At 59.6% G+C, this 44,472-nt stretch carries 37 protein-coding genes; 20 read left to right on the forward strand and 17 right to left on the reverse strand.

Going from position 1 to position 44,472, the window contains the following annotated elements:
- The 9 genes from GHO25_RS18060 to GHO25_RS18100 all read left to right on the forward strand — a co-directional run.
- The coding region (locus GHO25_RS18060; RefSeq protein ID WP_153391609.1) for a hybrid sensor histidine kinase/response regulator at window positions 1-1,795 on the forward strand (1,795 nt) is incomplete at its 5' end.
- Window positions 1,792-2,802, forward strand: coding sequence for a chemotaxis response regulator protein-glutamate methylesterase (locus GHO25_RS18065; RefSeq protein ID WP_153391611.1), 1,011 nt, complete (start codon window positions 1,792-1,794; stop codon window positions 2,800-2,802). The genes GHO25_RS18060 and GHO25_RS18065, both read left to right, overlap by 4 nt.
- A gap of 52 nt (window positions 2,803-2,854) precedes the next feature.
- Window positions 2,855-3,856: a PleD family two-component system response regulator gene (locus tag GHO25_RS18070; RefSeq protein ID WP_048368145.1), complete on the forward strand. Its 1,002-nt coding sequence runs from the start codon at window positions 2,855-2,857 to the stop codon at window positions 3,854-3,856.
- Window positions 3,857-4,276: 420 nt separating this feature from the next.
- A protein-coding gene (gene prfB / locus GHO25_RS18075; RefSeq protein ID WP_123749704.1) for a peptide chain release factor 2 occupies window positions 4,277-5,372 on the forward strand; the annotation gives its coding sequence in 2 pieces (ribosomal slippage) (window positions 4,277-4,348 and window positions 4,350-5,372; 1,095 coding nt in all).
- 113 nt (window positions 5,373-5,485) lie between these two features.
- Window positions 5,486-6,988 carry a lysine--tRNA ligase gene (gene lysS / locus GHO25_RS18080; protein ID WP_048368143.1) on the forward strand — a complete coding sequence of 501 codons (1,503 nt, stop codon included), beginning with the start codon at window positions 5,486-5,488 and terminating at the stop codon, window positions 6,986-6,988.
- Window positions 6,989-7,247: 259 nt separating this feature from the next.
- Window positions 7,248-7,796 (forward strand): hypothetical protein, encoded by a 549-nt coding sequence (locus GHO25_RS18085; RefSeq protein ID WP_153391613.1) that lies wholly within the window; start codon window positions 7,248-7,250, stop codon window positions 7,794-7,796.
- A gap of 24 nt (window positions 7,797-7,820) precedes the next feature.
- On the forward strand, window positions 7,821-9,098 hold the full coding sequence (locus GHO25_RS18090; protein ID WP_048368141.1) for a flavohemoglobin expression-modulating QEGLA motif protein: 1,278 nt from the start codon (window positions 7,821-7,823) through the stop codon (window positions 9,096-9,098).
- Between the two features lie 16 nt (window positions 9,099-9,114).
- Window positions 9,115-10,020, forward strand: coding sequence for an alpha/beta hydrolase (locus GHO25_RS18095; protein WP_153391615.1), 906 nt, complete (start codon window positions 9,115-9,117; stop codon window positions 10,018-10,020).
- On the forward strand, window positions 10,017-10,343 hold the full coding sequence (locus GHO25_RS18100; protein WP_048385602.1) for a hypothetical protein: 327 nt from the start codon (window positions 10,017-10,019) through the stop codon (window positions 10,341-10,343). The genes GHO25_RS18095 and GHO25_RS18100 overlap by 4 nt, the downstream gene beginning before the upstream one ends.
- Window positions 10,344-10,543: 200 nt before the next feature.
- Here the strand turns inward: GHO25_RS18100 and GHO25_RS18105 are convergent, their stop codons facing one another.
- On the reverse strand, window positions 10,544-11,323 hold the full coding sequence (locus GHO25_RS18105) for an OmpA family protein (RefSeq protein ID WP_153373652.1): 780 nt from the start codon (window positions 11,321-11,323) through the stop codon (window positions 10,544-10,546).
- A 65-nt stretch (window positions 11,324-11,388) separates the two neighbouring features.
- Window positions 11,389-11,802, reverse strand: a complete 414-nt coding sequence (locus tag GHO25_RS18110; protein ID WP_048368136.1) for a DUF4398 domain-containing protein — start codon at window positions 11,800-11,802, stop codon at window positions 11,389-11,391.
- 269 nt (window positions 11,803-12,071) lie between these two features.
- Here GHO25_RS18110 and ppc point away from each other — a divergent pair, with 269 nt between their 5' ends.
- The 5 genes from ppc (at window position 12,072) to GHO25_RS18135 (ending at window position 17,762) form a co-directional block, all read left to right on the forward strand.
- Window positions 12,072-14,702 (forward strand): phosphoenolpyruvate carboxylase, encoded by a 2,631-nt coding sequence (ppc, locus tag GHO25_RS18115; protein ID WP_153391617.1) that lies wholly within the window; start codon window positions 12,072-12,074, stop codon window positions 14,700-14,702.
- 286 nt (window positions 14,703-14,988) lie between these two features.
- Window positions 14,989-15,636, forward strand: a complete 648-nt coding sequence (gene adk / locus GHO25_RS18120; RefSeq protein WP_048368134.1) for an adenylate kinase — start codon at window positions 14,989-14,991, stop codon at window positions 15,634-15,636.
- Between the two features lie 95 nt (window positions 15,637-15,731).
- Complete coding sequence (tsaB, locus tag GHO25_RS18125) at window positions 15,732-16,418, forward strand: tRNA (adenosine(37)-N6)-threonylcarbamoyltransferase complex dimerization subunit type 1 TsaB (RefSeq protein WP_153326159.1); 687 nt, start codon at window positions 15,732-15,734, stop codon at window positions 16,416-16,418.
- Between the two features lie 173 nt (window positions 16,419-16,591).
- The gene (locus GHO25_RS18130; RefSeq protein ID WP_048368132.1) at window positions 16,592-16,888 is read left to right on the forward strand and encodes a hypothetical protein; all 297 of its coding nucleotides are present in this window, start codon (window positions 16,592-16,594) and stop codon (window positions 16,886-16,888) included.
- Between the two features lie 4 nt (window positions 16,889-16,892).
- Complete coding sequence (locus tag GHO25_RS18135) at window positions 16,893-17,762, forward strand: DUF72 domain-containing protein (protein ID WP_153391619.1); 870 nt, start codon at window positions 16,893-16,895, stop codon at window positions 17,760-17,762.
- On the opposite strand, the gene GHO25_RS18140 is transcribed toward GHO25_RS18135, so the two are convergent.
- Window positions 17,759-18,379: an energy transducer TonB gene (locus GHO25_RS18140; protein WP_153326162.1), complete on the reverse strand. Its 621-nt coding sequence runs from the start codon at window positions 18,377-18,379 to the stop codon at window positions 17,759-17,761. The genes GHO25_RS18135 and GHO25_RS18140 overlap by 4 nt on opposite strands.
- Before the next feature lie 92 nt (window positions 18,380-18,471).
- On the opposite strand from GHO25_RS18140, the gene GHO25_RS18145 reads away from it, so the two are divergent.
- Window positions 18,472-19,254: a class I SAM-dependent methyltransferase gene (locus GHO25_RS18145; protein WP_153326164.1), complete on the forward strand. Its 783-nt coding sequence runs from the start codon at window positions 18,472-18,474 to the stop codon at window positions 19,252-19,254.
- 99 nt (window positions 19,255-19,353) lie between these two features.
- Here the strand turns inward: GHO25_RS18145 and GHO25_RS18150 are convergent, their stop codons facing one another.
- Complete coding sequence (locus tag GHO25_RS18150) at window positions 19,354-19,992, reverse strand: TetR/AcrR family transcriptional regulator (protein ID WP_153326166.1); 639 nt, start codon at window positions 19,990-19,992, stop codon at window positions 19,354-19,356.
- A 90-nt stretch (window positions 19,993-20,082) separates the two neighbouring features.
- On the opposite strand from GHO25_RS18150, the gene GHO25_RS18155 reads away from it, so the two are divergent.
- Together GHO25_RS18155 and GHO25_RS18160 are read left to right on the forward strand one after the other, a co-directional pair.
- Window positions 20,083-21,183, forward strand: a complete 1,101-nt coding sequence (locus GHO25_RS18155; protein ID WP_153391621.1) for an efflux RND transporter periplasmic adaptor subunit — start codon at window positions 20,083-20,085, stop codon at window positions 21,181-21,183.
- Window positions 21,184-21,188: 5 nt separating this feature from the next.
- Window positions 21,189-24,257 carry an efflux RND transporter permease subunit gene (locus GHO25_RS18160; protein ID WP_153391623.1) on the forward strand — a complete coding sequence of 1,023 codons (3,069 nt, stop codon included), beginning with the start codon at window positions 21,189-21,191 and terminating at the stop codon, window positions 24,255-24,257.
- 121 nt (window positions 24,258-24,378) lie between these two features.
- Here GHO25_RS18160 and GHO25_RS18165 read toward each other — a convergent pair whose 3' ends face one another.
- Both GHO25_RS18165 and plsB read right to left on the reverse strand, forming a co-directional pair.
- Complete coding sequence (locus GHO25_RS18165) at window positions 24,379-24,777, reverse strand: YbaY family lipoprotein (protein WP_123749714.1); 399 nt, start codon at window positions 24,775-24,777, stop codon at window positions 24,379-24,381.
- Window positions 24,778-24,860: 83 nt separating this feature from the next.
- Window positions 24,861-27,368 carry a glycerol-3-phosphate 1-O-acyltransferase PlsB gene (plsB, locus tag GHO25_RS18170; protein ID WP_153391626.1) on the reverse strand — a complete coding sequence of 836 codons (2,508 nt, stop codon included), beginning with the start codon at window positions 27,366-27,368 and terminating at the stop codon, window positions 24,861-24,863.
- Window positions 27,369-27,609: 241 nt separating this feature from the next.
- Here plsB and GHO25_RS18175 point away from each other — a divergent pair, with 241 nt between their 5' ends.
- Complete coding sequence (locus tag GHO25_RS18175; RefSeq protein WP_048385582.1) at window positions 27,610-27,819, forward strand: cold-shock protein; 210 nt, start codon at window positions 27,610-27,612, stop codon at window positions 27,817-27,819.
- A gap of 98 nt (window positions 27,820-27,917) precedes the next feature.
- Here GHO25_RS18175 and GHO25_RS18180 read toward each other — a convergent pair whose 3' ends face one another.
- From GHO25_RS18180 to GHO25_RS18195, 4 genes are all read right to left on the reverse strand, one after another.
- Window positions 27,918-28,289: a hypothetical protein gene (locus GHO25_RS18180; protein WP_153326172.1), complete on the reverse strand. Its 372-nt coding sequence runs from the start codon at window positions 28,287-28,289 to the stop codon at window positions 27,918-27,920.
- Between the two features lie 80 nt (window positions 28,290-28,369).
- On the reverse strand, window positions 28,370-29,179 hold the full coding sequence (locus GHO25_RS18185) for a putative RNA methyltransferase (RefSeq protein WP_153391628.1): 810 nt from the start codon (window positions 29,177-29,179) through the stop codon (window positions 28,370-28,372).
- Window positions 29,179-30,330, reverse strand: coding sequence for a succinyl-diaminopimelate desuccinylase (gene dapE, locus GHO25_RS18190; RefSeq protein ID WP_048385577.1), 1,152 nt, complete (start codon window positions 30,328-30,330; stop codon window positions 29,179-29,181). Before dapE ends, GHO25_RS18185 begins: the two co-directional genes overlap by 1 nt.
- 106 nt (window positions 30,331-30,436) lie before the next feature.
- Window positions 30,437-33,028 (reverse strand): glycosyltransferase, encoded by a 2,592-nt coding sequence (locus GHO25_RS18195; protein WP_048368115.1) that lies wholly within the window; start codon window positions 33,026-33,028, stop codon window positions 30,437-30,439.
- A 276-nt stretch (window positions 33,029-33,304) separates the two neighbouring features.
- Between GHO25_RS18195 and tcdA the strand changes: the two genes are divergently transcribed.
- On the forward strand, window positions 33,305-34,117 hold the full coding sequence (gene tcdA / locus GHO25_RS18200; RefSeq protein WP_048368114.1) for a tRNA cyclic N6-threonylcarbamoyladenosine(37) synthase TcdA: 813 nt from the start codon (window positions 33,305-33,307) through the stop codon (window positions 34,115-34,117).
- 80 nt (window positions 34,118-34,197) lie between these two features.
- Here tcdA and GHO25_RS18205 read toward each other — a convergent pair whose 3' ends face one another.
- From GHO25_RS18205 to GHO25_RS18220, 4 genes are all read right to left on the reverse strand, one after another.
- Window positions 34,198-34,602, reverse strand: a complete 405-nt coding sequence (locus GHO25_RS18205; RefSeq protein ID WP_153391630.1) for a SufE family protein — start codon at window positions 34,600-34,602, stop codon at window positions 34,198-34,200.
- Window positions 34,599-35,804 carry an aminotransferase class V-fold PLP-dependent enzyme gene (locus GHO25_RS18210; protein ID WP_153391633.1) on the reverse strand — a complete coding sequence of 402 codons (1,206 nt, stop codon included), beginning with the start codon at window positions 35,802-35,804 and terminating at the stop codon, window positions 34,599-34,601. Before GHO25_RS18210 ends, GHO25_RS18205 begins: the two co-directional genes overlap by 4 nt.
- A gap of 62 nt (window positions 35,805-35,866) precedes the next feature.
- Window positions 35,867-36,901: a 2,3,4,5-tetrahydropyridine-2,6-dicarboxylate N-succinyltransferase gene (gene dapD, locus GHO25_RS18215; protein WP_153326182.1), complete on the reverse strand. Its 1,035-nt coding sequence runs from the start codon at window positions 36,899-36,901 to the stop codon at window positions 35,867-35,869.
- A 48-nt stretch (window positions 36,902-36,949) separates the two neighbouring features.
- Complete coding sequence (locus GHO25_RS18220; RefSeq protein WP_048368107.1) at window positions 36,950-37,312, reverse strand: ArsC family reductase; 363 nt, start codon at window positions 37,310-37,312, stop codon at window positions 36,950-36,952.
- Between the two features lie 237 nt (window positions 37,313-37,549).
- Here GHO25_RS18220 and GHO25_RS18225 point away from each other — a divergent pair, with 237 nt between their 5' ends.
- Window positions 37,550-39,199 carry a Na+/H+ antiporter gene (locus GHO25_RS18225; protein ID WP_048368106.1) on the forward strand — a complete coding sequence of 550 codons (1,650 nt, stop codon included), beginning with the start codon at window positions 37,550-37,552 and terminating at the stop codon, window positions 39,197-39,199.
- 89 nt (window positions 39,200-39,288) lie between these two features.
- Here the strand turns inward: GHO25_RS18225 and dapC are convergent, their stop codons facing one another.
- Genes dapC through map form a run of 3 tightly spaced genes read right to left on the reverse strand, consistent with a single transcriptional unit; the run spans window position 39,289 to window position 44,033 of the window.
- Window positions 39,289-40,488 (reverse strand): succinyldiaminopimelate transaminase, encoded by a 1,200-nt coding sequence (gene dapC, locus GHO25_RS18230; protein ID WP_153391635.1) that lies wholly within the window; start codon window positions 40,486-40,488, stop codon window positions 39,289-39,291.
- 23 nt (window positions 40,489-40,511) lie between these two features.
- A complete protein-coding gene (locus GHO25_RS18235) occupies window positions 40,512-43,211 on the reverse strand; it encodes a [protein-PII] uridylyltransferase (RefSeq protein ID WP_153326186.1) in 2,700 nt (899 codons plus the stop codon).
- A gap of 39 nt (window positions 43,212-43,250) precedes the next feature.
- Window positions 43,251-44,033: a type I methionyl aminopeptidase gene (gene map / locus GHO25_RS18240; RefSeq protein ID WP_153391637.1), complete on the reverse strand. Its 783-nt coding sequence runs from the start codon at window positions 44,031-44,033 to the stop codon at window positions 43,251-43,253.
- Window positions 44,034-44,472 lie beyond the last annotated feature (439 nt).

The following is a 44,472-nucleotide window of genomic DNA, read 5'->3' on the forward strand; positions in this document are numbered from 1 at the left end:
GCCGGCCCCCGAACCTGCGCGTCGGCCTCAGCGCCTGACAGAAAGCGGCGAACGGGTGTTGCGCGTCACCGCCGAGCGCCTCAACAGCCTGCTCGACCTGTCGAGTAAATCGCTGGTCGAAACCCAGCGTCTCAAGCCGTATCTGATGGCGCTGCATCGGCTTAAACGCATGCAGAGCACCAGCCTGCGGGCGCTGGATACCCTTAACGAGCAGCTCAAAGTGGTGGGCCTGACGCACGAGGTTGAAGAGGCCCTGAACGAGGCCCGGCGCGTGCTCTCCGAGTCGCAGCATTTGCTCAGCGAGCAGACCGCCGAACTCGACGAATTCGGCTGGCAGACCAGCCAGCGCGCGCAATTGCTCTATGACACCGCGCTGGCCTGTCGCATGCGCCCGTTCGCCGATGTGCTGGTGGGCCAGGAGCGCATGGTCCGTGATTTGGGTCGAGCGTTGGGCAAGCAGATTCGCCTGGAAATCGAAGGCGAGAAAACCCAGGTTGACCGCGATGTCCTCGAAAAACTCGAAGCGCCGCTCACCCACTTGCTGCGCAACGCCGTCGACCACGGGATTGAATCGCCCGAGCAACGCTTGCTGGCGGGCAAACAGCCGGAAGGCACGATCCGCTTGCGGGTGTCGCATCAGGCCGGGTTGCTGGCCGTCGAACTGAGCGACGATGGCGCCGGTGTCGACCTCGAACGCTTGCGTCGCAGCATCGTCGAGCGCCAGTTATCCACCGCCGATACGGTGGCGCAACTGAGCGAAGAAGAACTCCTGACCTTCCTCTTTCTGCCGGGGTTCAGCCTGCGCGATACGGTGACTGAAGTCTCCGGGCGCGGCGTCGGGCTGGATGCGGTGCAACACATGGTGCGCCTGTTGCGCGGTGCCATCGTGCTGGAGCAAACCGCAGGGCAGGGCAGCCGGTTCCTGCTGGAAGTGCCGCTAACCTTGTCGGTGGTGCGCAGCCTGGTGGTTGAAGTGGCCGACGAGGCCTACGCCTTCCCGCTGGCGCACATCGAGCGTATGCGCGACCTGTTGCCGGATGACATCGTGCAAGTCGAGGGGCGTCAGCACTTTTGGCACGAAGGCCGGCACGTTGGTCTGGTGGCCGCCAGCCAGTTGCTCCAGCGCCCGCCCAGCCAAAGCGATGACGAAACCCTCAAAGTGGTGGTCATCCGTGAGCGCGACGCCGTGTATGGCGTCGCGGTCGAGCGCTTTATCGGTGAGCGGACCCTGGTGGTTTTGCCGCTCGATCCGCGCTTGGGCAAGGTGCAGGACATCTCGGCCGGTGCGCTGCTGGACGATGGCTCGCCAGTGCTGATTGTCGATGTTGAAGATATGCTGCGTTCGGTCGATAAGTTGCTCAACACCGGGCGTCTGGAGCGTATTGATCGGCGCAATCGGCACACCGCAGAATTGACCCGCAAACGCATTCTGGTGGTAGACGACTCACTGACCGTACGTGAATTGCAGCGCAAATTGCTGATTAATCGGGGTTATGAAGTGGCCGTTGCGGTTGACGGCATGGACGGCTGGAACGCCCTGCGTGCCGAGCATTTCGATCTGTTGATTACCGACATCGACATGCCGCGCATGGATGGCATCGAGCTGGTCACCCTGTTGCGCCGTGACAACCGCCTGCAATCCATGCCGGTTATGGTCGTGTCCTATAAAGACCGCGAAGAAGACCGACGACGTGGCCTGGATGCGGGAGCCGACTATTATCTAGCCAAAGCCAGCTTCCATGACGACGCCTTGCTTGATGCCGTGGTTGAACTCATCGGGGGAGCCCAAACATGAAAATCGCCATCGTCAACGACATGCCTTTGGCGGTTGAAGCATTGCGTCGGGCGTTGGCCTTTGAGCCGAGCCATGAGGTGGTCTGGGTCGCTCGCAATGGTGCCGAAGCGGTGCAAAAGTGTGCTGAGTTCACCCCGGACCTGATTTTGATGGACCTGATCATGCCGGTCATGGACGGGGTGCAGGCGACGCGACGGATCATGGCTGAAACGCCCTGTGCCATCGTGATTGTGACCGTTGACCGGGAGCAGAACGTACACCGCGTGTTTGAGGCCATGGGCTTTGGTGCGCTGGATGTGGTGGACACACCCGCGTTGGGTGCAGGCAACGCCAAAGAAGCGGCAGCGCCGTTATTGCGCAAGATCCTCAACGTGGGCTGGTTGATGGGGCAGAGTGACAAGCGGGTGCGCCCGGTGTCGGCGCAGCCGCGGGCATTGGGCTTGCAGGGCGGGCTGGTGGTGATTGGCTCGTCTGCGGGCGGCCCGGCGGCGCTGGAAAGTTTGCTCAAGGGGCTACCGCGAGATTTCCAGGTGCCTATCGTCCTGGTGCAACACGTAGACCAAGTGTTTGCGGCGGGCATGGCGGAGTGGTTGAGCGGCTCGTGCGGGCTGGACGTACGTTTGGCCCGGGAAGGCGAAGTGCCACAGCCGGGGACGGTATTGCTGGCGGGCACTAACCACCACATACGGTTGTTGAAAAACGGTACCTTGGCCTACACGGCAGAACCGGTAAACGAGATCTACCGCCCCTCGATTGATGTGTTTTTTGAAAGTGTTGCAAGGTACTGGAAGGGAGATGCCGTGGGGGTGTTATTAACCGGCATGGGACGCGATGGGGCTCAGGGGCTTAAACTCATGCGCCAACAAGGCTTCCTCACCATTGCGCAAGACCAACACAGCAGTTCGGTGTACGGCATGCCTAAAGCAGCTGCGGCCATTGATGCCGCGGTTGAGATCCGTCCTTTGGACAAGATTGCGCCACGTTTGCTGGAGATATTTGCCAAATGATCGACAAAATCCCGCAGGACTGGCTTGAAGGCAGTAATTCAGGTGAACGCGCATGAGCGATTTACAGTTGGACGACGTTAAAACAGACGAAAACGCCGCCATGGTGCTGCTGGTAGACGATCAGGCGATGATCGGCGAAGCCGTGCGCCGGGGTTTGGCGCTAGAGCAGAACATTGATTTCCACTTCTGTGCAGACCCGCATCAGGCGATTGCGCAAGCCATCCGCATCAAACCGACCGTGATTTTGCAGGACCTTGTCATGCCGGGGCTGGACGGTCTGACCCTGGTGCGTGAATACCGCAATCACCCGGCGACCCAGAATATCCCGATCATCGTGCTGTCCACCAAAGAAGACCCGCTGATCAAAAGCGCGGCGTTTTCGGCGGGGGCCAATGATTACCTGGTCAAATTGCCCGATAACATCGAGCTGGTGGCGCGCATTCGCTATCACTCGCGCTCCTACATGACCCTGTTGCAGCGTGACGCGGCCTACCGTGCGCTGCGTGTGAGTCAGCAGCAACTGCTCGACACCAACCTGGTGCTGCAACGGTTGATGAACTCGGACGGCCTGACCGGGCTGTCGAACCGTCGGCACTTTGACGAATACCTCGAGCTGGAGTGGCGCCGCGCCTTGCGGGAGCAGACCCAGCTGTCGTTGTTGATGATCGACGTTGACTACTTCAAGTCCTTCAACGACACCTTCGGCCATCTGGACGGCGACGAAGCGCTGCGCAAAGTGGCCGCGACCATTCGTGATGCTAGCAGTCGCCCGTCTGACCTGCCGGCGCGTTACGGCGGTGAAGAATTCGCCATCGTCTTGCCCAACACCTCCCAGGGCGGAGCACGACTGGTGGCAGAGAAACTGCGCCAGGCCGTAGAAGCCCTGAAAATCCCGCACATCCAGCCCAGCGAAGGCCGCAGCCTGACCATCAGCATTGGCCTGGCGACCCTCACCCCGCAACAAAACGGCAGCTCACGCCAATTGATCTCCGCGGCGGACAAAGGCCTGTACCTGGCCAAGCACAACGGACGTAACCAGGTCGGGATCGAGTAACCCATCCCACCTTGTCTCGCGAACTTTTGATCTTTAAAGGCAAAAGATCGCGAGACAAGCTCGCTCCTACAGGGTAGGTTTTGCTTACATGAGGGGGGTTGTTACTCAGCGTTGTCCAGCAATGAATCCACCACCGCACGGGCCATTTCGACCGAGTGCACCATCTGCTAGGCGCATAACAGCAACTAGGAAGTGCCCTGCATTGGGAAGAGGAAATTGCTGACGGAATGCGTCAAAAAGCCATCCCAAAACTCTGTAGGAGCGAGCTTGCCTCGCGATCTTTTGATATTTAAAGGCAAAAAATCGCAGCCTTCGGCAGCTCCTACAAAGTGAACTGCCCCCGCCAGGCGGGCTGCTGCCAACCCATGTTTGCGGTATACTCCCCGGCTTTGTAAAAATCGCCTACGAGTGCCGCCAGCCATGGAAATCAACCCGATCCTTAACAGCATCAAGGACCTGTCAGAGCGCTCCGAAACTATTCGGGGGTATCTTTGACTACGATCAAAAGCATGAGCGTCTGATCGAAGTCAATCGCGAGCTTGAAGATCCTAGTGTCTGGAACAACCCGACGTACGCCCAGGAGTTAGGCCGCGAACGCGCCCAACTGGCTCAGATCGTCGAAACCCTGGATGAGATGCACACAGGTCTGGCCGACGCCAAAGACCTGCTGTTGATGTCTGCCGAAGAAGAAGACCAGGCCGCTGTCGATGACGTTGCCGCTGAAGTCGAGCGTCTGCGCGAAGCCCTTGAAAAACTCGAATTCCGCCGCATGTTCAGCGGTGAGATGGACGCCAATAACGCTTACCTGGACATTCAGGCAGGCTCCGGTGGTACCGAAGCGCAAGACTGGGCCAATATCCTGTTGCGGATGTATCTGCGTTGGGCCGACAAGCGCGGCTTCGATGCCACCATCATGGAACTGTCTGCCGGTGAAGTCGCCGGGATCAAAGGCGCAACCGTGCATATCAAGGGTGAATACGCCTTTGGCTGGCTGCGTACCGAGATTGGCGTCCATCGTCTGGTGCGTAAAAGCCCTTACGACTCGGGCAACCGTCGTCACACCTCGTTCTCGGCTGTTTTCGTTTCGCCGGAAATCGACGACAACATCGAAATCGACATCAACCCGTCTGACCTGCGGATCGATACCTATCGTTCCTCCGGTGCGGGTGGTCAGCACGTAAACACCACCGACTCGGCCGTGCGGATTACCCACGTACCGACCAACACCGTGGTGAGCTGCCAGAACGAACGTTCCCAGCATGCGAACAAAGACACCGCCATGAAAATGTTGCGGGCCCGTCTTTATGAGCAAGAAATGCAGAAGCGCAGCGCGGCGTCCCAAGCCCTGGAAGACACCAAGAGTGACATCGGCTGGGGCCACCAGATCCGCTCGTACGTACTCGACGCTTCGCGTATCAAGGATTTGCGTACCAACATCGAGCGCAGCGATTGCGACAAAGTGCTCGACGGCGATATCGACGAATACCTGGTAGCCAGCCTGAAACAAGGGCTGTAAGTCGCGCAATAACCGTAAGTGCGCAGCCAATGCGATGCCTCAAGGCGCGCTAAAGGCCCGCCAACCCCTGCCGCAGGGCAGGGGCAACGAACCTGTGATGGAATTTTTAAGACATGAGCGACCAACAACTCGACCCCCAAGACCTGCAACAGGAAGAAAACGCCCTGATCGCCCTGCGCAAGGAAAAACTTGCAGCCGAGCGCGCTAAAGGCAACGCCTTCCCGAATGATTTTCGTCGTGAAAACTACTGCGCTGATTTGCAGAAGCAGTACGCCGACAAGACCAAGGAAGAGCTGGCTGAAGCAGCTATTCCGGTCAAGGTTGCGGGTCGCATCATGCTTAACCGTGGCGCGTTCATGGTGATCCAGGACATGACCGGTCGCATCCAGGTCTACGTCAACCGTAAAACCCTGCCAGAAGAAACCCTGGCCGCCGTGAAAACCTGGGACCTGGGCGACATCATCGCCGCTGAAGGTACCCTGGCCCGTTCCGGCAAAGGCGACCTGTACGTTGAAATGACCAACGTGCGTCTGCTGACCAAATCCCTGCGCCCGCTGCCAGACAAGCACCACGGTCTGACTGACACCGAGCAGCGCTATCGCCAGCGTTACGTTGACCTGATCGTTAACGAAGACGTGCGCCACACCTTCCGTGTGCGTTCGCAAGTGATCGCGCACATCCGCAGCTTCCTGATGGCGCGTGACTTCCTTGAAGTTGAAACGCCGATGCTGCAAACCATTCCGGGCGGCGCGGCAGCCAAGCCTTTCGAAACTCACCACAACGCGCTGGACATGGAAATGTTCCTGCGTATCGCGCCTGAGCTGTACCTCAAGCGTCTGGTGGTGGGCGGCTTCGAAAAAGTGTTCGAGATCAACCGTAACTTCCGTAACGAAGGCGTGTCGACCCGTCACAACCCAGAATTCACCATGCTTGAGTTCTACCAGGCGTACGCCGACTACGAAGACAACATGGACCTCACCGAAGAGCTGTTCCGTGAACTGGCACAGCTGGTGCTGGGCAGCACCGACGTGCCTTACGGCGACAAGGTGTTCCACTTCGGCGAGCCGTTTGTGCGTCTGTCGGTCTTCGACTCGATCCTCAAGTACAACCCTGAGCTGACCGCTGCAGACCTGAACGACATCGACAAGGCGCGTGAAATCGCCAAGAAAGCCGGTGCCAAGGTGCTGGGCTTCGAAGGTCTGGGCAAGCTGCAAGTGATGATTTTCGAAGAGCTGGTCGAGCACAAGCTGGAACAGCCGCACTTCATCACCCAGTACCCGTTTGAAGTGTCGCCGCTGGCCCGTCGTAACGACGACAACCCGAACGTGACCGACCGCTTTGAGCTGTTTATCGGTGGTCGTGAAATCGCCAACGCCTACTCCGAGTTGAACGACGCGGAAGACCAAGCCGAGCGTTTCATGGCGCAGGTGGCGGACAAAGACGCCGGTGACGACGAAGCCATGCACTACGACGCCGACTTCGTGCGTGCACTGGAATACGGCATGCCGCCAACGGCGGGTGAAGGTATCGGTATCGACCGTCTGGTGATGCTGTTGACCAACTCCCCGTCGATTCGCGACGTGATCCTGTTCCCGCACATGCGCCCACAAGCGTAACGATGCTGAATAAAAAACCGCCGATTCAAGGCGGTTTTTTATTGCCTGCAGAACGCTGAGCTGGATCTTTGTGTGGGAGCGGGCTTGCTCGCGATGGCATCAACGCCTTGTGGCAGGTAGACCAGGGCGCTTGCATCGCGAGCAAGCCCGCTCCCACAGTCAGTGATAAGGCATACCAACGGTTGACGGCGATTGTCAGTCGGATGGAATATCAGGCCCTACTCAATGAGCCCTGGCCGCTCTATAGAAGGATGCAGGCATGAAAGTGTGGCGCGTATTGCTGGTGGCATTGTCATTTTTGATGTTGAGCGGGTGCCTGGTGACGTTTAAAGACGCACCGATCGCGGCCCAGCCAGCGCCAAAACAACTGCTCGGAAAATGGACCAGCAAGGATGCCTGGGGCGAGGCGCGCAACCTGAATATCCGCGCCGTCGACAAGACGCGCTACGAAGCTGTGGTGTACCCCAAGGGTGAACCCAAGGCGCGTGATCGTTACACCTTTATCGTTGCCCGCCACGGCAGCCGCTGGTACGCCTCGGCCAATTTGCCCGCCAAGCTGGGCGGTGGCTACACCCTCAATGGTTTTGAGGTGAACGACAACGGCGAGTTGGTGGTGTACGACCTGGACCTTGACCAGATCAAGCAGGCGATAGGCCAGTCGGCCTTGAACGGTGAGCCGGTCGAAACGTCTGAAGGCTCAGGCGTACAGATCCAGAGCCCATCAGCTACAGTTTTTGCATACCTCGATGATCCTGCCAATTCGGACGTCTTTGTCGAAGTGGCCCGCTATCAGCGTGCGATCAAGTAACCGTATTTAATCAAGGAGCCGCGGGTGGACGATTACCAGCGCACCATACGCACATTGTCAGACCGCATTGTGCTGGCCCAGGCGCCGATCCGCGTGCTGGATGCGGTGAAGTGGGATGACAGCATCCGCCAGGGTTTTTTAAAGGCCAAAGGCAAAGAGATGCCAGCGGTCAGCCGTGACTATTACTTGTCCCGGCCGCTGTCTTTTGACTCCAGTGCGGTCAAGTCAGAGTTCCAGCACATTGAGCGTGACATCACCCGGCAACTGGGGCAGTTCAACCCGGTCGGGCAGATCATGCGGCGCATGTGCAAAGAGTACCGTATGGTGGTGCGCATGCTCGAAGCACGCGGCACTGAAGATTTCGGGCTGATTTCCCAAGAGTTGTACGGCGCTGCTTCCGACGCGTTCCATGCCGGTGATCCGACGCTGGCCGATCTGGGCCTGATGATGTCCGATTACCTGGACAACATCGACGGGCGTGGCGACCTCAAGGACGAAGCCAAAAACCTGACCGCCAAAGATGCGGTCAACCTGCTGCAAAGTCGGCTCAACAAGGTCTTTGGCGAGTGCGAAGAAACCATCCGGGTGTTTGAGTCGGACGGTATCGTTGCGGACGCAGCGGCCGGCGCCGACTACATCAAGATCCGCAGCGATGCGATGTTCAACGAGCGCGACGTACGCGCCCTCGAAGTGCACGAAGGGTTGGTGCACGTGGGCACCACGCTCAATGGCCAGAACCAGCCGATTTGCACCTTCCTGTCCAAAGGCCCGCCCTCATCGACCGTGACCCAGGAAGGGCTGGCGATTTTGATGGAAGTCATCACCTTTGCCTCCTACCCGAGCCGGCTGCGCAAACTGACCAACCGCACCCGCGCCATTCACATGGTGGAAGAGGGCGCGGACTTTATGCAGGTGTATCAGTTCTTCCGTGATCAGGGGTTCGAGATGCCAGAAAGCTACGGCAACGCGAGTCGGGTTTTCCGTGGCTCGGTGCCAAATGGACTGCCATTCACCAAAGACTTGTCCTACCTCAAAGGCTTCATCATGGTTTACAACTACATTCAGTTGGCCGTGCGTAAGGGCAAGCTCGAACAAGTGCCGCTGCTGTTCTGTGGCAAGACCACGCTGGAAGACATGCGCACCTTGCGCCAGTTGGTCGATGAAGGATTAGTGGTTGCGCCTAAATACCTGCCGGACCAGTTCCGCGACATGAACGCCTTGTCGGCATGGATGTGCTTCTCCAACTTCCTCAACCACTTGAGCCTGGACCGGATCGAAGCCGACTACTCCAATATTTTGTGACAAGGCGGTCCATTCAATGAAAACCCTGGCTGCACTCTGCCTGCTGCTCGCCCTCAGCGGATGCAGCTCATTGTTGTTTTACCCCGAACCTGGTCAGCCGATTACCCCGACGGCGGCGGGCCTTGCCTACAAAGACGTCAACCTCACTGCCGCCGATGGCACGCAACTGCATGGTTGGTGGCTGCCGGCCAAGCCCGGCGTGCCGCTCAAGGGCACCGTGCTGCACCTGCATGGCAATGGCGGCAATCTGGCGTACCACCTGGGCGCGGTGGCCTGGTTGCCCGAGCAGGGCTATCAAGTGCTGATGCTCGATTATCGCGGTTATGGCCTGTCGCAGGGCAAACCGGGCTTGCCAGCGGTGTATCAGGACATCGACGCCGCCTTTGACTGGTTAGAGCAACAATCGGCCGTGCAGGGGCAGCCGCTGATTGTGCTGGGGCAAAGCCTGGGCGGGGCCATGGGCGTTCATTACCTGAGCCAGCACCCGCAGCAGCGCACCCGTCTCAAGGCTGTGGTGCTTGATGGTGTACCGGCCAGTTACCGCGAAGTGGGGCAATTTGCCCTGAGCACGTCCTGGCTGACCTGGCCCTTGCAAGTGCCGCTGTCGTGGTTGGTGCCTGACGCAGACAGTGCGGTGTACGCCATGCCGGACATGAAAGACGTGCCTGTGTTGATTTTTCACAGCATGGACGACCCGATCGTCCCGCTGTCCAACGGCATCCGCCTGTACCAGGCCGCGCCGCCGCCCAAGGTGTTGCAACTGACCCGGGGCGGTCACGTGCAAACGTTTGGTGACCCGACCTGGCGCCAAGTGATGCTGCGTTATCTTGAAGACCCGAAATATTTCAACGGTGTGCGGCGACTGGGGGAGATCCCCAATTACCCGCCCACTAAAGCTCCCGAAACAGAGACCCCGCAATGAGTGAAGAGCGTAACGCCATCCCCCTGATCCTCACTGGCATCGGCACCATCATCGGTACGGTGGGCTGCCTGTGGTACTACGGTTACCTGCACTTCGCCAAGCCTGAGGATGCGTTGCTGCTCAACGACTTCACCATGCTCAAGACCTTGCCGGGCGAGGACTACAAAGTCTCCCTGACCCCGGCCAATCAAGTGGCGCAGTGTATTGACGGGATTGTGGTGCTGTTTGATACCGAACAAAAAGGCCTGACCGGGGTGTTGGTCAACAACAAAAAACAGGCCGTGCATTGCATGGGGCAAGAAACGCCGAAGCTGCAACCTTAAGAGCAAAAGCGCTCTCACCACGGCTCTCCCGATTGCGGGCTGCTGCAGATTTTTGGCGATCTGTGAGCCTGACGCTGAATGTGAGAACACGTCGGTAGAGCTCCCTCTCCCCCGGGAGAGGGCTGGGGTGAGGGAAAAGCCATACAACAAAAAGCCCCGCCTGATCACTCAGGCGGGGCTTTCATTTAACGCTTATCGATTTACTGGATCGAAGAGCGTGGCGCAACCGGCTGGTTGTCGTTGGAGATGGTCACTTCAACGCGGCGGTTTTGAGCGCGGCCCGAGTTGCTGCTGTTGTCAGCAACCGGGTATTCCTTGCCATAGCCCTGGGCAACGATACGCGATGGGTCTACACCGGCACGTACCAGTGCCGCTTTAACCGCATTGGCGCGACGCTCGGACAGGTTCTGGTTGTAAGAGGCGCTGCCTTTACTGTCGGTGTAACCCTCAACAATGACCTTGCGATCCGGGTTCTGGATCAGGTAGTTGGACAGGGTCGCGATGCTTTCGCGGCTGTTAGGCTTGAGGTTGGCCTGGTCGAAGTCAAACAGTACATCACCGAAGGTCACCAGGGTGCCGCGATCCGTTTGCTTGGCGTTCAGGCTTTGCAGCTTTTTGATTTGCGCGTCACGGGCGTCCAGCAGGGCTTGGGCACGATCGGAACCGGCGTTTTTCAGCTGATTTTCAGCGGTACGCAGGGCGATGGTTTGCTTGGCCAGTTCAACACGCTGGTTGGTCAGATAAGCCAGTTGGTCAACCTTGGACTCTTTTTCTTTGTCCAGGTAGGCCTTTTCAGCCTTGTCCAGCCACTCGCCAGCGTCTTTGGTTTCAAGCGCTGCAACCTTGGTCGCTTCCGGGTTGGTTTGCAGGGCCGAGTAGTTGCTCTTGGCGTTTTCCAGGTTAACGTTCGGCTGGTGCGAGCACGCGGCCAAACCAACGCTCAGGGCCAGCAGGGCAGGGATCATTACTGTATTGCGCATAATAGTTGTCCTTTCTATCTATTAGGAATGCTGTATCGCCAGTTGCGATCAAAGAGGGGCGGCTGTTATTGCAGGCCGCGCATGCCTTCCTGACGCAGTTGCTGGACGGCTTTCTGAGCATCCTGAACGGCCTTCTCGGCTTTGGCGGCCTGGGCTTTACGTTCTGCTACGCGAGCGTCCCATTCAGCTTGTTCGGACAGGCGACGGGCTTCGTCATATTTTTTGTCGTGCATGGCCAGCTCAGCTTGTTTGAGCTTGTCTTGTGCCGACTTCATTTCCACTGGAGCGTATTCGGTACCGCCAGCGCTGACGGCGTTGTTCACGGCCGACTGCGTCACAGCGTATTGCTCGGTTGGCGGGTTACCAGCGCAACCGGCTAAAACGAAGCTGGCACCGATCGCCAATGCAGCCAGTTTCAGCCCGCGCAGGCGAGGAGAGGTGGTTTTGACAGTGCGGGTCATCATGGTCTTCAACTCCATTAGGAAACTCCTTAAAAACATCATCTCCATCACAACTGTCGGGTGACCTGGAGCAGTTGGACGCAGGTTCCTGCAGTGATGGTTAAAAGCTGTGACCTGAACGAAATTTGAATAGTTCAAAAAAAAAGATGGCAGTTTGCCTAAAATTTTTCTGACTGATGGGTCATAGACTAATTAGCTGTTTAGCGCGCGCACGGCTTGCCAGCGACGCCCATTGCGACGCACTCTTGGGGCACGAACTCGCCCAGAATCTGCTGGAGAAATGGCTGATGACCGATATTGATGCACGCTTGCGCGATGATGTTCACCTGCTGGGTGAGCTGTTGGGTAATACGATTCGTGACCAATACGGAGACGCGTTTCTCGCCAAGATCGAACGCATCCGCCAGGGTGCCAAAGACGACCGGCACGGCACTCCGGGCGAAGAATTGAGCGCCATTCTCGATGCGCTCAGCGATAACGAAGTGTTGCCGGTCGCGCGGGCGTTCAACCAGTTTTTGAACCTGGCTAATATCGCCGAGCAATACCAGTTGATTCACCGGCGTGGCGATGACCAGCCGCAACCGTTTGAGTCGCAGGTGCTGCCCACGTTGTTGAACCGCTTGCTGGCCGAAGGGCATGACGCGAACTCGCTGGCGCAACAACTCAGCAGCCTTGAGATTGAGCTGGTGCTCACGGCCCACCCGACCGAAGTCACGCGCCGCACCTTGATCCAAAAATACGACGCGATTGCCGAGCAACTGGCGGCTCAAGATCACCGGGATCTGACCCTGGCCGAGAAGTCGCGAATCGAAGAGCGCTTGCAGCGCTTGATCGCCGAAGCCTGGCACACCGAAGAAATCCGCCGTACCCGCCCTACGCCCGTGGATGAGGCCAAGTGGGGTTTTGCCGTTATTGAGCACTCGTTGTGGCAGGCGCTGCCCAACATGCTGCGCACCGCCGACGCGGCGTTGCACGAGGCCACCGGGCTGCATTTACCGCTGGATTCAGCGCCCATTCGCTTTGCTTCGTGGATGGGCGGCGACCGTGATGGCAACCCCAACGTGACCGCCACGGTCACCCGCGAAGTGCTCTTGCTGGCGCGCTGGATGGCCGCCGATTTGTACCTGCGTGACATCGATAAACTCGCCGCCGACCTGTCCATGCAGCAGGCCACCGATGAATTGCTCGCGGTGGCGGGGGAGAGTGCCGAACCGTACCGCGCGGTGCTCAAACAATTGCGTGAACGCTTGCGCATCACCCGGGCCTGGGCGCAGAGCGCCTTGCACAGCGCACAACCTGCGCCAGAAGGTGTGTTGAGCGACAACCAGGACCTGCTGGCACCCTTGAAGCTGTGTTACACGTCGCTGCACGCCTGTGGCATGGGCGTGATTGCTGACGGGCCGCTGCTCGATTGCCTGCGTCGGGCGGTGACGTTTGGTCTGTTCCTGGTGCGCCTGGATGTGCGTCAGGACGCGGCCCGGCACACCTCGGCCATGACTGAAATTACCGATTACCTGGGCCTTGGCCGCTATGAAGACTGGGATGAAGACGCGCGTCTGATCTTCCTGATGCGCGAATTGAATAACCGGCGCCCGCTGTTGCCGGGTTACTTCAAACCCGCCGCCGAGACGGCCGAAGTGCTGGCCACATGCCGTGAGGTGGCAGCTGCGCCGGGGGCTTCGCTGGGCTCATACGTGATCTCCATGGCGGGTGCGGCTTCTGACGTGCTGGCGGTGCAACTGCTGCTCAAAGAGGCCGGGCTTGAGCGTCCGATGCGCGTGGTGCCACTGTTTGAAACCCTGGCCGACCTGGACAATGCCGGGCCGGTGATTGAGCGTCTATTGCTGTTGCCGGGCTACCGCGCACGCCTGCAGGGGCCGCAGGAAGTGATGATCGGCTACTCCGACTCGGCCAAGGATGCTGGCACCACGGCAGCGGCGTGGGCGCAGTACCGGGCGCAAGAAAATCTGGTGAATATTTGCCGCGAGCAACACGTCGACCTGCTGCTGTTTCATGGCCGTGGCGGTACCGTGGGGCGTGGCGGCGGCCCGGCGCATGCGGCGATTCTGTCGCAACCGCCGGGGTCGGTGGCGGGGCGTTTCCGTACCACCGAACAGGGCGAGATGATCCGCTTTAAATTTGGCCTGCCTGACATCGCCGAGCAAAACCTCAACCTGTACCTGTCGGCGGTACTCGAAGCCACATTACTCCCACCGCCGCTGCCTGAGCCGGGGTGGCGAGTGCTGATGGACGAACTGGCCGACGATGGGGTCAAGGCCTACCGCTCGGTGGTGCGCGACAACCCGCAATTTGTCGAGTATTTCCGCCAGTCCACCCCGGAACAGGAATTGGGCCGCTTGCCCTTGGGCAGTCGCCCGGCCAAGCGCCGTGCAGGCGGGATTGAAAGCTTGCGCGCCATTCCGTGGATTTTCGGCTGGACCCAAACCCGCCTGATGCTGCCCGCTTGGCTCGGCTGGGAAACCGCGCTCAGCCAGGCGCTGGCGCGCGGTGAAGGAGAGCAATTGGCGCAAATGCGCGAGCAGTGGCCGTTCTTCCGCACCCGCATCGACATGCTGGAAATGGTCCTGGCCAAAGCGGATGCCGACATCGCCCGGCTCTATGACGAACGTCTGGTGGCCCCTGAATTGCTGCCTTTGGGTGCTCACTTACGCGACTTATTGTCGCAGGCGTGCGAGGTGGTGCTGGGTTTGACCGGGCAGTCTCAACTGATGGCGCACAGCCCGGACACGCTGGAGTTCATCCGCTTGCGCAACACCTACCTTGACCCGCTGCACTTGTTGCAGGCTGAGCTGCTGGCGCGTTCGCGACGCCAGCAAACCGATCAGGACAGCCCTCTGGAACAAGCGCTGCTGGTGACTGTGGCGGGGATCGCGGCGGGTTTGCGCAACACCGGCTAAGCTCGTTCGCTAGTCAAAAGTCGCGCCGTGGTGCCAAACATCGGGGCTTTTCATGGCCTGATCCGGCCCCGGCGCGACACTTTTTGCCAGGGTTACGACCTGTGACACCCGGTCGCAAGGGCTGCTTTAGCAGTGATTATTCCTACTTTGGCCCGCTTGTGTGGTCCGGAACGGCTGTGTATCTTGGTCAGCCCTTTGGCCTGTTTTGCGGCCATTACCCGATTTTGAGATTGGCCCCAAGAGGCGAGTCTGTTGTCATTTAAATAAAAAATTGAGGAGCACATCGATGCGCGTAATTCTGCTGGGAGCTCCCGGGGCCGGTAAAGGTACTCAGGCGAAGTTCATCACTGAAAAATTTGGCATCCCGCAAATCTCCACCGGCGATATGTTGCGTGCTGCGGTCAAGGCTGGCACCGAGCTGGGCCAGAAAGCTAAAAGCATCATGGACAGCGGCGGTCTGGTTTCTGACGATCTGATCATCAACCTGGTCAAAGAGCGCATTGCTCAGCCAGATTGCGTCAACGGTTTCCTGTTTGACGGTTTCCCGCGCACCATCCCTCAAGCTCAAGCACTGGTCGACAACGGTGTAGAGCTGGATCACGTGGTTGAAATCGCCGTAGAAGACGAAGAAATCGTTCAGCGCATCGCCGGTCGTCGCGTTCACGAAGCGTCGGGCCGCGTTTACCATATCGCGCATAACCCGCCAAAGGTTGAAGGTAAAGACGACGTGACCGGTGAAGACCTGGTTCAGCGTAAAGACGACACCGAAGAAACCGTTCGTCACCGCCTGTCGGTTTACCATTCGCAAACCAAGCCGCTGGTGGATTTCTACCAGAAGCTTGAGTCTGCCCAAGGCAAACCCAAGTACAGCCACATCGCCGGTGTTGGCTCGGTAGAATCGATCACCGCCAAGGTGCTTGCAGCCCTGAGCTGATAAGTCGATTTTGCTTGGTGACAACAGCCCGCTTGCGGGCTGTTGTTGTTTATACTGCTGCACTTTTTTCAATTTTGATTCTGACGGGAACACCGATGAGCACCTTGCTGGCCCTGGATACCGCGACTGAAGCTTGCTCTGTTGCCTTGCTGCACGATGGCAAGGTCACAAGCCACTACGAGGTGATCCCGCGCCTGCATGCGCAAAAGCTGTTGCCGATGATTAAAGATCTGCTGGCCCAGGCTGGCGTTGAGCTGTCGGCGGTCGAGGCGATTGCCTTTGGTCGCGGGCCGGGTGCGTTTACCGGTGTGCGCATCGCCATCGGCGTGGTGCAAGGCCTGGCCTTTGCCCTGGAGCGCCCGGTATTGCCTATCTCCAACCTGGCAGCATTGGCCCAGCGTGCCTATCGCGAGCACGGCGCGACCCAGGTGGCATCGGCCATTGATGCGCGCATGGACGAAGTGTATTGGGGTTGCTACCGCGAGCAGGCCGGTGAAATGCGCCTGCAAGGCGTCGAAGCGGTGTTGCCACCTGAAGCCGCTGCGTTGCCGGACGGCGCCAGCGGTGACTGGTTTGGTGCAGGCACCGGCTGGGGCTATGCCGAGCGCTTGAACGTCAAACCAACGGCGCTGGACGCTGGCATGTTGCCTCACGCTGAAGACTTGCTGACCCTGGCGCGTTTTGCCTGGGCGCGCGGCGAAGCCATCCGCGCTGACGATGCGCAGCCGGTGTACCTGCGCGACAAAGTAGCGGCAACCCGGGCGGAGCGTGGCCTTATCTAAGCCCATCTTTTGTGGGATCGGGTTGTGGGAGCGGGCTTGCTCGCGATTGAATCGGCAAGGTGTTACAGGCATACCGCGTTGCCTGCATCGCGAGCAAGCCCGCTCCCACAGGACTATTTGCTTAGTCGGACCAACGCCGCTAAATTGCCAATACCGCTATCGAGCTTGCACTTATGCGTATTGACGGCTTTTCCTCCCAGTCTTACCCCATCAAGCGCAAGCCGCGTAAAGGCAAGGTGCAGGTTGATGAGTCGGTAGAAGACAGCCCGGCTGAACTTGAAAACCTGCCGCAAGTCACTCGCCAGGCCTCGTCGGGTGAGCGCATCAGCCAACTGCCGGTGCGTTCCCAGGACATGATTTTCCAGCGCGGGATGAGCAAAAACGCCGCCAGCGCCCTCGCCAGTTACCTGACCACCCAAGGCTTTGTTGATTGGGAAATAGAAGTGATGGGTCTGGACCTGTACATTTGACGGCATGACTGATGCCCAACTGCCTTATTACCTCGGCTGCCCGTCCTGGAGTGAAAACGCCTGGCGTGAAGGCTTGTACCCCCAAAATGCCCAACCCACCGAGTTTTTGAGCCTGTACGCGCAGGTGTTCAATACCGTTGAAGGCAACACCACGTTCTATGCCAGCCCCAAGCCCGCCACAGTGGCGCGTTGGGCAAGCAGCATGCCCGAACATTTTCGCTTTACGGCCAAGTTCTCCCGAGAGATCAGCCACGGTGGCGATTTACGCGAGCAAGGGCAGGGAATCGAAAGCTTCCTGCAACTGTTAAAGCCCTTGGGGCCGCGCGTGGCGCCGTTCTGGCTGCAACTGCCCGCAAGCTTCGGGCCGCAGCGTCTGGCCGAGCTGGTGAGCTTTATCGACGAGATGCAGCGGCCATTGGCCGTTGAGGTGCGTCACCCGGAGTTTTTTGCCAAGGGCGATGCCGAGCGCTTGCTCAATCGGTTGTTGATGGAGCGCGGGGTCGAGCGTATTTGCCTGGACTCGCGGGCACTGTTCAGTTGCGACTCCAGCGACCCGGCGGTGCTGCATGCCCAGTCGAAAAAGCCCAAAGTGCCGCCGCGCCCGGCAGCGTTTACTCAATGCCCGCAAGTGCGCTTTATCGGGCGCCCGGAGCTGCAGGCCAATGACCCTTACTTGAAACCCTGGGTGGAGAAAGTCGCTGGCTGGATCGAAGAAGGCCGCAAGCCTTATGTCTTTTTGCACACCCCGGACAACCACCGGGCACCGGAGCTGGCGCGGCGTTTTCATCAGCAATTGTCTGAGCGCTTGCCGGGGCTGCCCGCACTGGCCCACTTGCACACGCCACAAACCACCGAGCAACTGGGGCTGCTTTAAGCCGCCAGGCGCAGGTTGTTGACGATCAACGGGCGCGTCCAGGCGAGGTCAAAGTCCATCGCGTGCTGCTGTTCACTCAAGGTGGCCGCGTCGAATGGCTCGGCGGGTTTGTCCAGCAGGTCCATTTCAAATTCGGCAATGGGTAAGTGCAAAGGCCGAGGCTCAGGCGCCGGGCCCGGCTCGGGCAACGGCTGACCTTGGGCCATGACCAATGGGCGAACCCAGGCTTCGTTGAACGCCTGCTGGTGCTGTTGTTCGGCGATGACATCCGGCGGGAAGGGCAGCGCGGTGGGCGGCAGCAAATCCAGCTCAAATTCAGCGATTGGCAAGAACAATGCTTCGGGCGGTTTGATCTCGGTGTCCTGCACGTTGCAATGGCGCTGGGTCACGATGGCGCTCAGGACATCATTGCCGCCGCTGGGCTCGGCATTTTCGTCCGCCGCCGCGAGGGGCAATTCGATGGCCGGGAATTCATCCGTCGCCGACTGCTCTGCCATGGCCTGGGCATAGAAGTCCTTCCACAGGTGATTGACGCTGCCTGTGACTTGCGAATTGTGTCGGCCAAAGTCGCCAATGGGGGCGATAAAGCCGATGGATGCGGAATGAATGTCTGACATAGCTCTCGGTCGACGCCCAGCTCTGGCAAAATGCCGGATATTTCATTTATCGGCAGCGTTTGCCGATCATTAAATTTTTGAGCGTGTTTTAAATGATTGAGCAAGCAGCGGGCAGTCGTATCAAAGTCGAAGCGTTGGACGAGGCTTATCAGGCCCTGGCCGAGCAATGGGCTGAGCGCCTGGGGCTGCCGTTGGACGAGCCGCAGGCTGACTTTGCCTTGCAGATCGGCGACCAGGGTTTGCAGTTGCAACAGCTGGGCCCAGATGCCCCCGGCCCGGTGCGGGTCGACTTTGTTGAAGGCGGCGCAGCCCACCGGCGTTTGTTTGGTGGCGGTACCGGGCAAATGATCGCCAAGGCCGTGGGGATTCAGCAGGGCGTGCGCCCGCGCGTGCTGGATGCCACGGCGGGGCTGGGCAAGGACGCATTCGTGCTGGCGAGCCTGGGCTGCGAGATGAGCTTGATCGAACGCCAGCCCTTGATCGGCGCCTTGCTGGAAGACGGTTTGGCCCGTGGCCTGGACGACTTTGAGGTGGCGCCGATTGTGTCGCGCATGCACTTGCTCAAAGGCAATTCGATTGAGGTGATGCGCAACTGGGAAGGCGAGCCACCGCAGGTGATCTACCTCGACCCGATGTTCCCGCACCGAGAGAAAACCGCCCTGGTGAAGAAAGAAATGCGCCTGTTCCGCCCGTTAGTAGGGGATGACAACGACGCACCGGCCTTGCTTGAGGCGGCGTTGGCGTTGGCCACCCACCGCGTGGTGGTCAAGCGCCCGCGCAAGGCTCCGTGCATTGTCGGACCCAAGCCGAGCCACGCGCTGGACGGCAAATCGAGCCGTTACGACATCTACCCGAAGAAGGCGTTGAAGCCTTAAGCGCTATAAATCCCGCTGTAGGAGCGAGCTTGCCTCGCGATCTTTTGATCGTTAAAAAGATCGCGAGGCAAGCTCGCTGCTACAGGGGGTGTGGGCCTTTCAGTTCGCCCGATAAGCCCGCATAAACACTTCGACCACTTCCTGTATATGCGCCTCGGTTTCTTCGTCGGTCAGCACGCCGCCGTAGCCATATAGCAGGCGAAAGTTGGGTGAGCCCTTGAGCATGCAAAAGAAGTGCTCCGCCGCGTAATGCGCACGCTCAATGCGCAGGGCGCCGGTGTTGTGAATCTTGTTCAGCAGGCGCTCCATTTCCAGCACCACCCGCTCCGGCCCCGCCTCAAAAAAGATCTGCGACAGCTTCGGGTCCTGGGTGCCCAGGGTCACCATCAGTCGATGCAGGTTGAGCGACTCTTCGCTGTTGATCAGCGCCACAAACCCCCGGCCAATGGCGAGCAAGACCGTTTCAATCGGTACGCCGTCGGGCAGTTCAAAAAACAAATCTGGCAACTGTTCAGAGCACTTGGCGAGGATCGCCGAGGAGAACAGCGTCTCTTTGTCGGTGAAATGGCTGTAGACCGTCAGTTTTGAGACCCCCGCCAGGGTCGCGACCGCATCCATGCTGGTGTTGGCATAGCCATGGGTCAGAAACAGGGATTTCGCCGCATCAAGGATGGCCTGGCGTTTTGCCATGTCCTTGGGGCGTCCGAGTGCAGTGGGGGGTAAATGATCGTCAGACATAGCCGTTTATTACTGGACTGGTGAGTTTAGTATTAATAACATGCCGTCCAGTATAAATATTCCAAGCCTCATTAGCGAAAGGTCATCCCCATGTTGCGCCATGCCTTGCCCCGCGCTTTGCCTGTCTGTCTGGTGTTTTTGCTGTCTGCGTGTGGGCAGGAGCAGCCCGTCAAAGTCACTGTTAGCCCGGCGCTGGTGGTTCAGCCGCAGCCTTCGGCGTTGGCGATGCAAAGTTATCCGGGCGAGGTGCGGGCACGGTTTGACCCGCAACTGGCGTTCCGCATCGGCGGCAAAGTGACCAAGCGCCTGGTGGATGAAGGCGAGCGGGTCAAGGCGAATCAGCCGCTGGCAGAACTCGACCCGCAAGACGTACGGCTGCAACTGGATGCCACCCGCGCGCAAGTCACGGCGGGGCAGGCCAATTTGAACCTGGTGCGCGCCGAGCGTGATCGCTACAAAACCTTGCTCGACCGCCAGATGGTCAGCCGTTCGCAGTTCGACAATGCCGAAAACCTCTACCGCGCCGGTGAAGCCAAGCTCCAGCAGCTTAAGGCCGAGCAGGACGTGGCCAGCAATCAGGCCAGTTATGCCGTGTTGCGCGCGCCACAAGACGGCGTGATCGCTCAGCGTCAGGTAGAAGTGGGGCAAGTGGTGGCCGCCGGTCAAACCGTGTTTACCCTGGCTGCCGATGGCGAGCGTGAGGTGCTCATCAGCTTGCCGGAACAAGCCTTTGGCCGTTTCAAGATCGGCCTGCCGGTTAAGGTTGAACTGTGGTCGCAACCGGGCCAGCGCTTCAGTGGGCGGATTCGTGAGCTGTCGCCGTCTGCCGATCCAAAATCGCGCACCTTCGCCGCCCGAATCGCTTTCACCGAAGGCAAAGTCCCTGCCGAGCTGGGCCAAAGTGCCCGGGTCTTTATCCCGAGCGAAGGGGTGAGCCCCCTGTCGGTTCCGCTCTCGGCCCTGACCGCAGAAAACGGCGCGACCTATGTGTGGCGCGTTGGCCAGGGCAACAAACTGGAGCAGGTGCCTGTGCGGGTCGGGCCGTTTGGCGAGAATAGCGTGCCGGTGCTCGAAGGGCTCAAGGCCAATGACTGGATAGTCTCGGCTGGTGTGCATGTGCTGCATCAGGGGCAGGAGGTACGACCTATTGATCGTTCCAACCGAACGATCAATGTCGCGGTGAAGGAGTAATCCCGATGGGTTTCAACCTTTCCGCCTGGGCGCTGCGCAACCGCCAGATCGTGCTGTTTTTGATGCTGTTGCTGGCTGTGGTAGGTGCGCTTTCCTACACCAAGTTAGGACAAAGCGAAGACCCGCCGTTCACCTTCAAGGCCATGGTCATTCGTACCTTGTGGCCGGGTGCGACCGCTGAAGAAGTGTCGCGTCAGGTTACCGAGCGCATCGAAAAGAAGCTGATGGAGACCGGCGAATACGAGCGCATTGTTTCGTTTTCCCGGCCTGGCGAGTCGCAAGTGACCTTTATGGCCCGCGACTCGATGGACTCTTCGCACATCCCGGACCTGTGGTATCAGGTGCGCAAAAAAATCAGCGACATTCGCCATACCTTGCCGCCTGACGTGCAGGGGCCGTTTTTCAACGATGAATTCGGCACCACCTTCGGCAATATCTACAGCCTGAGTGGCGAAGGTTACGACTACGCGGTACTCAAGGACTACGCCGACCGCATCCAGATCCAGCTGCAACGGGTCAAGGATGTGGGCAAGGTGGAGTTACTCGGCCTGCAAGATGAAAAGATCTGGATCGAGCTGTCCAACCTTAAACTGGCGACCCTGGGCTTGCCTTTGGCGGCCGTGCAACAAGCCCTTCAAGAACAGAACGCGGTCTCGACCGCAGGTTTTTTTGAGACCCCGACCGAGCGCGTGCAATTGCGCGTCAGCGGTAATTTCAAAACCGTTGAAGAGATCGAGCGCTTCCCGATTCGGGTGGGTGAGCGCACGTTGCGCATCAGCGACGTGGCCGATGTGCGCCGTGGGTTCAATGATCCACCGGCACCGCGCATGCGCTTTATGGGGCAGGACGCTATCGGCCTGGCCGTGGCGATGAAAGACGGCGGCGACATTCTGGTGCTTGGCAAAGCCCTCGAAGTCGAATTTGAGCGCCTGCAAAGGAACCTTCCGGCGGGCATGAAACTGGCCAAGGTGTCGGATCAGCCCGCTGCGGTAAAAACCAGCGTCGGCGAATTTGTCCAGGTGCTGGTGGAGGCCCTGGCGATCGTGTTGCTGGTGAGTTTCTTCTCGCTGGGCGTACGTACCGGCATGGTGGTGGCCCTGACCATCCCGCTGGTGCTGGCGATGACATTTGCCACCATGCATTACTTTGGCATCGGCCTGCACAAGATCTCGCTGGGCGCGCTGGTGCTGGCGCTGGGCCTGCTGGTGGACGACGCGATCATTGCCGTTGAAATGATGGCGATCAAGATGGAGCAGGGCTACGACCGGCTCAAGGCAGCGAGTTTTGCCTGGACCAGCACCGCGTTCCCCATGCTCACCGGCACGCTGATCACGGCGGCGGGCTTTTTGCCGATTGCCATGGCGCAGTCGAGCACCGGGGAATACACCCGCTCGATTTTCCAGGTGGTCACCATCGCGCTGCTTGCGTCGTGGATCGCTGCCGTAGTGTTTGTGCCGTATCTGGGCGCGTTGCTGTTGCCGGATCTGGCCAAGCTGCATGCCGCCAAACACGGCACCGGCGCGGGCGCTCCGGACCCGTATGGCACACCGTTTTATCAGCGCATTCGACGTTTGGTGGAGTGGTGCGTACGCCGCCGCAAAACCGTGATCGCGCTGACCGTGCTGCTGTTTTTGGGTTCGGTGGTGCTGTTCAAGTTTGTCCCGCAGCAGTTCTTCCCGGCCTCCAGCCGCTTTGAACTGATGGTCGACCTGAAGCTGGCCGAAGGGGCCTCGCTGAGCAACACCACGGAACAGGTCAAACGCCTGGAAAACCTGCTCAAGGATCACCCTGGCATCGAAAACTACGTGGCCTACGCGGGCACCGGTTCGCCGCGCTTTTACTTGCCGCTGGACCAGCAGTTGCCGGCCGCCAGCTTTGCCCAGTTTGTGGTGCTGGCCAAGACCATTGAAGACCGCGAAAGCCTGCGCACCTGGCTTATTGATACCTTGAACGAGCAATTCCCCACGGTGCGTGCGCGGGTCACCCGTCTGGAAAACGGCCCGCCTGTGGGCTATCCGGTGCAGTTCCGGGTGACCGGCGAACACATCGAAGAAGTCCGGGCGCTGGCGCGGAAAGCGGCGGCCAAGGTGCGCGAAAATCCGCACGTGGTGAACGTGCACCTGGACTGGGAAGAACCGAGCAAGGTGGTGTACCTCAATGTTGATCAGGACCGGGCGCGGGCGTTGGGCGTAAGCACCGCCAACCTGTCGCGGTTTCTGCAAAGCACCTTGCTGGGCTCGACCGTCAGCCAGTACCGCGAAGACAACGAGTTGATCGAGATCTTGCTGCGCGGCACCCCTCAGGAGCGGACCGAGTTGTCGTTGCTGCCGAGTTTGTCGGTGCCCACCGACAACGGCCAGAGCGTTGCCCTGTCGCAAATCGCAACGCTGGAATATGGCTTCGAAGAAGGCATCATCTGGCACCGCAACCGCTTGCCAACAGTCACCGTGCGCGCTGACATCTACGGCAAGGAGCAACCGGCCACCTTGGTACAGCAGATTTTGCCAACCCTGGAAGGGGTTCGCGCTGAACTGCCGGATGGCTATTTGCTGGAAGTGGGCGGCACCGTGGAAGACTCCACACGCGGCCAGGACTCGGTGAAAGCCGGCGTGCCGCTGTTTATCGTGGTGGTGCTGACGTTGCTGATGGTGCAACTGCGCAGCTTCTCGCGCATGGCGATGGTGTTTTTGACCGCGCCGCTGGGGTTGATCGGTGTGACCCTGTTTTTGCTGGTGTTCAACAAGCCGTTTGGCTTTGTGGCGATGCTCGGCACCATCGCTTTGTCGGGGATGATCATGCGTAACTCGGTGATCCTCGTGGACCAGATCGAGCAGGACAAGGCGGCGGGGCTGGCCCCGTGGCAGGCGATTATTGAAGCGACAGTGCGGCGGTTCCGACCGATTGTGCTGACCGCCCTGGCGGCGGTGCTGGCGATGATTCCGCTGTCACGCAGCGTGTTCTTCGGCCCGATGGCGGTGGCGATCATGGGCGGCCTGATCGTGGCCACGGCTTTGACGCTGCTGTTCTTGCCAGCGCTGTATGCCGCGTGGTTCAGGGTGAAAAAGCCTGAGTGAGGGCTAAAGAACCTGTGGGAGCGGGCTTGCTCGCGATGCTGGCGGTGCGGTGGTTCTGCATGTCCGCGTTGCTGCCATCGCGAGCAAGCCCGCTCCCACAGGGGAATAAGCAATTAGTTGCTTAACGCACCTGATCGACGCGCAAGCGAATCGGTTGCAGGGTTTTGGCGTTCAGGTCAACGCTGTTGCGTTCGGTGCTGATAAACAGCAATTTACCGTCTTCTTCGATCCGCGCGCTCACCGCATAGGTGTGCCCTGGCTTGACGTCTGCCGGATCATAGGTGAGGTGGAACGGCAGTGGCACCTGGCCTTTGATGGTGCCGCTTTGCTTGGCCAGGGTCACGGCCGGGGCGTCGGCCAGCGACACGTCTTGCAGGCTCACTTCAAGGGTGGCGGTGGGCGGCAGGGCGATGCGTTGCAGGTAAAACACTTCGCCGTCGAGGGTGGCTTGCGGAGTGGAGTTCATCGAGCTGCAGGCTCCGAGCAAGGCCGTGAGGCTGAGTAAAAGGATTTTTTTCATGGCAGTTTCCAAAGGGCTAAAAGAATAAAGTCGCCGATGTGCACACCCGGCCAATCACTGTATGAGTAGTCGGGTGTTCTTGGTTAAGGCGTTTTTTCGAGCGGCGGTGGTGGTTGGTCTTGTGCATCTTCACTGCGATGCAGTGCCACCTGGCGGATCGACAGGCGAATCTCAGGCGGCAGCACGCGTTTAGCCGCGCCTTCGGCCAGTTCACCCAGCACTTCACGATAGCTCAGCTTGCCGTTGGCATCGCGGCGCAGCACGTCTTGCTCCAGCAATGTCTCGATAAAGTGACGGAACAGGCTCTTGTCGAAAAACTCGGGGGCGTTGAGCCCGTGCAGGATCGACAGGCGCTGGGCCATCATCGTGCACAGGTCTTCCAGTTCTTCACTGCTCAATGTGTTCTGGCCGCAGTTAAGCAGCAGCGAGATGGCCATGTAGAAGCGCTGCAAGGTTTGCGCAATGCTCTTGGACAGCAGCGTCAGCAGCACAAAGTGCCGTGAGCTGGGGGCCGGGCGCAGGTAAATGTCGTTTTCGAAGCGCAGCAACCCTTGCTCGACAAAGGCTTCAAGCCATTGATCAACCACACCGTCGAGCTCGTCCAGTGACCAGCGGATAAACAGCTCCGATTGCAGGTACGGGTACAGCGCGCGGGTGTAGCGCAGGATTTGCTCGCGGGTCATGCGTGACGAGCTTTGGAAGAAGCTGGTCAGCAAGGCGGGCAGGGCAAAGATGTGCAGCACGTTGTTGCGGTAGTACGTCATCAATACCGCGTTCTGCTCATCCAGATAGAGGATTTTGCCCAGCGCGTCACTTTGCTCAGACAGCAGGTCCATGGCTTTGACGTGTTCGATCAAGGCCTGGCCATCGCCTTCGGGCAGGGTGGTGTGGGGCGAGTAAGGCACACGCCGCAGCAACGCCAGGTACAGGTCCAACACCCGCGCCATCGCCCGGTCGTCGAGCGCCAGTTTGCTGGTCGACAACAAGGCCAGCGCCACCAGGTTGACGGGGTTGATCGCCGCGGCTTCGTTGAGGTGCCGGGCGACTTTCTCGCCCAGGCGGTTGGTGGTGGCATTCAACCAGTCAGGCCGGTACAGCGGTGCCAGCTCTTGCTTGCGCCAGTCGGGTTGTTCCTGATCGAGAAACTCCGCCAGTTTGATCGGCTCGCCAAAGTTGACCGCCACCTGGCCAAACTTCTGTTTCAGAGCGCCGATGACTTTGAAGATGTCGAAAATCGATTCTTTTTTCTTGCTCGCGCCGCGCAGTTCGCCCAGGTACGTGCGGCCTTCGAGCACGCGCTCGTAGCCGATGTACACCGGGACAAAGACGATGGGGGTGCGTGAAGAACGCAAGAAGCTGCGCAGGGTGATGGCCAGCATCCCGGTTTTCGGTTGCAGCATACGCCCGGTGCGCGAGCGCCCGCCTTCCACGAAGTACTCCACCGGGAAGCCTTTGGTGAACAGGGTGTGCATGTACTCATTAAACACCGAGGTGTACAGCGGGTTGCCCTTGAACGTGCGGCGCATGAAAAACGCCCCGCCGCGCCGTAGCAGCGGGCCGATCACCGGCATGTTGAGGTTGATCCCGGCGGCAATGTGCGGCGGGGTCAGGCCGTTGCGAAACAGCAAGTAGGACAGCAGCAGGTAGTCAATGTGGCTGCGGTGACACGGTACGTAGATGATCTCGTGGCCTTGGGCGACGTCTTGCACGCCCTTGATGTCGTTGACTTTGACGCCGTCGTAAATCTTGTTCCAGAACCAGCTCAGGATCACTTCAAAGAAGCGGATGGCGGTGTAGGTGTAGTCCGAGGCTATTTCATTGGCGTAGCGCAGGGCCTGGGCCTTGGCTTTTTCCGGGGAAATATTCTCGCGCTGGGCCTCATCGAGGATGGCCTGACGAACCGCGGGCTCATTGACCAGGCCTTTGACCAACGTGCGCCGGTGCGAGAGGTCGGGGCCGATGGTGGAGATTTTAAGGTTACGAAAATGCACACGCAAAATGCGTTGGGCCATGCGCACCGTACGCTCGTGACCTTTGTTGAGGTCGATCAGCTCGCGCAAATGGATCGGCGCAGAGAACTGCACACGGGTTTTTCGACCCAGAATCAGAATGCGTAACAGGCGGCGTAGACGCCCGGTAACCGCCCAGCTGTCGGCAAACAGCAGCTTCCATGGGCTGGACTCGCTGTCGGGTGATTGGCCCCAGAACACGCTGACCGGAATGATTTGTGCATCCTCAGTCGGGTTGTGGGTCAAGCCATCGACCAGACGGGTCAACGTGGGCGGCGCGCCGCGTTTGTCCTGGCGGCCGAGCCAGTCGGGCTCGGGGGTCAGGTAAAAGAACGCAGCGGGTTCAGTCATGGCCCCGACGGCAACGGGCAATACCGGGCGTGGCAGACCCACTTTGGTGCACTCGGCATCGACTACCGCCAGTTCGGTGATCGACGGCGATTGCAGGACGTAGAACACCGGTCGGCTGCGGTCCAGGCTCAGCGCCAGGGAGGACTGGTTAATAGTCTCCGAACGTACCCACAGGTACAGCAAGCGACGCAGGGCGCCAAAGACGAGACGGTGGAATGGGGAGCGGGTCATACGGCTTCTGCGTTAGTGGATTAAAACGAGTGTTTACTCGGGTTGGTAGTGTGCCGTATCTCTGGAAAATCGGCAAAAAAGCAGCGAACTAATATTGATTGAGTGTTCTTCGCGCTGACATATACTCGACCCTCTTTCGCCTTATGGCGTAAGACAAGGTCTTGGAAAGTTAAGTTCGAGTAAAAGTTCTTGGCGGGCCAACCAATGCGCCCATTCAAAAAATAAAAAGGGGGAAGGATCTATGAGCACACGTTTGACTGGCAATGTGAAATGGTTCAACGACGCCAAAGGCTACGGTTTTATCCAGAGTGAAAGCGAGGGTGATGTGTTTGTGCATTACCGCGCGATTCGCGGTGAAGGCCATCGCTCCTTGACCGAAGGCCAGCAGGTTGAATACACCCGCGTGGCCGGTAACAAAGGGTTTCAGGCAGAAGACGTGGTAGGGCTGTAACCCCACAAAACGTGTAGGAGCGAGCTTGCCTCGCGATCTTTTGATCCTTTAAAAAGATCGCGAGGCAAGCTCGCTCCTGCAGGGTATTGCTGTATGGATCAGGACGTGCGCCAGGTGATTTCTTCTTCGCCGTCTGCGCTGACGCGGATCCAGCGGTCGGCGTCTTCTTCGCCTTCTTCTTCAATCCAGGTGCCCGGTGCGCAACGGACTTCTTCGTTCAATGCCTTGAAGGCGTCACGGGCGCAGGCGATGTCGTCGTCCCACGGCGTTTGGTCGCTTTCCAGGTACAAGCTGCTCCACTTGCCCACGGCCTTTGGCAACCAGATCACTGGAACAGTGCCGGCGGTGCATTTCCATGTTTGGCCTTTTTGTACCCACTCCGTGCATTCGCCCAGCGCTGTGCTAAGCCATGCGGCAATTTCTTTGTGGGTGGCGTCCTTCAGGTAAATCTCAATATCGGGCTGGCGCATGGATGGTCCTCACTGCGTGTCTGAAAAATCCATTCGCGGATTCGTCGGGCCTGCCGCTGGGGTGGCTGGCCGTAAAAGGGTTATTGAAGCACGAAATAATCGTAACGCATGGACACCGTCACCTTTAAAGGCTCCGGGTCTTCGATGACCTGTGCCCGGCGTTCGGCACTGGCGCGCCAGCCGTGCGGGGTCATGGCCAACAAGTTGGCGCGGTCCTGGGGCTCGCTCAGGCTTAAGGTGAACTCCAGTGTTTCACTGTGTTGCAACTGCATGCCGTCCGGCACCAGGGCCAAATGCTTGTTGTCGCTGTAGTCGCGCACCTCGTCGTAGAGCCGCTCACGCAGCTCCATCAGGTGGCCACGGGTCGGGCCTACGCGCATCAAACCGCCGCCGGGGCTGAGCAAACGCTTGGCTTCAAGCCAGTCGAGCGGGCTGAATACGCTGGCAAGGAACTGGCAACTGGCATCAGCCATCGGCACCCGCGCCATGCTGGCGACCAGCCAGCTCAGGTTCGGGTTGCGCTTGCAGGCGCGCTTGACCGCTTCACGGGAGATGTCCAGGGCGTAACCGTCGGCATTGGGCAAGGCGTCGGCGATTTGCGCGGTGTAGTAGCCTTCGCCACAGCCGATGTCGAGCCAGCGCTGCGGGGCACGCTCGGCGGCCAGTTCGGCCAGACGCTTGGCAACCGGCGCATAGTGGCCTGCGTTGAGGAAATCGCGGCGGGCTTCAACCATGGCCTGGTTGTCACCAGGGTCGCGGCTGTTTTTGTGCTGCACCGGCAACAGGTTCAAATAACCCTGGCGGGCACGGTCAAAGCGATGGCCCGCGGGGCAGGCCACGCCATTGTCGAGCGCCGTCAGCGGCGCTGCGCAAATAGGGCAAGCGAGCATCAGGCGAGCAACTTGATCAGGGTGTGGTAGTAGATCTCGGTCAGCACGTCGAGATCGCTGGCCAGTACCCGCTCGTTGACCTGGTGGATGGTCGCGTTGACCGGGCCCAGTTCAACCACTTGCGTGCCCAAGGTGGCGATAAAACGCCCGTCCGAGGTGCCGCCGCTGGTGGAGGCTTTGGTTTCGCGGCCGGTAACCTGTTTGATGCTCGACGATACGGCGTCCAGCAGGGCGCCCGGCTCGGTCAGGAACGGCAGGCCGGACAGCGCCCACTCGATGTGCCAGTCCAGGCCGTGCTTGTCGAGGATATCAGCGACGCGCTGCTGCAAGCCTTCAACGGTGGACTCGGTCGAGAAACGGAAGTTGAAAACCGCCACCAGATCACCGGGGATCACGTTGGTCGCGCCGGTGCCCGAGTTGAGGTTGGAGATCTGGAAGCTGGTCGGCGGGAAGAACGCGTTGCCGTCATCCCAATGCTCGGCGGCCAGTTCAGCCAGCGCCGGTGCCGCCAGGTGGATCGGGTTCTTGGCCAGGTGCGGGTAGGCAACGTGACCCTGAACACCGCGAACGGTGAGTTTGGCGCCCAGCGAGCCACGACGGCCGTTTTTCACCACGTCACCGACCAGGGTGGTGCTCGACGGTTCGCCAACGATGCACCAGTCCAGACGCTCGTTGCGCGCGGCAAAACGTTCGACCACCGCCTTGGTGCCGTGGTGGGCCGGGCCTTCTTCATCGCTGGTGATCAGAAACGCAACCGAACCCTTGTGGTCCGGGTAGTCCGCAACAAAGCGCTCAGCGGCGACCAGCATGGCCGCGAGGCTGCCCTTCATGTCGGCGGCGCCGCGTCCGCAGAGCATGCCGTGTTCGTCGATCACTGCGTCAAACGGGTCGTTCTGCCAGGCGTGCACCGGGCCGGTCGGCACCACGTCGGTGTGGCCGGCGAAGCACAGCACCGGGCCTTCGTGTTTACCGTGGGTGGCCCAGAAGTTATCAACGTCTTCGATGCGCATCGGTTCCAGCTTGAAGCCGGCATCACCCAGGCGTTGCATCATCAGCTTCTGGCAGTCGGCGTCGATCGGCGTCACAGAAGGGCGACGGATCAGATCGCAGGCAAGTTGCAGGGTCGGCGAAAGGTCGGCATGGGCCGTCATGATAGGGACTCCGAAGCGGGACAAGTGCGGGCGGCACGGCACAAAAGGGCGGTTATCTTAAAGCAAAACGGCGGCCAGAGGCCGCCGTTTAGAGGTTGCGTGCAATTTATGCCGCGGGTTGCTCCTGCTCGGCTTCAACAGGCTTAGGCAGGGACGAGGTGAAGGCCATGATCAGCGCCGCCAGATACGGTAGCGATTGCACCATCAGCATCACCACCCAGAAGCGCATGTCGTTGCTCGGCAGGCCCTGGACCAGGAAGATCCCGAGCGCTGCACCCCACAGCAACAGCATGATGAAGACTTCTTCGCGGGCTTCCGAAATGGCCACCCAAAAGCCGTGGTTGTCGGCGTTTTTAGGCGTACGGAAGAACGGAATGCTGGTGGTGAAGAAGCCGTACAGCACCGCTTTGGCAATGGTGTGCGACAACGCCAGGCCTGCCAGGGCTGCGGCAAACGCGTCCTTGAGGTTGACCCCCACGGCGCGGCGGTACAAGAAGATGATCTTGCCGACCTTGAACACAAACAGCGCCAACGGCGGGATGGCGAAAATCAGCAACGGCGGGTCAACCCGCGTCGGCACAATAATCATCGCCGCCGACCACAGCAGGGCGCCCACCGTGAAGAAAATATTCATGCCGTCAGCCACCCACGGCAACCAGCCCGCGAGGAAGTGGTAACGCTGGCCACGGGTCAGTTCGGTGTTTTTGCCCAGCAGCAGGCTCGACGCGTGACGCTTGATGATCTGAATCGCCCCATAGGCCCAGCGGAAGCGCTGTTTCTTGAAGTCGATAAAGGTATCGGGCATCAGCCCCTTGCCGTAGCTGTTGTGGGAATAGGCTGCGGAATAGCCTTTTTCGAACACCCGCAGGCCCAGCTCGGCGTCTTCACAGATGCACCAGTCAGCCCAGCCCAGCTCTTCGAGCACCGAGCGACGGGTCATGGTCATGGTGCCGTGCTGAATGATCGCGTCACGGTCGTTGCGGGTCACCATGCCAATGTGGAAGAAGCCTTTGTATTCCGAGTAGCAGAGCTTCTTGAAGGTGCTTTCACTGTGGTCGCGGTAGTCTTGCGGCGACTGCACGATGGCGATTTTAGGGTCGGCAAAGTGCGGCACCATGTGCTTGAGCCAGTTGCGATCGACGCAGTAATCGGAGTCGATGACCGCGATCACTTCGGCGTCTGGTGCGGTGTGCGGGATCAAGTAGTTCAGCGCGCCGCCCTTGAAGCCGGCCAGCGGTGCCACATGGAAAAACTTGAAGCGCGGGCCCAGGGTGGCGCAGTAGTCACGCACCGGTTCCCACACCGCCGGGTCTTTGGTGTTGTTGTCGATCAGCAACACTTCGAAGTCCGGGTAGTCGAGGTTGGCCAGCGCGTTGAGCGTCTGTTTGACCATCTCTGGCGGCTCGTTGTAACACGGCACATGAATCGAGACTTTCGGGCGGTAGGCATCGTCGCTTTCGACCGGTAAAAACTCACGGCGCCGCTTGCGAATCCAGACCGCTTCAGCCAGTTCATGGGCCTCGGTGAGCAGCACAATAAACACCCCGAGCGCGCCCAGCCCGAGCAGGAAGCCCACTGTCAGGCTGAACCAGGTGCTGTATTGCTGGCTGTAGTCGTAGCCGATCCATACCAGCGCCGAACCACACAGGAATGCGGTAAAGGTCAGGAAGGTACGGCCACGTTGACGCAAGGCCGAGCCGTCGATCAGCAGCAAGGCCAGCGACAGCAAGCCCATCACCACCGAGCCAATGGCCAGTACGCGCCACTGCGGGATAGCAACCACCGGGCCTTCAAAGTTGAATTTTTGCTGGCGGGCGGCGTTGAATACACCCCAGTACGCGCCTACCGAACCTTCATCGCTGGCCTTCCACGGCTGGTCGAAGGCTTCGATCACGAAGTAGTTGTAGCCGCGACGGTTCAGGTTGTTGACCAGCGTACGCAGGTAAATGGCCTGGTCAGCCGGTGACGCGTCAGCGCCACCGCGCATGCGGCCGTTGCTCGGCCAGCCGACCTCGGAGAGCAGTAGCGGTTTTTTCGGGAAGAGCTTTTTCAGGTCGCGGGCGCGGTCCAGAACAAACTGGCCAGCTTTGTCGACCGGGATAAATTCCCAGTACGGCAGGATGTGCGCGGCGATCAGGTCAACGTGCTTGGCCAGTTGCGGGTATTTCTCCCAAATGTGCCATTGCTCAGACGTTGTCACCGGGACTTTAACTGCGGCCCGCACCCGGTCCAGCAGCACGGCGAGGTCTTCGGGGGTGATTTCTTCGCGAAACAGCGCTTCGTTACCGACCACGACCCGTACGACGCTGCGCGAGTTATTGGCCAGTTCGATGGCTTTTTGAATTTCGCGCTCGTTGCGCTCCAGATCAGGGCTGATCCAGATGCCGAGGGTCACCCGCAGACCGAACTCTTCCGCCAGCTTGGGAATGTCGCCCAAAGTGCCGTCGACCGAGTAGGTACGAATGTTGTCGGTCAGTTTGCTCATGATCTCCAGGTCGCGACGCATTTCATCGTCGGTCGGGTACTGGTCCTTTTGCGGGTACTGGCCTTGTTGAAACGGCGAGTACGAAAAACCGGAGATCTGATCAGGCCAGTTGGGGGCGGATACCGGGCGGTTAATCAGCGCCCAGAAGCCTGTGAAGAGGGCAGCGATGGCCAGCACGACCACCAGGTTGAGTCCAAATTTACGCGATGACATAACGTTTTCGGGTTCCAAAAGGAGTGGAACGAAGATCGATCGGCAGGTGCCAAACGGCGCGCATCCTACACTGCGCTCTGACCTACCGTACAGCGCACGGAATCAGGTCGCGCATTGGGCAGCTAGAGCACTCTTAAGTTCTTTCTTTGTTGCTTGTAGCTCTTGTCTTGTTAACTAGTGGGTCATTAAAGCAGTGTTGGTCGCATAGAGCTTGGTAAAGATACTCAACGGCCCGCATGCCCCCTATAATGCGCGCCGGTTTTTGGGGTGTTGGTGATGAGTACAGAAGATCCACGGTTTGCCGGCGTCGCCCGGTTATATGGGCTGCAAGGCCTGGAACGACTGCGTGCAGCGCACGTGGCAATTGTGGGCGTGGGCGGTGTCGGCTCGTGGGCGGCCGAGGCCATTGCCCGCTGCGGCGTCGGCGAAATCTCGTTGTTCGACCTCGATGACGTGTGCGTCAGCAACAGCAACCGCCAGTTGCACGCGCTGAGCTCGACCATTGGTCGGGACAAAGTCGAAGTGATGGCGGAGCGCCTGCGCGAGATCAACCCGGAGTGCACCGTGCATGCGGTGGCGGATTTCGTGACCCGCGAAACCATGGCTGAATACATCACCCCGAACATTGACTGCGTGATCGACTGTATCGACAGCGTCAATGCCAAGGCGGCGCTGATTGCCTGGTGCAAGCGGCGCAAGATCCAGATCATCACCACGGGCGGTGCGGGCGGGCAAATTGACCCGACCCTGATTCAGGTCTGCGACTTGAACCGTACTTTTAATGACCCGCTGGCCTCGAAAGTGCGTTCTACCTTGCGCCGCGATTACGGCTTTTCGCGCACGGTAACCCGTCATTACAGCGTGCCGTGCGTGTTTTCGACCGAGCAACTGCGCTATCCCAAGCCTGACGGCAGCATTTGCCTGCAGAAGAGTTTTGTCGGCGATGGCGTGAAGCTCGATTGCGCTGGCGGTTTTGGTGCCGTGATGATGGTTACCGCGACCTTCGGCATGGTCGCGGCCACCAAGGCCGTGGACAAGATCGTGGCCGGCGTGCGCCGACCTTCAGAGAAGGTCAAGGCCAAACCCTGAGTTGTAGGAGCGAGCTTGCCTCGCGATCTTTTTAAACGATCAAAAGATCGCGAGGCAAGCTCGCTCCTACAGGGTCAGTGTTAAGCAGACAACTCGCGCATCCGCTGCAACACCGCATTCAGCCCGTTGCTGCGCGATGGCGACAACTGGCGGCTCAGGCCAAGCTGGTTGAACCAGTCGGGCAGGTCTACGTGGTGCAGCGCCTCGCTGGACAAGCCATTGACCCGCGCCAGCAGCAACGCCACCAACCCGCGAATCAAGCGTGCATCGCTGCTGGCAGCAAATTGCCAGTGGCCGTCTTTTAATTCACCCACCAACCACACCTGGCTTTCACAGCCGTGCACGCGGTTGGCCTCGGTTTTGTCGGCCTCGGCCAACTCGGGCAAGCGTTGGCCCCATTGCATCAGCAGGCTGGCGCGTTGTTCCCAACTGGCGCAGTGTTCAAAGCTGTCGAGGGCGGCCTGAGCCTCAGCGGGCAGGGTCATTGCAGCAACTCCAGGGCCTGGTCGAGGGCATCGAAAAAGCGTTGCAGGTCATCTGAGTCGTTGTACAGCGCCAGCGACACGCGGATGGCGCCTGCCAAGCCAAGGCTTTTCAGCAGGGGCATGGCGCAATGATGCCCGGCCCGCACGGCAATGCCTTGCTCGGTCAACAAGTGGGCAAGGTCGGCGTTGTGCACGCCCTCGACCACAAAACTCACCAGTGCCAGTTGCGGCGAGCCCAGCAGGCGAATGCCGGGGCGCTGTTGCAGGCCTTCAATCAGCAGCGCGTGCAACGCGGCTTCGTGAGCGTCGACGGCGCTCTGGTCGAGGCTGCTCAGGTAGCTCAGGGTCGCGCCCAAGCCAATCACGCTGGCAATCGGCGGTGTACCGGCTTCAAAGCCCAGCGGGGCAGGGCGGAAGGTGGCGTGCTGGTAGTCGGCGTCCTGGACCATCTCGCCGCCAAACTGCCAGTGCTTGAGGCTGGCCAGTGCGCCATGGCGGCCAAACAGAACGCCCAGCCCGTCCGGGCCGTACAGTTTGTGGCTGGAAAACACATAGAAGTCGCAGCCCAGCGCATTCACGTCCTGACGGCCATGGACCACGCCTTGGGCCCCATCGACCACGGTCAAGGCGTTCTGCGCTTTGGCCAGGGCCAGCAACTCAGGCAAGGGCTGCCATACTCCGAGCACGTTAGACAACTGGCTGACAGCCAGCAGGCGGGTGCGCGGGGTAATCAGGCGGGTGGCGGCGTTAAGGTCGATCACGCCGTCGGCATCCAGCGGCAACACCACCAGGGTTAACTGCTGACGCTGGGCAAGCTGCTGCCAGGGCAGCAGGTTGGCGTGGTGCTCCAGGGCGCTGATGACAATCTCATCGCCCGGATTGAAAAGGTGTTCCAGCCCGTAAGCCAGAAGGTTCAGTGCCGAAGTGGCACCGTGGGTAAAGACTATTTGCCCGCAGTCAGCCGCGTTGAGCCATTGGGCGACTTTGCAGCGCGAGTTCTCAAACGCCTGAGTGGCATGCGCGCCAGGCAGGTGCTGGGCTCGGTGCACATTGGCGGCGCCACTGGCGTAGTAGTGCGTCAGTGCGTCGAGCAGGGCTTGAGGTTTTTGCGTGGTGGCAGCGTTGTCCAGATAAGTCTGGTCCTGACGTTGCAGGGCGGCGATGGCCGGAAAGTCAGCGCGCCAGGGAGAAGGCAAAAGCATGGTGTTCAAGGCTCTGTTGACGAGGCGGCAAGCAGCCAGCCCCGTCAGTGGCAGACAAACGCTTAGTTGTGAGCGTGCAGCGCTTCGTTCAGCTCGATGGCCGACTTGTGGGTTTTGCATTCCACAGCGCCGGTTTCTGAGTTGCGACGGAACAACAGGTCTGGTTGACCGGCCAGTTCACGGGCTTTGACGACTTTAACCAGTTGGTTGTTTTCGTCCAGCAGCGCGACTTTGGTGCCCGCGGTCACGTACAGGCCCGACTCAACAGTGTTGCGGTCGCCCAATGGAATGCCGATACCGGCGTTGGCGCCGATCAGGCAGCCTTCGCCCACTTTGATCACGATGTTGCCACCGCCCGACAGAGTGCCCATGGTCGAGCAACCGCCGCCCAGGTCCGAACCCTTGCCGACGAAGACGCCCGCCGAAACACGGCCTTCGATCATGCCCGGGCCTTCGGTGCCGGCGTTGAAGTTGACGAAACCTTCGTGCATTACTGTGGTGCCTTCGCCGATGTAGGCGCCCAGACGGATACGCGCGCTGTCAGCGATACGCACGCCAGCCGGTACCACGTAGTCGGTCATTTTCGGGAACTTGTCGACCGAGAACACTTCCAGCAGTTCGCCACGCAGGCGGGCTTCGAGTTGGCGCTCAGCCAGCTCGCCCAGGTCGATGGCGCCCTGGCTGGTCCAGGCCACGTTCGGCAGCAGCGGGAACACGCCCGCCAGGCTCAGGCCGTGCGGCTTGACCAGACGGTGGGACAGCAGGTGCAGCTTCAGGTAAGCCTCCGGGGTGGAGGTCAGAGCGGCGTCTTCGGCCAGCAGGGTGGCAACCAATGGCTTGTGGCTTTCGGCCAGGCGGGTCAGCAGCGCGGCCTGGGCAGCGTCAACCGGCTTGACGGCTTCAGCCAGTTGCGCGGCTTGAGCGGTGGTGAAGGTGATTGCCTGATTGCCACCGGTGTAGCCCAGGATCGGCGCGATCGCAGCGATCAGTTCGGCCGACGGGTTGATCAGCGGTTGTGCGTAGAACACTTCCAGCCAGGCGCCTTGACGGTTTTGAGTGCCGACACCGAAGGCCGCGCTGAATAGGGTAGTAGACATGCAATTACCTCGTACAAAAAAAGAAGGGGCGGGCTTTAGCCAGTTGGCTCAGAGAAGGGCCGCCGCATAAAGATCAGGCTTGAAGCCAATCAGGGTTTTATTACCGAGATCGAGCACCGGGCGCTTGATCATCGAGGGTTGGGCGAGCATCAGCTCAATGGCTTTCGCTTGGTCGAGATCGGCTTTCTGTTCGTCTTCGAGTTTGCGAAAGGTAGTGCCTGCGCGGTTGAGCACAACTTGCCAACCGTGCTCGTCGCACCATTGAGTCAGGTGTTCACGGTCGATACCGCTGCTTTTGTAATCATGGAAGTCATAACGCACGTCATGTTCATCCAGCCAGGTGCGAGCCTTTTTCATGGTGTCGCAGGCCTTGATGCCGAAAAGGTGCAACGTCTTGCTCGAATCGGTCACTGAATTGCCCCTCCTTTGGAGATGCGTGGAAATAAGCGGTGGCGGATTATGCCATGGGCGAGGCGCTTGAGCGCAGGCTGCCTGCAACCTTGGCAGGATCTTGTGACAGGTAGTCGCATTGAGACTTATGTTCAAGGTCGACGTCAGCCATTTGAAGCTACTATGAGGCTGGATCTAAAATTGTTGCTAGCTGTGTTTGAATTCAGTTAACGCTGATTGTTCGGGAATTTTGTTGATATGCAAACCGCCTATACCGTACTCATCCTGCTGATGTTAGTAGGAGTCTCGCGTTTATTGGGGCGTGTGATCCCTTTACCTCTGCCGTTGGTGCAAATTGCTGCGGGTGCCGTGTTGGCCTGGCCAACCCTGGGCTTGCACGTTGCACTGGACCCGGAGCTGTTCCTGTTTCTGTTCTTGCCGCCGTTGCTGTTCTCGGATGGTTGGCGCATGCCCAAGCGTGAATTCTGGCGTTTGCGTGGGCCGATTCTGACCTTGGCAGTGGGTTTGGTGCTGTTCACCGTGGTCGGGGCGGGTTACTTCATTCATTGGCTCTTGCCGACGATTCCCTTGCCGGTGGCGTTTGCCCTGGCTGCTGTACTGTCACCTACGGACGCCGTGGCAGTGTCGGCCATTTCCCAGAATCGCCTGCCTGGCCCGCTGATGCATATGCTCCAGGGCGAAGCCCTGATGAACGACGCCTCGGGCCTGGTGACGTTCAAATTTGCCCTGGTTGCAGCCATCACCGGGGTGTTTTCGCTGACCAATGCTAGCCTGACCTTTGTACTGGTGGCCTGTGGCGGCCTGGCCATCGGTGTGGCGCTGAGCTGGCTGGTGGGGCGCCTGCGGGCCTGGATGATCGGTCGCGGCTGGGATGACCCGGCGACCCACGTCGTGTTTATGTTGCTGCTGCCATTTGCCGCTTATGTATTGGCCGAGCGCTTGGGTGCCTCGGGCATTTTGTCAGCGGTGGCGGCGGGGATGATGCAAAGCTGGCTGGATCTTTTGCCGCGTCAAACCAGTACGCGCCTGCTTAATCGCAGCGTGTGGGGGCTGCTGGAGTTTGCCTTCAATGGCCTGATCTTCCTGCTGTTGGGCTTGCAACTGCCAGACATCATCAAGGCGGTGGTCAGCCACGAAACGACCTTGTGGCCGACTCTGTTTTATCGCTGCCTGGACGTGGTGGCGATATTTCTGGTGCTGCTGGCGCTGCGCTTTATCTGGGTGCAGAGCATCTGGCGCCTGTTTGGTCTGCTGCGTCGCTGGCGCGGCAAGGGCGACCTGACCCTGGTGCCGACGGCGCGTTCATGCTGGTTGCTGACGGTGGGCGGTGTGCGCGGTGCGGTGACGTTGGCCGGTGTGATGTCGGTGCCGTTGTTGATCAGCGCGGGGGTGGACTTCCCTGAGCGCGACCTGCTCATCTTTATTGCGGCGGGAGTGATTTTGCTGTCGCTGGTGGCGGCGTGTATCGCCTTGCCTTTGTTGTTGCGCGGCATCCCAAAGAGCCCGGACGACGCCATGCGCAAAGAAGTGCGCGAAGCCTGGCGGCGCACGGCAGAGGCGGCGATTCACGCGCTGGAAGCCGAAGACGTGGTTGAGCCGGCCGATAGCCCGCAAGACGCGGCCCAAGCAGCACTGGCGGCTGAATTGAAGGCGCGGATCATGTCTGAATACCGCCATCAGCTCGAAGTGTTTAATGACTCGGCTGAAGCGCAGGCGTTGGCCTCGCAGATGGACCTGCTGGAAAGCCGCTTGCGCCTCAAGGCGCTCAGGGCGCAGCGTCTGGAGCTGTACAGCTTGCGTCGCCACCATGAGATCGGCGATGACGTGCTCAGCGAGATTTTGCGTGATCTGGATTTGAGCGAAGCGAATCTGGGGACGGTGAAGTAAGGCAGCGGTTACTGTAGGAGCGAGCTTGTCTCGCGATCTTTTGATCGTCTAAAAGATCGCGAGGCAAGCTCGCTCCTACAGATTTGGGTTTAGCGGCGGCGCTGGATGAAGTCGCGGATCCGCTCGGCGGCTTCTACGCATTCGGCCAATGGCGCGACCAGGGCCATGCGCACGCGCCCGGCACCCGGGTTGAAGCCGTCGACTTCGCGTGACAGGTAAGAACCCGGCACCACAGTCACGTGTTCTTCAGCGAACAGGTCGCGGGAGAATTCCGTGTCATCCCCTACGACATTCGCCCACAGATAAAACCCGCCATCCGGGCGCTGTACATCCAGTACCGGCGTCAGAATATTAAGCACGGCATCGAACTTGGCGCGGTACAGGTCGCGGTTGTCGCGCACGTGTTCTTCGTCGTTCCAGGCAGCAATGCTCGCCAGCTGGGTTTGCACCGGCATGGCGCAGCCATGGTAGGTGCGGTACAGAAGGAACGCCTTGAGGATCTCGGCATCACCGGCGACAAAGCCCGAGCGCAGGCCCGGCAAGTTTGAGCGCTTGGACAGGCTGTGGAAGACCACGCAGCGCTTGAAGTCTTCGCGGCCCAAGGCCACGCACGCGCTGAGCAAGCCTTCTGGCGGGGTTTGCTCGTCGAAGTAGAGTTCGCTGTAGCATTCGTCGGCAGCAATCACGAAGTCGTGCTCATCAGCCAGTGCAATCAGCTTTTCCAGAGTTGCCAGCGGGATCAAGGCCCCGGTCGGGTTGCCCGGCGAGCACAGGAACAGGATCTGGCAGCGCTTCCAGGTCTCGACCGACACCGAGTCGAAGTCCGGGTTAAAGCCTTGTTCAGCCAGGCACGGCAGGTAATGCGGCTTGGCACCGGCCAAAAACGCGGCCCCTTCGTAGATCTGGTAGAACGGGTTCGGGCTGATCACCAGGCCGTCGTCGCTGCGGTTGACCACGGTTTGGGTGAAGGCGAACAGCGCTTCACGGGTGCCGTTGACGGGCAGGATGTTGCGCGCCGGGTCCAGCCAGGCAGCCGGCACGTTAAAACGGCGCTCGGCCCAGCCACCAATCGCTTCGCGCAGGGCAGGGATGCCGAGGGTGGTCGGGTAGACCGCCATCTGGTCGAGGTTGTCTGCCAGGGCCTTGGCCACGAAATCGGGCGAGCGGTGTTTCGGTTCGCCAATAGACAGCGCAATCGGGCGCTTATCGGCGTTGGGCTGCACGCTACCCAGCAGGGCACGCAGTTTTTCGAACGGGTAAGGCTGCAACTGGTTTAGAGCGTTGTTCATTGGGTGCGGGTCTCACTCGGCGGCTAGATGCTCAGGCGCCAGGTTGGGGTTGAGTCTTTGTTGACCGTTAGTTGCTCCACGATGGCTTCCTGCAAACGTATGCACAGTTGTGGGTCAGACAATGGCTGATTGTTTTCGTCGGTAATGAAGAAGACGTCTTCGACGCGCTCGCCCAAGGTGGCGATCTTGGCGTTCTGCAACGACAGGTCGAACTCCAGGAAGATCATCCCGATGCGCGCCAGCAGGCCTGGACGGTCCGGGGCGCTGAGTTCCAGTACGGTGACCGGGCGCTGGGCGTCGTTGTGGATCGTCACTTGCGGCGGGAAAGCAAAGTGTTTGAGCTGGCGCGGTACCCGGCGCTGGATGATGTTCGGGTAGTCGTCCGGGTTGCGCAGGGCTTCGGTCAGGCCTTTGCGGATTTTTTCGATGCGCTCGGGGTTATTGCCGATCGAGTCGCCGTCGTTGTCGAGCACGATGTAGGTGTCGAGGGTGAACTGGCTGCTGGAGGTAATGATGCGCGCGTCATGAATGTTGAGGTTGAGCTGGTCCATGGCTGCCACGGTCACGGCGAAGAAGTCGTGCTGGTCGGGCGCATAAATGAAGATCTGCGTACCGCCCTCGAAATCGCGCTGGGTGGTTTCCTTGATCAGCACCAGCGGGCCGCCGTCTACAGGTTGCTGCAGGATGGCTTCGGTGTGCCAGGCCACATCGGCCGAGGTGTGGCGCAGGAAGTAGTCATCGCCCAGTTGCGACCAGAGCTGCTCTACATCGTCCTGATCGTTGCCGTTGCGCACCAGCACGTCCAGCGCGGCGCTTTGCGTCTGGCGAATTTGCTCTTCGCGATCAACCGGGTTTTCCAGGCCGCGACGCAGAGCACGCTTGGTTTCGGTGTAGAGCTGGCGCAACAGGCTCGCGCGCCAGGAGTTCCACAGCGTCGGGTTAGTGGCGTTGATGTCGGCCACGGTCAGCACATATAAGTAGTCGAGATGGGTTTCGTCGATCACAGTCTGGGCAAAGTCATGGATGACTTGCGGGTCTGACAGGTCTTTGCGCTGGGCGGTGGTCGACATCACCAGGTGGTTTTGCACCAGCCATACGATCAGCCGTGTATCCCAGGCGGGCAGGTGATGACGAATGCAGAAGGCTTCTGCGTCCACTGCGCCAATCTCCGAGTGGTCGCCGTGGCGGCCTTTGCCGATATCGTGGTACAGCCCGGCGAGGTAAATCAGCTCAGGTTTGGGCAGTTTGGCCATGAGTTTGCTGGCCAGCGGGAATTTCTCCGAGACCTGGGTGTACTGCAATTTGCGCAGGTGCTTGATCAGGTTCAGGGTGTGCGCATCGACCGTATAGATGTGGAACAGGTCGTGCTGCATTTGCCCGACGATAAAGCCGAATTCCGGCAGGTAACGTCCGAGAATGCCGTAGCGGTTCATCCGGCGCAGGTTACGATGGATGCCGATTTTGCATTTGAACAGCTCGATAAACAGGCTGGTGTTACGGATGTCACTGCGAAAATCATCGTCGATCAGGTAGCGGTGTTCGCGCAGCAAGCGGATGGTGTCAGCCCGCACGCCTTTGATGTCGGGGTGCTGCGCCATCAGCAGGAAGATTTCGAGCATGGCGAACGGCGTGCGCTTGAACACGTTGTTGCTGGTGGCTTCGATGTAGCCGTCGTGCAGTTGAAAGCGCGAGTTGATCGGCGTCGGTGGCGCTTCGTCTTCCGGGGCCAGGATCACTTCTTCGAAATGCTGGATGATCAGGTCGCTGAGCTGGGCAATGCTCATGACCACCCGGTAATACTGCTGCATGAAGTTTTCGATGGTCTGCTTGGTGTCTTCGCCGGTAAAGCCGAGCAATTCGGCGATGCTGCGTTGATGGTCAAACAGCAGGCGGTCTTCGGCGCGGCCAGCGAGCATGTGCAGGGCGTAACGGACCTTCCAGAGAAACTCCTGGGAGGAAGAGAGCAGGTCGTGTTCGCTTTCGACCAGGAAACCTTCACCAGCGAGGGCGCGCAAATTCAGGGTGCCGTACTGGCGACGGGCTACCCACAAGATGGTCTGAATATCGCGCAGGCCGCCGGGCGAGCCTTTGACGTTGGGCTCAAGGTTGTATTCGGTGTCGTTGTACTTGTGGTGCCGGGCTTTTTGCTCGGCACGCTTGGCCAGAAAGAATTCCTTGCTGGGCCACATGTGTTCGGTGCTGGTGACTTCGAGCATGCGTTGACGCAAGCGCTCGGGCCCAGCAATGGTGCGGCTTTCGATAAGGTTGGTGATGACAGTCAGGTCGGCTCGGGCTTGCTCTGCACATTCGTCGACCGAGCGTACGCTCTGGCCGACTTCCAGACCGATGTCCCACAGCAGGGTCAGAAACCGCTCGATGGAATCTCGGAAGATCTCATGGTCTGCGTTGTCGAGCAGGATCAGCAGGTCGATGTCGGAGTAGGGGTGCAATTCGCCCCGGCCATAACCGCCCACCGCGACCAGGGCGATATCGGCCTGGTCGCTCCAACTGAACTGGTCCCACGCTTGTTGCAGGATGTTATCGACGAACCAGGCGCGGTCCTCGATCAATCGTCGAATATCGCGGCCTTTGCGAAAGCGTTCGTCGAGCACTTCGCGTGCCTGGCGGATCGCCTTTTTGAAAGCGGCAATCGGGCTTGCCTTTAATGCCAATTCGGCCTGGAACTGGCCGCGGTCAAAAAGTTCGGGATCCACCTGCGGCATCGATTGGCTTTCCTGTCGTGGGATGTGTGGGGGTTACTGTCAGGCCGAAACCCGCGGGATGGTGTCATCGCTGCGCAGGGTGAAGATTTCGTAACCGGTGTCGGTCACCAGCAGGGTGTGTTCCCACTGCGCAGACAGCTTGCGGTCCTTGGTGATCGCCGTCCAGCCATCGCCCAGTACTTTAGTGTCGGCTTTGCCCTGGTTGATCATTGGCTCGATGGTGAACGTCATGCCAGCCTTGAGTTCCATGCCGGTGCCCGCGCGCCCGTAGTGCAGGATTTGCGGCTCTTCGTGGAACACCTTGCCAATACCATGACCGCAGAACTCGCGAACCACCGAGAAGCCGTTCTTTTCGGCGTGCTTTTGAATCACTTCACCGATATCGCCCAGGCGGCAGCCAGGCTTGACCAGTTCGATGGCCTTGTACATGCATTCCTGGGTCACTTGCGACAGGCGCTCAGCCCAGACCGGCACTTTGCCGACATGGAACATGCGGCTGGTGTCGCCGTGATAGCCGTCTTTGATAACGGTGACGTCGATGTTAAGGGTGTCGCCTTCCTTCAGCGCCTTGTCACCCGGAATGCCGTGGCAGACCACGTGGTTGATCGAGGTGCAGATCGACTTGGGGAAGCCTTTATAGTTGAGCGGCGCAGGGATGGCCTGTTGCACATTGACGATATAGTCATGGCAAATGCGGTCCAGCTCTTCGGTGGTGACGCCGGGTTTAACGTGTTCAGCGATCATTTCCAGTACGTCGGCGGCCAGTTTGCCGGCGACACGCATTTTTGCGATGTCCTCGGGAGTTTTGAGGGTGACGGTCATACAGGCTCTCTTCGCGCGTAAGCGCTCATCAACGGGGTTGCGGGTGTGTGACGAGTTATTTCAGCTACACACCGCCATAAAAACGCGATTCTACCAGACGGTCGGCTGTAAACATGAGCCTTGCGCCATCGCTTCTATTAATAGAGTGGGGCATTCTGGCCCTATTCCAAGGCTCTAGCAAAAGGAAGGGGCGGCTTTTGATCCGGGATTTTGATCTGCCTGCCTCGCGGTAAGGGCTAAATCGGTGAAATGCCGTTGTGCAGTTAACGGGCACACCACAGATCAAAAGATCGCGAGGCAAGCTCGCTCTTATCAAGCATAAAATAAGTTATTGATTCTAAAGGCCTTGTAGGAGCGAGCTTGCCTCGCGATCTTTTGATCTTGATCCAGCTTGTGATCTTGATCTAAGAGGCCCCGTTAAACCACGCTGTCCGAACGC

The organism is Pseudomonas sp. FSL R10-1350 (genome assembly GCF_009600525.1).
Lineage (GTDB): Bacteria > Pseudomonadota > Gammaproteobacteria > Pseudomonadales > Pseudomonadaceae > Aquipseudomonas > Aquipseudomonas helleri.

Bases quoted from the DNA above. Each gene is read 5' to 3' on its own strand.
- GHO25_RS18185 (WP_153391628.1), bottom strand. From the start codon at position 29,179: ATGCTCGCTTGCCCTATTTGCGCAGCGCCGCTGACGGCGCTCGACAAT.
- GHO25_RS18145 (WP_153326164.1), top strand. From the start codon at position 18,472: ATGATTGAGCAAGCAGCGGGCAGTCGTATCAAAGTCGAAGCGTTGGAC.
- GHO25_RS18175 (WP_048385582.1), top strand. From the start codon at position 27,610: ATGAGCACACGTTTGACTGGCAATGTGAAATGGTTCAACGACGCCAAA.
- GHO25_RS18105 (WP_153373652.1), bottom strand. From the start codon at position 11,323: ATGCGCAATACAGTAATGATCCCTGCCCTGCTGGCCCTGAGCGTTGGT.
- map (WP_153391637.1), bottom strand. From the start codon at position 44,033: ATGACCGTCACCCTCAAAACTCCCGAGGACATCGCAAAAATGCGTGTC.
- GHO25_RS18110 (WP_048368136.1), bottom strand. From the start codon at position 11,802: ATGGAGTTGAAGACCATGATGACCCGCACTGTCAAAACCACCTCTCCT.
- GHO25_RS18205 (WP_153391630.1), bottom strand. From the start codon at position 34,602: ATGACCCTGCCCGCTGAGGCTCAGGCCGCCCTCGACAGCTTTGAACAC.
- GHO25_RS18155 (WP_153391621.1), top strand. From the start codon at position 20,083: ATGTTGCGCCATGCCTTGCCCCGCGCTTTGCCTGTCTGTCTGGTGTTT.
- plsB (WP_153391626.1), bottom strand. From the start codon at position 27,368: ATGACCCGCTCCCCATTCCACCGTCTCGTCTTTGGCGCCCTGCGTCGC.
- GHO25_RS18100 (WP_048385602.1), top strand. From the start codon at position 10,017: ATGAGTGAAGAGCGTAACGCCATCCCCCTGATCCTCACTGGCATCGGC.
- GHO25_RS18085 (WP_153391613.1), top strand. From the start codon at position 7,248: ATGAAAGTGTGGCGCGTATTGCTGGTGGCATTGTCATTTTTGATGTTG.
- GHO25_RS18165 (WP_123749714.1), bottom strand. From the start codon at position 24,777: ATGAAAAAAATCCTTTTACTCAGCCTCACGGCCTTGCTCGGAGCCTGC.
- adk (WP_048368134.1), top strand. From the start codon at position 14,989: ATGCGCGTAATTCTGCTGGGAGCTCCCGGGGCCGGTAAAGGTACTCAG.
- GHO25_RS18225 (WP_048368106.1), top strand. From the start codon at position 37,550: ATGCAAACCGCCTATACCGTACTCATCCTGCTGATGTTAGTAGGAGTC.
- GHO25_RS18150 (WP_153326166.1), bottom strand. From the start codon at position 19,992: ATGTCTGACGATCATTTACCCCCCACTGCACTCGGACGCCCCAAGGAC.
- dapE (WP_048385577.1), bottom strand. From the start codon at position 30,330: ATGACGGCCCATGCCGACCTTTCGCCGACCCTGCAACTTGCCTGCGAT.
- dapD (WP_153326182.1), bottom strand. From the start codon at position 36,901: ATGTCTACTACCCTATTCAGCGCGGCCTTCGGTGTCGGCACTCAAAAC.
- GHO25_RS18065 (WP_153391611.1), top strand. From the start codon at position 1,792: ATGAAAATCGCCATCGTCAACGACATGCCTTTGGCGGTTGAAGCATTG.
- lysS (WP_048368143.1), top strand. From the start codon at position 5,486: ATGAGCGACCAACAACTCGACCCCCAAGACCTGCAACAGGAAGAAAAC.
- GHO25_RS18070 (WP_048368145.1), top strand. From the start codon at position 2,855: ATGAGCGATTTACAGTTGGACGACGTTAAAACAGACGAAAACGCCGCC.
- GHO25_RS18140 (WP_153326162.1), bottom strand. From the start codon at position 18,379: ATGTCAGACATTCATTCCGCATCCATCGGCTTTATCGCCCCCATTGGC.
- tsaB (WP_153326159.1), top strand. From the start codon at position 15,732: ATGAGCACCTTGCTGGCCCTGGATACCGCGACTGAAGCTTGCTCTGTT.
- GHO25_RS18180 (WP_153326172.1), bottom strand. From the start codon at position 28,289: ATGCGCCAGCCCGATATTGAGATTTACCTGAAGGACGCCACCCACAAA.
- GHO25_RS18135 (WP_153391619.1), top strand. From the start codon at position 16,893: ATGACTGATGCCCAACTGCCTTATTACCTCGGCTGCCCGTCCTGGAGT.
- ppc (WP_153391617.1), top strand. From the start codon at position 12,072: ATGACCGATATTGATGCACGCTTGCGCGATGATGTTCACCTGCTGGGT.
- tcdA (WP_048368114.1), top strand. From the start codon at position 33,305: ATGAGTACAGAAGATCCACGGTTTGCCGGCGTCGCCCGGTTATATGGG.
- GHO25_RS18210 (WP_153391633.1), bottom strand. From the start codon at position 35,804: ATGCTTTTGCCTTCTCCCTGGCGCGCTGACTTTCCGGCCATCGCCGCC.
- GHO25_RS18160 (WP_153391623.1), top strand. From the start codon at position 21,189: ATGGGTTTCAACCTTTCCGCCTGGGCGCTGCGCAACCGCCAGATCGTG.
- GHO25_RS18095 (WP_153391615.1), top strand. From the start codon at position 9,115: ATGAAAACCCTGGCTGCACTCTGCCTGCTGCTCGCCCTCAGCGGATGC.
- GHO25_RS18235 (WP_153326186.1), bottom strand. From the start codon at position 43,211: ATGCCGCAGGTGGATCCCGAACTTTTTGACCGCGGCCAGTTCCAGGCC.
- dapC (WP_153391635.1), bottom strand. From the start codon at position 40,488: ATGAACAACGCTCTAAACCAGTTGCAGCCTTACCCGTTCGAAAAACTG.
- GHO25_RS18130 (WP_048368132.1), top strand. From the start codon at position 16,592: ATGCGTATTGACGGCTTTTCCTCCCAGTCTTACCCCATCAAGCGCAAG.
- GHO25_RS18195 (WP_048368115.1), bottom strand. From the start codon at position 33,028: ATGTCATCGCGTAAATTTGGACTCAACCTGGTGGTCGTGCTGGCCATC.